Source organism: Pseudomonas sp. GL-R-26, assembly GCF_019947365.1.
Lineage (GTDB): Bacteria > Pseudomonadota > Gammaproteobacteria > Pseudomonadales > Pseudomonadaceae > Aquipseudomonas.
This window is the reverse complement of sequence record NZ_JAGYGI010000022.1, coordinates 1-56,476: the sequence shown is the minus strand read 5'-3', so window position 1 is coordinate 56,476 and position 56,476 is coordinate 1. Positions and strand designations below refer to the sequence as shown.

General features: G+C 59.4%; 52 protein-coding genes, 4 tRNA genes and 1 pseudogene (1 of these 57 cut by a window edge). 21 read left to right on the top strand and 36 right to left on the bottom strand.

All coding sequences use genetic code 11. The annotated features are described in order from the left end of the window. On the bottom strand, positions 1–542 hold the 5' portion of the coding sequence (locus KGA96_RS21420; protein ID WP_223514895.1) for a LysR family transcriptional regulator. 391 nt of this gene lie to the left of the window's left edge; 542 of the gene's 933 nt are visible here — the first part of the coding sequence; the start codon lies at positions 540–542; its stop codon lies beyond the left edge, outside the window. Between the two features lie 121 nt (positions 543–663). On the opposite strand from KGA96_RS21420, the gene KGA96_RS21415 reads away from it, so the two are divergent. Further along, on the top strand, positions 664–906 hold the full coding sequence (locus KGA96_RS21415) for a DUF2790 domain-containing protein (RefSeq protein WP_046041798.1): 243 nt from the start codon (positions 664–666) through the stop codon (positions 904–906). Between the two features lie 9 nt (positions 907–915). On the opposite strand, the gene KGA96_RS21410 is transcribed toward KGA96_RS21415, so the two are convergent. The 3 genes from KGA96_RS21410 to KGA96_RS21400 are packed head-to-tail and all read right to left on the bottom strand — an operon-like array spanning position 916 to position 4,768. After that, positions 916–2,184: an OprD family porin gene (locus KGA96_RS21410; RefSeq protein WP_046041797.1), complete on the bottom strand. Its 1,269-nt coding sequence runs from the start codon at positions 2,182–2,184 to the stop codon at positions 916–918. A gap of 16 nt (positions 2,185–2,200) precedes the next feature. Continuing rightward, positions 2,201–3,421 carry a benzoate/H(+) symporter BenE family transporter gene (locus KGA96_RS21405; protein ID WP_046041796.1) on the bottom strand — a complete coding sequence of 407 codons (1,221 nt, stop codon included), beginning with the start codon at positions 3,419–3,421 and terminating at the stop codon, positions 2,201–2,203. A 3-nt stretch (positions 3,422–3,424) separates the two neighbouring features. Next, entirely contained in the window at positions 3,425–4,768 is a 1,344-nt protein-coding gene (locus KGA96_RS21400; protein ID WP_046041795.1) for an aromatic acid/H+ symport family MFS transporter, read from the bottom strand. Between the two features lie 219 nt (positions 4,769–4,987). Between KGA96_RS21400 and KGA96_RS21395 the strand changes: the two genes are divergently transcribed. The 3 genes from KGA96_RS21395 to KGA96_RS21385 all read left to right on the top strand — a co-directional run bounded on the left by KGA96_RS21395 (position 4,988) and on the right by KGA96_RS21385 (position 7,251). Further along, on the top strand, positions 4,988–5,614 hold the full coding sequence (locus tag KGA96_RS21395) for a DUF1780 domain-containing protein (protein WP_046041794.1): 627 nt from the start codon (positions 4,988–4,990) through the stop codon (positions 5,612–5,614). A 104-nt stretch (positions 5,615–5,718) separates the two neighbouring features. Further along, positions 5,719–5,892: a DUF3094 domain-containing protein gene (locus tag KGA96_RS21390; protein WP_046041793.1), complete on the top strand. Its 174-nt coding sequence runs from the start codon at positions 5,719–5,721 to the stop codon at positions 5,890–5,892. Positions 5,893–5,952: 60 nt separating this feature from the next. Further along, entirely contained in the window at positions 5,953–7,251 is a 1,299-nt protein-coding gene (locus KGA96_RS21385; protein WP_046041792.1) for an NAD(P)/FAD-dependent oxidoreductase, read from the top strand. Positions 7,252–7,418: 167 nt separating this feature from the next. Here the strand turns inward: KGA96_RS21385 and KGA96_RS21380 are convergent. The 7 genes from KGA96_RS21380 to rluD all read right to left on the bottom strand — a co-directional run bounded on the left by KGA96_RS21380 (position 7,419) and on the right by rluD (position 12,514). After that, a tRNA-Pro gene (locus tag KGA96_RS21380) sits at positions 7,419–7,495 on the bottom strand. Positions 7,496–7,591: 96 nt separating this feature from the next. Further along, positions 7,592–7,667 (bottom strand) — tRNA-Lys (locus KGA96_RS21375). A 5-nt stretch (positions 7,668–7,672) separates the two neighbouring features. Continuing rightward, positions 7,673–7,749 (bottom strand) — tRNA-Pro (locus KGA96_RS21370). Positions 7,750–7,758: 9 nt separating this feature from the next. Beyond that, positions 7,759–7,834 (bottom strand) — tRNA-Asn (locus KGA96_RS21365). A 300-nt stretch (positions 7,835–8,134) separates the two neighbouring features. Beyond that, a complete protein-coding gene (gene clpB / locus KGA96_RS21360) occupies positions 8,135–10,699 on the bottom strand; it encodes an ATP-dependent chaperone ClpB (protein ID WP_223514892.1) in 2,565 nt (854 codons plus the stop codon). A gap of 130 nt (positions 10,700–10,829) precedes the next feature. Continuing rightward, on the bottom strand, positions 10,830–11,555 hold the full coding sequence (gene pgeF / locus KGA96_RS21355; protein WP_046041790.1) for a peptidoglycan editing factor PgeF: 726 nt from the start codon (positions 11,553–11,555) through the stop codon (positions 10,830–10,832). Beyond that, positions 11,552–12,514, bottom strand: coding sequence for a 23S rRNA pseudouridine(1911/1915/1917) synthase RluD (gene rluD, locus KGA96_RS21350; protein ID WP_007990414.1), 963 nt, complete (start codon positions 12,512–12,514; stop codon positions 11,552–11,554). Before rluD ends, pgeF begins: the two co-directional genes overlap by 4 nt. 151 nt (positions 12,515–12,665) lie before the next feature. Here rluD and KGA96_RS21345 point away from each other — a divergent pair, with 151 nt between their 5' ends. The 4 genes and pseudogenes from KGA96_RS21345 to KGA96_RS21330 all read left to right on the top strand — a co-directional run bounded on the left by KGA96_RS21345 (position 12,666) and on the right by KGA96_RS21330 (position 15,730). Further along, complete coding sequence (locus tag KGA96_RS21345; RefSeq protein ID WP_046041789.1) at positions 12,666–13,688, top strand: outer membrane protein assembly factor BamD; 1,023 nt, start codon at positions 12,666–12,668, stop codon at positions 13,686–13,688. A gap of 125 nt (positions 13,689–13,813) precedes the next feature. Then, positions 13,814–14,047 (top strand): PP0621 family protein, encoded by a 234-nt coding sequence (locus KGA96_RS21340; protein WP_080925333.1) that lies wholly within the window; start codon positions 13,814–13,816, stop codon positions 14,045–14,047. Positions 14,048–14,093: 46 nt separating this feature from the next. Further along, positions 14,094–14,396 (top strand): annotated as a pseudogene (locus KGA96_RS21335) (hypothetical protein); the annotation flags it as partial. After that, the gene (locus KGA96_RS21330; protein ID WP_223465524.1) at positions 14,393–15,730 is read left to right on the top strand and encodes a sigma-54-dependent transcriptional regulator; all 1,338 of its coding nucleotides are present in this window, start codon (positions 14,393–14,395) and stop codon (positions 15,728–15,730) included. The pseudogene KGA96_RS21335 and the gene KGA96_RS21330, both read left to right, overlap by 4 nt. A 13-nt stretch (positions 15,731–15,743) precedes the next feature. Here the strand turns inward: KGA96_RS21330 and thiO are convergent, their stop codons facing one another. From thiO to KGA96_RS21295, 7 genes are read right to left on the bottom strand one after another with little or no spacing between them, the layout of a single operon-like run. Further along, complete coding sequence (gene thiO / locus KGA96_RS21325; protein ID WP_046041786.1) at positions 15,744–16,844, bottom strand: glycine oxidase ThiO; 1,101 nt, start codon at positions 16,842–16,844, stop codon at positions 15,744–15,746. A 55-nt stretch (positions 16,845–16,899) separates the two neighbouring features. Further along, on the bottom strand, positions 16,900–17,301 hold the full coding sequence (locus KGA96_RS21320; protein ID WP_046041785.1) for a type IV pilin protein: 402 nt from the start codon (positions 17,299–17,301) through the stop codon (positions 16,900–16,902). Between the two features lie 14 nt (positions 17,302–17,315). Then, the gene (locus tag KGA96_RS21315) at positions 17,316–17,729 is read right to left on the bottom strand and encodes a hypothetical protein (RefSeq protein ID WP_046041784.1); all 414 of its coding nucleotides are present in this window, start codon (positions 17,727–17,729) and stop codon (positions 17,316–17,318) included. Next, positions 17,716–18,195, bottom strand: a complete 480-nt coding sequence (locus KGA96_RS21310; RefSeq protein WP_223465521.1) for a PilX N-terminal domain-containing pilus assembly protein — start codon at positions 18,193–18,195, stop codon at positions 17,716–17,718. The genes KGA96_RS21315 and KGA96_RS21310 overlap by 14 nt, the downstream gene beginning before the upstream one ends. Positions 18,196–18,205: 10 nt before the next feature. After that, on the bottom strand, positions 18,206–18,913 hold the full coding sequence (locus KGA96_RS21305; protein ID WP_223514889.1) for a PilW family protein: 708 nt from the start codon (positions 18,911–18,913) through the stop codon (positions 18,206–18,208). Then, a complete protein-coding gene (pilV, locus tag KGA96_RS21300; protein WP_223514886.1) occupies positions 18,910–19,359 on the bottom strand; it encodes a type IV pilus modification protein PilV in 450 nt (149 codons plus the stop codon). The genes KGA96_RS21305 and pilV overlap by 4 nt, the downstream gene beginning before the upstream one ends. Beyond that, positions 19,356–19,829 (bottom strand): GspH/FimT family protein, encoded by a 474-nt coding sequence (locus tag KGA96_RS21295; protein ID WP_223514883.1) that lies wholly within the window; start codon positions 19,827–19,829, stop codon positions 19,356–19,358. Before KGA96_RS21295 ends, pilV begins: the two co-directional genes overlap by 4 nt. 130 nt (positions 19,830–19,959) lie before the next feature. Here KGA96_RS21295 and KGA96_RS21290 point away from each other — a divergent pair, with 130 nt between their 5' ends. Further along, positions 19,960–20,499: a GspH/FimT family protein gene (locus tag KGA96_RS21290; RefSeq protein WP_223514880.1), complete on the top strand. Its 540-nt coding sequence runs from the start codon at positions 19,960–19,962 to the stop codon at positions 20,497–20,499. Here the strand turns inward: KGA96_RS21290 and ispH are convergent. From ispH to murJ, 6 genes are all read right to left on the bottom strand, one after another. Next, entirely contained in the window at positions 20,468–21,415 is a 948-nt protein-coding gene (gene ispH / locus KGA96_RS21285; RefSeq protein WP_223514877.1) for a 4-hydroxy-3-methylbut-2-enyl diphosphate reductase, read from the bottom strand. The genes KGA96_RS21290 and ispH overlap by 32 nt on opposite strands. 130 nt (positions 21,416–21,545) lie before the next feature. After that, positions 21,546–21,983, bottom strand: a complete 438-nt coding sequence (fkpB, locus tag KGA96_RS21280; RefSeq protein ID WP_223514907.1) for an FKBP-type peptidyl-prolyl cis-trans isomerase — start codon at positions 21,981–21,983, stop codon at positions 21,546–21,548. A gap of 7 nt (positions 21,984–21,990) precedes the next feature. After that, on the bottom strand, positions 21,991–22,503 hold the full coding sequence (lspA, locus tag KGA96_RS21275; protein WP_046041776.1) for a signal peptidase II: 513 nt from the start codon (positions 22,501–22,503) through the stop codon (positions 21,991–21,993). Next, positions 22,496–25,327, bottom strand: coding sequence for an isoleucine--tRNA ligase (ileS, locus tag KGA96_RS21270; protein WP_046041775.1), 2,832 nt, complete (start codon positions 25,325–25,327; stop codon positions 22,496–22,498). The genes lspA and ileS overlap by 8 nt, the downstream gene beginning before the upstream one ends. 13 nt (positions 25,328–25,340) lie before the next feature. After that, a complete protein-coding gene (gene ribF / locus KGA96_RS21265; RefSeq protein WP_223465519.1) occupies positions 25,341–26,279 on the bottom strand; it encodes a bifunctional riboflavin kinase/FAD synthetase in 939 nt (312 codons plus the stop codon). A gap of 129 nt (positions 26,280–26,408) precedes the next feature. Then, entirely contained in the window at positions 26,409–27,947 is a 1,539-nt protein-coding gene (gene murJ / locus KGA96_RS21260; protein WP_046041773.1) for a murein biosynthesis integral membrane protein MurJ, read from the bottom strand. A 388-nt stretch (positions 27,948–28,335) separates the two neighbouring features. Here murJ and rpsT point away from each other — a divergent pair, with 388 nt between their 5' ends. Further along, positions 28,336–28,614 (top strand): 30S ribosomal protein S20, encoded by a 279-nt coding sequence (rpsT, locus tag KGA96_RS21255; protein ID WP_007970922.1) that lies wholly within the window; start codon positions 28,336–28,338, stop codon positions 28,612–28,614. A gap of 181 nt (positions 28,615–28,795) precedes the next feature. On the opposite strand, the gene KGA96_RS21250 is transcribed toward rpsT, so the two are convergent. The 5 genes from KGA96_RS21250 to rplU all read right to left on the bottom strand — a co-directional run bounded on the left by KGA96_RS21250 (position 28,796) and on the right by rplU (position 32,555). Beyond that, entirely contained in the window at positions 28,796–29,260 is a 465-nt protein-coding gene (locus KGA96_RS21250) for a CreA family protein (protein ID WP_046041772.1), read from the bottom strand. 12 nt (positions 29,261–29,272) lie between these two features. Continuing rightward, positions 29,273–30,391 (bottom strand): glutamate 5-kinase, encoded by a 1,119-nt coding sequence (gene proB / locus KGA96_RS21245; protein WP_046041771.1) that lies wholly within the window; start codon positions 30,389–30,391, stop codon positions 29,273–29,275. Between the two features lie 137 nt (positions 30,392–30,528). Further along, positions 30,529–31,752, bottom strand: a complete 1,224-nt coding sequence (gene cgtA / locus KGA96_RS21240; protein WP_008052064.1) for an Obg family GTPase CgtA — start codon at positions 31,750–31,752, stop codon at positions 30,529–30,531. Between the two features lie 195 nt (positions 31,753–31,947). Beyond that, positions 31,948–32,205, bottom strand: coding sequence for a 50S ribosomal protein L27 (rpmA, locus tag KGA96_RS21235; protein ID WP_003281574.1), 258 nt, complete (start codon positions 32,203–32,205; stop codon positions 31,948–31,950). Between the two features lie 35 nt (positions 32,206–32,240). Further along, a complete protein-coding gene (rplU, locus tag KGA96_RS21230) occupies positions 32,241–32,555 on the bottom strand; it encodes a 50S ribosomal protein L21 (protein ID WP_007950961.1) in 315 nt (104 codons plus the stop codon). A gap of 239 nt (positions 32,556–32,794) precedes the next feature. Here rplU and KGA96_RS21225 point away from each other — a divergent pair, with 239 nt between their 5' ends. The 3 genes from KGA96_RS21225 to KGA96_RS21215 all read left to right on the top strand — a co-directional run bounded on the left by KGA96_RS21225 (position 32,795) and on the right by KGA96_RS21215 (position 34,699). Next, the gene (locus KGA96_RS21225; protein ID WP_008052062.1) at positions 32,795–33,763 is read left to right on the top strand and encodes a polyprenyl synthetase family protein; all 969 of its coding nucleotides are present in this window, start codon (positions 32,795–32,797) and stop codon (positions 33,761–33,763) included. 133 nt (positions 33,764–33,896) lie between these two features. Further along, positions 33,897–34,238, top strand: coding sequence for a zinc ribbon domain-containing protein YjdM (locus KGA96_RS21220; protein ID WP_020798653.1), 342 nt, complete (start codon positions 33,897–33,899; stop codon positions 34,236–34,238). A 203-nt stretch (positions 34,239–34,441) separates the two neighbouring features. Continuing rightward, positions 34,442–34,699, top strand: coding sequence for a hypothetical protein (locus KGA96_RS21215; RefSeq protein ID WP_046041770.1), 258 nt, complete (start codon positions 34,442–34,444; stop codon positions 34,697–34,699). Positions 34,700–34,832: 133 nt separating this feature from the next. Here the strand turns inward: KGA96_RS21215 and KGA96_RS21210 are convergent, their stop codons facing one another. The 3 genes from KGA96_RS21210 to KGA96_RS21200 all read right to left on the bottom strand — a co-directional run bounded on the left by KGA96_RS21210 (position 34,833) and on the right by KGA96_RS21200 (position 36,482). Beyond that, on the bottom strand, positions 34,833–35,450 hold the full coding sequence (locus KGA96_RS21210) for an FKBP-type peptidyl-prolyl cis-trans isomerase (RefSeq protein ID WP_008052058.1): 618 nt from the start codon (positions 35,448–35,450) through the stop codon (positions 34,833–34,835). A 121-nt stretch (positions 35,451–35,571) separates the two neighbouring features. After that, positions 35,572–35,862: a DUF6482 family protein gene (locus tag KGA96_RS21205; RefSeq protein ID WP_046041769.1), complete on the bottom strand. Its 291-nt coding sequence runs from the start codon at positions 35,860–35,862 to the stop codon at positions 35,572–35,574. Between the two features lie 131 nt (positions 35,863–35,993). Further along, positions 35,994–36,482: a TIGR00645 family protein gene (locus tag KGA96_RS21200; RefSeq protein ID WP_007990463.1), complete on the bottom strand. Its 489-nt coding sequence runs from the start codon at positions 36,480–36,482 to the stop codon at positions 35,994–35,996. A 170-nt stretch (positions 36,483–36,652) separates the two neighbouring features. Between KGA96_RS21200 and KGA96_RS21195 the strand changes: the two genes are divergently transcribed. Next, positions 36,653–38,482 (top strand): hypothetical protein, encoded by a 1,830-nt coding sequence (locus KGA96_RS21195; protein WP_046041768.1) that lies wholly within the window; start codon positions 36,653–36,655, stop codon positions 38,480–38,482. 6 nt (positions 38,483–38,488) lie between these two features. Here KGA96_RS21195 and KGA96_RS21190 read toward each other — a convergent pair whose 3' ends face one another. After that, entirely contained in the window at positions 38,489–38,830 is a 342-nt protein-coding gene (locus tag KGA96_RS21190) for a hypothetical protein (protein ID WP_046041767.1), read from the bottom strand. 336 nt (positions 38,831–39,166) lie between these two features. Continuing rightward, positions 39,167–41,605: a Lon protease family protein gene (locus KGA96_RS21185; protein WP_046041766.1), complete on the bottom strand. Its 2,439-nt coding sequence runs from the start codon at positions 41,603–41,605 to the stop codon at positions 39,167–39,169. A gap of 279 nt (positions 41,606–41,884) precedes the next feature. On the opposite strand from KGA96_RS21185, the gene KGA96_RS21180 reads away from it, so the two are divergent. The 3 genes from KGA96_RS21180 to KGA96_RS21170 all read left to right on the top strand — a co-directional run bounded on the left by KGA96_RS21180 (position 41,885) and on the right by KGA96_RS21170 (position 45,101). After that, positions 41,885–42,373 carry a DUF3015 domain-containing protein gene (locus KGA96_RS21180; RefSeq protein ID WP_007970900.1) on the top strand — a complete coding sequence of 163 codons (489 nt, stop codon included), beginning with the start codon at positions 41,885–41,887 and terminating at the stop codon, positions 42,371–42,373. 93 nt (positions 42,374–42,466) lie between these two features. Further along, positions 42,467–44,320, top strand: a complete 1,854-nt coding sequence (locus tag KGA96_RS21175) for a DUF4105 domain-containing protein (protein ID WP_223514874.1) — start codon at positions 42,467–42,469, stop codon at positions 44,318–44,320. Positions 44,321–44,606: 286 nt separating this feature from the next. Further along, positions 44,607–45,101: a GreA/GreB family elongation factor gene (locus KGA96_RS21170; RefSeq protein WP_046041763.1), complete on the top strand. Its 495-nt coding sequence runs from the start codon at positions 44,607–44,609 to the stop codon at positions 45,099–45,101. On the opposite strand, the gene gdhA is transcribed toward KGA96_RS21170, so the two are convergent. Next, on the bottom strand, positions 45,098–46,435 hold the full coding sequence (gene gdhA / locus KGA96_RS21165) for an NADP-specific glutamate dehydrogenase (protein ID WP_223514871.1): 1,338 nt from the start codon (positions 46,433–46,435) through the stop codon (positions 45,098–45,100). The genes KGA96_RS21170 and gdhA overlap by 4 nt on opposite strands. 370 nt (positions 46,436–46,805) lie before the next feature. After that, positions 46,806–48,470: an energy-dependent translational throttle protein EttA gene (gene ettA, locus KGA96_RS21160; protein ID WP_046041761.1), complete on the bottom strand. Its 1,665-nt coding sequence runs from the start codon at positions 48,468–48,470 to the stop codon at positions 46,806–46,808. 276 nt (positions 48,471–48,746) lie between these two features. Between ettA and KGA96_RS21155 the strand changes: the two genes are divergently transcribed. From KGA96_RS21155 to KGA96_RS21140, 4 genes are all read left to right on the top strand, one after another. Then, positions 48,747–52,595: an EAL domain-containing protein gene (locus tag KGA96_RS21155; protein WP_223514869.1), complete on the top strand. Its 3,849-nt coding sequence runs from the start codon at positions 48,747–48,749 to the stop codon at positions 52,593–52,595. A gap of 221 nt (positions 52,596–52,816) precedes the next feature. Then, positions 52,817–54,070 carry a serine hydroxymethyltransferase gene (gene glyA / locus KGA96_RS21150; protein ID WP_046041759.1) on the top strand — a complete coding sequence of 418 codons (1,254 nt, stop codon included), beginning with the start codon at positions 52,817–52,819 and terminating at the stop codon, positions 54,068–54,070. A 274-nt stretch (positions 54,071–54,344) separates the two neighbouring features. After that, a complete protein-coding gene (locus KGA96_RS21145) occupies positions 54,345–55,658 on the top strand; it encodes a C4-dicarboxylate transporter DctA (RefSeq protein WP_223514866.1) in 1,314 nt (437 codons plus the stop codon). A gap of 48 nt (positions 55,659–55,706) precedes the next feature. After that, a complete protein-coding gene (locus KGA96_RS21140) occupies positions 55,707–56,411 on the top strand; it encodes a FadR/GntR family transcriptional regulator (RefSeq protein ID WP_046041837.1) in 705 nt (234 codons plus the stop codon). The last annotated feature ends 65 nt before the right edge of the window (positions 56,412–56,476 follow it).

Sequence of the window (56,476 nt, the reverse complement as noted above, 5' to 3'; positions counted from 1 at the left end):
GGCTGCTGCGGCACACCCCGGCGTTGCAAGTAAGCCGGGGAAGCACAGGGCACGCTGTAGATCTGCCCGATGGCCTGCGCAACCATTTGCGAATCGGCCAGTTCGGGAGCGATCGAAATCACCACATCGTGCCCCTCCTCCAGCGGATCGGGATTGCGCTGCGACAAGGTCAGTTCGAACACCACATCGGGATAAAGCTCGCTGTAGCGGGCGATCAACGGCGTGAGCAGCACACCCAGGCCGTTCATGCTGTGCACCCGCAGGCGTCCGGCCGGATTGATATGAGCGCCACGGGCCTCGGCCGTCGCCTCATCCATGGCATCGACGATTTGCCGGCTGCGCAGCAGCAAGCGCTCGCCGGCGTCGGTCAGGCTCAAGCGCCGCGTGGTGCGTTGCAGCAGACGCGCCTGAACATGCTCCTCCAGATCCGCCACCAATCGGGATACCTGCGCGGTCGACAGATCCAGCGCATCGGCAGCCCCGGTGAAACTGGCGCAGTCCACCACGCGGATGAACACGCGCAAGTTGTTAAGCACATCCATAAGCCTCCTTCGAGCGGTGATTGTTACGTTTCATGTAAGGCTGCATCCGCCGTTCGCCCCTTTATCCGTGGGTGGCAAAGACTAAAATTCAGACATCGAAACCGACACGGAGCACGCCAACATGAAAACGTTGATCAGCCTGTTGCTGACCGTCATCGCCACCTCGGCCATGGCCGCCGACAACGACCCCCTCGCGGTCCTGTACAACCCGGCGCAGCCACTGGACATCGCCAAGGTGGTTTCTGTGTCCGACACGGCGACAGCGTGCGGGGTTGTACCGGCGACCATGGAGTATGTCGATCATCAGGGCCAGACCCACCGCGTGACGTACAACGTCATGGGTGATTGCACCAGCAACCTGTGATCAAAGGGCTCACAGCAAGGTCCACGTGTAGCTGAGGATCAAGCGGTTCTCGTCGATATCACTGCGGTAGTTTGAACGCGCCATCGCGTTGCGCACGCGAATGCCCAAACCTTTGAGGCTGCCGCTCTGCAGCACATAGCCGATGTCCAGGTCACGTTCGCGGTCCTTGCCTTCAAAGCCCTTGCCGGTATCGACATTGTTGCCGCTGATGTAGCGCACGGTACTGGTCAGCCCCGGTACGCCGAGCGCCGCGAAGTCGTAGTCGTAGCGCGCCTGCCAGGAACGTTCATCGGTGAAGGCGAACTCGTAGGTCGGCACTTCGTTGCCCAGTGGTGAGATGTTGGCAAACACCCGTGGGAACGCACTGTCGCCGAACATGCCTTGATAGCCGACGTAAAACGTATGGCCGCCACGCTTGGCGGACAGCAACGAGAAGAACGCCTGGTTGTCGATGTTGCCCAGCAGTTTCTTGCCGTCCTCGCGCGAATCGTAGTAACCGAGATTGGCGCCGAGGATCCAGTCGCCCACCGGCTCACTGTGCTTTAAACCCAGAAAACGCTGGTTGTAGATATCTTCCAGTTGCCCGTACCAGGCGCTGACCGAGCTGCGCTTGTCATTGAAGGCATAATCAGCGCCGGCAAAATTGAAACCGTCGCTGCTGACCTGACGCTGCGGTACGTGCCCCAGCATCGCTTGCATCTTTTCGTCGCCAGCTTCGTTGCGCAGGCTGGTTGAACTCAAGTGCCCCCCCTGCAGCGTCAGGCCATTGATCTCGTTGGAAGTGATGCTTGCGCCCTGATAACTCGGTGGCAGCAGGCGAATATCGCTGAATGCCAACACCGGCAGATTGGGTTGCAACTCACCGACTTTCAGCTCGGTTTTGGAGTAACGCATCTTCAACGCGCCTTCCAGACGGCTGTAGTTATCCGCCGCGTGGCCGTCGCTCTGCACCGGTAGCAAACCGGTATTGGTCCGGTCCGGGGCGCTGTCGAGCTTGAGGCCGAGCAAGCCGATGACGTCCACCCCAAACCCGACGGTGCCCGGGGTGTATCCGGACTTCACGTTGAGGATGAAACCCTGGGCCCACTCTTCAGCCTTCGATTGCTGGTTGGCGCCGACGATGTCGGAATAGTCGCGGCTGAAGTAGTAATTGCGCGCCTGCAACGTCGCGGTGGTGTCTTCGATAAAACCTTTTTCAGCGGCCATCGCGCCTGTGGAGAAACTCGAGACGACAGCCAGGGACAACGCAGAACCGGTTGTTGGGAAAATCTGTTTCATCGTTTTTCTCTTATTGTTATTGATCGACTGGTTGAAGGACTTCAGTTGCAGTGGATTTGCGACGGGGGACGGAACGACGGGCGCTCAACAGCACATGGGTGACCATGCCGAAAATCAGCCCCCAGAACGCCGCGGACAAACCGAACAGCGACATGCCCGAAGCCGTGACCAGAAAGGTCACCAGCGCGGCTTCACGATCGCTCGGCACCGCCATCGCGCCCGTCAACGCGCCGGCAATGGCGGCGAACAAGGCCAGCCCGGCCAGCGCCGCGATCAACTCTTTGGGGAATGCTGAAAACAGCGAGACCAGCGTGGCGCCGAAGATCCCCAACAGCAGGTAACACAGGCCGCCGACGACCCCGGCCACATAGCGTTTGCGAGGATTTTCGTGGGATTCGCGACCGGTGCAGATCGCCGCTGTGATCGCCGCCAGATTCAGTCCATGGCAACCAAACGGCGCCAGCAATGCCGTGCCCAGCGCGCTACTGGCGATGATCGGGCTCGCCGGCGTTGGATATCCGCTGGCCCGCAGCACCGCCATGCCGGGCACGAACTGACCGGTCAACGCCACCATCACCAGCGGCAAGGCGATGTTCAGGATCGCGCCCAAGCTGAACTCGGGCGTGATCCACACCGGCGCGGCCAGGCCGATCACCAGCGCTTCACGATGCAAATCACCGGTGAACGCGGCAATCGAACAGCCCACCAGCAGCACCATCATCACTGCATAACGCGGCATCACACGCTTGCAGATCAGGTAGCAGGCAAACATCGCCAGGACCAGCAACGGCTTGCGCTGCATCGACACGAACAACCCGGTGCCGAAACTGAACAGGATCCCCGCCAGCATCGCCGCCGCGATGGCTGCAGGCAGCTTGCTGATGATCCGGTCGAAAGCCCCCGAGATGCCAACCACGAAAATGATCAGGCTGCTGACCAGATAAGCCCCCACCGCCTCTGCCATGGAGATGTCCGGCAACAGCGTCACCAGCAACGCCGAGCCCGGCGCCGACCAGGCGATGATCACCGGAACGCGATAGCGCAGGCTCAGACCGATACCGAGCACGGCGCTGCCAATGGAGATCGCCCAGATCCAGGACGACAACACTTCCCGCGAAAGATGTGCCGCTTCTGCCGCCTGAAAGATGATCACCAACGGGCCGGCGTAGGAAATCACCGTGGCAACGAATCCAGCCACGGCGGCTGACAACGAGAAGTCCTGGAAAAACGCTTTCATGATTCAGGCACCGGTCGCTGACAACGCAGGGTTGACGCCAGCAGCGCTGCGTCGGCTGCTGATGGCGAACACGGTCATGGCCAGGGCCGCCACCGCACCGGGCAAGGCAAACGCCATGAAGTTCAGTTGCAGGGGCAAGCTGATCCCGAGCAAGGCACCACCCAGCAGCGGACCGACGATGGCCCCGTTGCGCCCAATGCCCGACGCCCAGCCCAGACCGGTAGAGCGAATCGTCATGGAATAAAACTGCGCGGCGCAGGCGTACAAGAGAATCTGCGAGCCAATGGTGGTGGCACCCGCAATGGCGATCAGCAGGTACAACACCGGCATCGGGCTGTTGAAGCCCAACAGGGTTATCGACACCGCCGCCATGGCGAAAAACACCGCCAGCACTCTCGGCAGATTGAGTTTGTCGCCCAGCACCCCACCACCGACCGCGCCGAAGATCGCCCCGAAGTTCAACACCAGCAGGAACGACAGGCTCGAACCCAAGCTGTAACCGGCGTTGGCCATCAGTTTCGGCAGCCAGGAACTCAGCGCGTACACCATCAACAGGCAGCAGAAAAACGCCAGCCAGAGCATCAGCGTGCGCAGCGCACGGCCTTCACGGAACAACTGCAACACTGGTGTGCCGGTGCCTTTCACTTCGGCCATGTGCAATTGATCAGTGGTTTGCGCGACGTAGGCCGGATCGATGCACTGAAGAATGTTGCGCGCCTCTTCATTACGCCCCTGACGCAACATGAAGCCCACCGATTCGGGCAGGAAATACATGATCAGCGGCAACAACAGCAACGGCAGGATCGCCACGTAAAACACCGACTGCCAGCCGAAACTCGGGATCAGCACAATGCCCAGGCCGGCGGACAGCATGCCGCCCACCGAGTAACCGCTGAACATGATCGCGACCAGCGTGCTGCGGATTTTTTTCGGCGCGTACTCGTTCATCAGCGCCACGACGTTAGGCATCACGCCGCCAATGCCGAGCCCGGCAATGAAGCGACAAAGGCCAAACTCGGTGGGGTTTCGGGCGAAACCATTGAGCACGGTGAAACCACTGAAGAGCATCACGCAGATCGTGATGGCTTTCTTGCGGCCGATCCTGTCTGACAGCGGTCCGAAGAACAGCGCGCCGAACATCATGCCGAACAGTGCATAGCTGCCCAGGGCACCGGCTTGCAGAGGACTGAGCCCCCACTCTTTCATCAGCATCGGCAGGACCACGCCGTAGATCACCAGATCGTAACCGTCGAAGATGATGATCAGGGCACACCAGAACAGCACCATCCAGTGAAAGCGGTTGAAGCGAGCGTTGTCGATAACCTCATGTACGTCGATCTTGCGCATGGCATATATCTCTTGTTGTTGTTTTTTTAGAGCGGCGGTAACACGGCTTACGTCCGTACAGCCGAGGGTAGAGCCGCCCGATACGTGGCAATAGCCAATGAGCGCAGATCACTATCCGTTTTGTGCAGGGCCCTGGAACGGGCATGGGAACGGAAGGCATTGAGCCTCTCCGACAAATTGTCTTCTTTGCGATCACATTTGAACGCTAAGCTTGGGCCTATGGATGACTCAGATTATTTACGCCTGCTGACCATCGCGGCCGAGCAAGCCAACGCGTTCCTGTCCAATGCCCGCAAATGGGAGCGTGAGCGTTGGGTTTGCCAGCGCCTGCTGCAAGGCTTGAACATTCCCTATCGCGCCGATGAGTTCGCCCCCGCCGGGGAGCCGCCGGATGTGTTGTTTCGCGATGCCAGTTTCGAGGTGTTCTTCGTGCTCGACGAGGGGCGGCGCCTCAACGATGAATGGCGCGACGAACTGAAACGCCGACGCAGTGCGTTTTCCCTGAGCCAACTGGTGCGCCGCGAGGCCAAGCCACGACGCATCCCCGCCAACGAGTTCTTGCTGCGATTGGCGCCGACCTTGCGCAAAAAAGCACACAACTATAAAGAACGCGGCATGGATCTGGGTGAGCTGGACATCATTGCCTTCGCCAGCCTCAAACGCGAAGTGCTGGACCTCAACAGCCATTTCCCGCCGCCGACCGAATACCTGCGCCAGGGCTGGCGTTCGCTGTCATTGGTTGGGCCGACATTCGCCCGCGTGCTGTTCGCTCACCCGGATGCGCCGGACTTCTTGCGCAGCAACCTGGGGCGCAGCATTGTGTTCGACGTCGGGATCAGCCTGTGAGCCTCGAGCCTTTCCCCGGTCAGCAGCTAAGCTTCGTTCACAGCTGAATAATTTCCCTGTAGCTTCTACACATTCAGCAACGTCTACTCCTGACGAGGCCCGATATGACCAGCCGCCTGAACCCCGACGACCAAAAGCATGTCGAAGAGTACCTGCAGTTGTCCCAGCACCAAGTCGAGCGCAAGCCTTTCCGGCCGTGGATGCTCCTTGTACTGGTATTGGCAGTGACCATTGGTCTGGGCCTGTTGAGCCGACTTATCAGTTACCTGACGCTATGAGCTGCCTTGCGCTCGCGAAGGTACTGACACCGATTTCTTTTAGCCTTGCGAGTTATCCTTATGTCCCATCGTATTGTCATTGTCGGCGGCGGCGCCGGCGGTTTGGAGTTGGCTACCCGCCTGGGTAAGACTCTGGGCAAGCGCGGTACGGCCAGCGTGATGCTGGTCGACGCGAACCTCACCCACATCTGGAAACCGTTGTTGCACGAAGTGGCGGCCGGTTCCCTGAACTCTTCCGAAGACGAACTCAACTATGTCGCCCAGGCCAAATGGAACCACTTCGAGTTCCAGCTGGGGCGCATGAGCGGGCTCGATCGCGCGGAGAAAAAAATCCAGCTGGCCGCTACCTACGACGAAGCCGGTCTGGAGCTGGTGCCAGCCCGTGAAGTGCCTTACGACTCGCTAGTGATCTCCGTCGGCAGCACCACCAACGATTTCGGCACCCAGGGCGCAGCTCAGCACTGCCTGTTCCTCGACACCCGCAAACAGGCCGAGCGTTTCCACCAGCAACTGCTCAATCACTATTTGCGCGCTCACGCCGGTCAGACCGATACGATCGAGCAAATCAGCGTGGCCATCGTCGGCGCCGGTGCCACCGGGGTCGAACTGGCCGCCGAACTGCACAACGCCGCCCATGAATTGGCAGCTTATGGCCTGGACCGGATCAAACCGGAAAACATGCACATCACCCTGATCGAAGCCGGTCCACGGGTGCTGCCGGCGCTGCCGGAGCGCATTGGCGGGCCTGTGCATAAAACCCTGGAGAAGCTCGGGGTCAACGTCATGACCAATGCAGCGGTCAGCGAAGTGACGGCCGACAGCCTGATCACCGCCGACGGCAAAGTGATCAACGCTAGCCTGAAGGTCTGGGCCGCGGGGATTCGCGCACCGGGTTTCCTCAAGGACATCGATGGCCTGGAAACCAACCGCATCAATCAGCTGCAAGTGCTGCCAACCCTGCAAACCACTCGCGACGAGAACATTTTCGCCTTCGGTGACTGCGCCGCCTGCCCGCAACCGGGCAGCGACCGCAACGTGCCGCCACGCGCCCAGGCCGCTCACCAACAGGCGTCGTTGCTGGCCAAATCGCTGAAACTGCGCATCGAAGGCAAGGCGCTGCCGGAGTACAAGTACACCGATTACGGCTCGCTGATCTCGCTGTCGCGTTTTTCGGCTGTGGGTAACTTGATGGGCAACCTCACCGGCAGCGTGATGCTCGAAGGCTGGCTGGCGCGGATGTTCTACGTGTCGCTGTACCGCATGCACCAGATGGCGCTGTACGGGCCGTTCCGCACGGCAATGCTGATGCTGGGCAGCAAGATCGGGCGCGGGACTGAGCCACGCCTGAAACTGCACTGATATAAAACTGCGAGCCTGCTCGCGATAGCTGTCTGTCAGATGACATTGATGTCGACTGTAAAGACGCCTTCGCGAGCAGGCTCGCTCCCACAGGTGTTTTTGCAGTACGCATGAGAACTTTTGGACAAAAAAAATCCCCGTATCTTTCGATACGAGGATTTTTAATATGGTCGGGGTAAGGGGATTCGAACTCCTGACATCCTGCTCCCAAAGCAGGCGCGCTACCGGACTGCGCTATACCCCGGTAAAAAAAAGGCACCCTTTGAAAGGCGCCTTCTTCGATCAGCGCTTTTGGCCTCTGATCTTAAGATTCGATTCCAGCGCTAACTGGTTTCAAAAATGGTGGGTCGTGTGGGATTCGAACCTACGACCAATTGGTTAAAAGCCAACTGCTCTACCAACTGAGCTAACGACCCAAAAATGGTCGGGGTAAGGGGATTCGAACTCCTGACATCCTGCTCCCAAAGCAGGCGCGCTACCGGACTGCGCTATACCCCGGTTTGAAATTGGCTCCGTGACCAGGACTCGAACCTGGGACCCAATGATTAACAGTCATTTGCTCTACCGACTGAGCTATCACGGAACTACACATTTCAATTTACAACTTTGAAGCTTTACTGCGTTCTCTTCGACCCGTTCGCATCGCTGCGTTCGTGTGTCTGAGGCGCGCTATTCTACAATCTTCAGCACCTCTGTCAACCCCCTAAATTGCTTTCAAGTTAATGATTTGCAACTTATTTTGGATTCCTGCTTGGGGAGCGGAAACCCTGGCGGGTGACTTACTGCGGGGCGCACTTTACAAGCATTTTCCTTTGAGTTCAACAGCCTAACGAAAAAAAGGCCTCGTAATGCGAGGCCTTTTCGATTTTGCTGCCGTTTTGGATCAGACGAAGACGATTTCGTCGTTTTCCACCACGCCGTGAGCGGTATCGCCCGGCATGAATCGACCGGACAGAATCAGCTGTGCCAGCGGGTTCTCGATCCAGCGCTGGATAGCGCGCTTGAGCGGCCGTGCGCCGTACACCGGGTCGTAGCCGACCGCGATCAGCTTGTCCATGGCTTCAAGGCTGAGCTCAAGCTTCAGCTCGCGCTCGGTCAGGCGACTGCGCAGACGCCCCAACTGGATCTCGGTAATACCGGCGATCTGATCCCGCGCCAATGGCTCGAAGATCACCACTTCGTCGACCCTGTTGATGAACTCCGGCCGGAAGTGGCTGGAAATCGCATCCATCACCGCCGCACGCTGCGCCTCACGGTCACCGACCAGTTCCTGGATCTGTACCGACCCCAGGTTGGAGGTCATGACAATCACGGTGTTCTTGAAGTCCACCGTACGGCCATGGCTGTCGGTCAGACGACCATCCTCCAGCACTTGCAGCAAGATGTTGAACACATCCGGGTGCGCCTTCTCGACTTCGTCCATGAGGATCACCGAATACGGCTTGCGACGTACGGCCTCGGTCAGGTAACCGCCCTCTTCATACCCCACATAGCCTGGTGGCGCACCGATCAAGCGAGCCACGGAATGTTTCTCCATGAACTCGGACATGTCGATCCGCACCATCGCCTCTTCAGTATCAAAGAGGAACTCGGCCAGCGCCTTGCACAGCTCGGTTTTACCGACACCGGTCGGGCCGAGGAACATGAACGAGCCGCTCGGGCGATTCGGGTCGGACAACCCGGCACGGGAACGCCGCACAGCGTTGGAAACCGCAACCACCGCTTCGTCCTGGCCGATCACACGTTGGTGCAACAGGCTTTCCATTTTCATCAGCTTTTCGCGCTCGCCTTCGAGCATCTTCGACACCGGGATACCGGTCCACTTCGACACGACTTCGGCGATCTCTTCTTCAGTCACCTTGCTGCGCAGCAACTGGTTTTCGGCTTTGCCATGCTGGTCGACCATTTGCAGGCTGCGTTCCAGGTCCGGGATCACCCCGTACTGCAACTCGGCCATGCGGTTCAGGTCGCCTTTGCGGCGGGCCGCTTCCAGTTCCTGACGGGACTGTTCGATCTTCTGCTGAATCTGCGCAGAACCCTGGACTTCGGCTTTTTCCGAGTTCCAGATTTCTTCGAGATCCGAGTACTCACGCTCATGACGAGCGATTTCGTCCTGCAATTTTTCCAGACGCTTCTTCGCCGCGTCGTCGCTTTCTTTCTTCAGCGCCTGGGATTCCACCTTCAGTTGAATCAGGCGACGCTCCAGACGGTCCAGCACTTCCGGCTTGGAGTCGATCTCCATGCGGATGCGGCTGGCGGCTTCATCGATCAGGTCGATGGCCTTGTCCGGCAACTGCCGGTCAGTGATGTAGCGATGGCTGAGCTTGGCTGCGGCAATGATCGCGCCGTCGGTAATCGCCACCTTGTGGTGAACCTCATAACGCTCCTTGAGGCCACGCAGGATGGCGATGGTGTCCTCTTCGCTCGGCTCATCCACCAGCACTTTCTGGAAACGTCGCTCGAGAGCGGCGTCCTTCTCTATATATTGGCGGTACTCGTTGAGCGTGGTCGCACCGACACAGTGCAGCTCACCGCGGGCCAGGGCCGGTTTGAGCATGTTGCCGGCATCCATCGAGCCTTCGCCCTTACCGGCGCCGACCATGGTGTGCAGTTCGTCGATGAACAGGATGATCTGCCCTTCCTGCTTCGACAGTTCATTGAGCAGGGACTTCAGGCGCTCTTCGAACTCGCCGCGATACTTGGCACCGGCAATCAGCGCCCCCATGTCCAGGGACAACAGACGTTTGCCCTTGAGGCCATCCGGCACTTCGCCATTGATGATGCGCTGAGCCAGGCCTTCGGCGATGGCGGTTTTACCCACGCCAGGCTCACCGATCAGCACCGGGTTGTTCTTGGTACGACGTTGCAGCACCTGGATGGTCCGGCGAATTTCATCGTCACGGCCGATCACCGGATCGAGCTTGCCGTCTTCGGCGCGCTTGGTCAGATCGACCGTGTACTTATCCAGCGCCTGACGGGACTCTTCGTGGTTAGGGTCGTTGACCGCCTCGCCACCGCGCAGGTTGTTGATCGCATTTTCCAGGGCTTTCTTGCTTACGCCCTGGCCCAGCAACAGCTTGCCGAGCTTGCTGTTCTCGTCCATGGCGGCGAGCAGCACCAGTTCACTGGAGATGAACTGGTCGCCCTTCTGCTGGGCCAGGCGGTCGGCCTGGTTGAGCAGGCGCGCCAGATCCTGCGACATGTTCACGTCACCGGTCGGGTTCTGGATTTTCGGTAGCTGGTCGAGCTCTTTGGTCAGCTCTTTACGCAGGCTGTTGACGTCGAAGCCCACCTGCATCAACAGGGGCTTGATCGAGCCGCCCTGCTGTTCGAGCAAGGCTTGCATCAAGTGCGCCGGTTCAATGGCCGGATGATCGTGGCCGACAGCCAGGGATTGGGCATCGGACAACGCTAACTGCAATTTGCTGGTTAAACGGTCTATACGCATGGGTCACCTTCCTTTTGAGCAGGCCGGACCTATAAAACATCCTGAATGGAGAAACCTGCCAGATACCACAATAGATGTGGTCGATTCTGGGAGTTTCAAGCGTCGGGACGTTGATGCAGGTCAGGCAAGTCTAGCGGTCGAGCCAGATCAGGGAGGCGAAGCGGCCGGTGCGAGGGGCACGGCGGTAAGAAAAGAAGCGCGGATCGGTCACGGTGCAGAATCCGCCGCCATAGACAGCGGTGACGCCGCGAGCTGCCAGACGCAGGCGCGCAAGCCTATAGATGTCGGCCATGAACTTACCGGAGTTTTGGCTCGGTACAAAGGCCTCTGCCGCCTGCGGCAACTGCTGCACGAAGGTTTCACGCACTTCAGGGCCGACTTCAAAGGCTTGCGGACCGATAGCCGGGCCAAGCCAGACCAATACCTCGGCAGGCGGTACCGCCAGACTGTCGAGAGTGGCCTCCAGCACGCCCGCCGCCAACCCGCGCCAACCGGCATGAGCTGCAGCAACGCGGGTGCCGGCACGGTCGCAAAACAGCGCAGGCAGGCAATCGGCCGTCATCGCCGCACAGGCGACGCCCGGCGTTGATGTCCAACTGGAATCAGCCGTATCCACCCGACCAGGATCGGCATGGGCCACGACAATGCCGTGGACCTGCTGCAGCCAGGCCGGTTGAATGGAGAAATGATCGGTAAGACGACGGCGATTCTCGGCAACAGCTTCAGGGCTGTCGTCGACATGATCGCCGAGGTTGAGGCTGTCGAACGGCGCCAGACTGACGCCGCCCGCACGGGTGGTGACGCAGGCTTTGACCCCGGCCGGCGCGGGCCAGTCAGGAATCAGCCAGTCACTCATCCGATGAACGCCTCGCGGTCTTGCTTGAGCAGGGTCAGTAACCAGACGAAATCTTCCGGCAACGGCGATTCCCAGCTCATGCGCTTACCGGTGGTCGGATGATCCAGTTCCAGGAATCGCGCATGCAACGCCTGACGCGGGAAGTTTTTCAGCGACTCGACCATGGTCGGGTTGGCGGCTGGCGGAATACGGAAACGACCGCCGTAGGCAGGATCTCCGACCAACGGGTAGTTGATGTGCGCCATGTGCACGCGAATCTGGTGCGTACGACCGGTTTCCAGCTTCACCCGCACGTGAGTGTGGGAGCGGAAGCGCTCGAGCACGCGATAATGGCTGACGGCTTGCTTGCCACCCTCCATCACGGCCATGCGCTGGCGTTGCTGGCCGTGACGACCGATCGGCGCGTTGATCTTGCCACCGGCTGTCACCACACCGATCACGATGCACTCGTAGATCCGGCTGACGCTGCGGCTCTGCAACTGTGTAACCAGCTGCGTCTGCGCTTGAATGGTCTTGGCCACCACCATCAGACCGGTGGTGTCCTTGTCCAGACGATGCACGATACCGGCGCGGGGCACATTGATGATGTCCGGCACGTGGTGCAGCAAGGCGTTGAGCAAGGTGCCATCGGCATGACCGGCAGCCGGGTGCACCACCAGGCCCGCAGGCTTGTTGATCACCAGGATGTCGTCGTCTTCGTAGACGATATCCAGGGCAATGTCTTGAGCGACCCATTCGCCCTGAGCTTCCTGCTCGGCAGTCAGCTCAAGGATGGCGCCGCCGTGGACGATGTCTCGCGGGCGGATAACCGCCCCATCCACAGTCAGGCGGCCGTCTTTGATCCAGGCGGAAAGGCGCGAGCGCGAGTGCTCAGCGAATAATTGTGCGGCGACTTGATCGAGGCGTTGGCCGCCCAATTCGGACGGCACCTCTGCGCGAAGTTCAATTTTATCGGACATGCTCAGACTAGGCGTCGGCACAGCCTTTGGTTTCGGCTGCGCGCTTGTGGTTAAATACGGCGTCTTTTGCCCCGAGGCTATTCAACGGGGCGCTCATCATAACAGGACGGCCACGCCCAAGACAGCGGCCGTCATAGGGACGCAAGCCGCCATGCAAGTGAAACACCTGCTGCTGATCGCCATCCTCGCATTGACCGCTGCTTGCTCATCGAAGGAAGTCGTAGACGAAAACCTCAGTGAGGTCGAGCTGTATCAACAGGCTCAAGCCGACCTGGACAATAGCAGCTACACCAGCGCCATCGCCAAGCTGAAGGCTCTGGAATCGCGTTATCCGTTCGGTCGCTATGCCGATCAGGCGCAACTCGAACTCATCTACGCCAACTACAAGAACACCGAGCCAGAGGCTGCAAAGTCCGCTGCGGAGCGTTTCATTCGTCTGCACCCACAGCATCCGAACGTCGATTATGCCTACTACCTCAAGGGCCTGACTTCTTTCGACCAGGACGTCGGCCTGCTGGCGCGCTTCCTGCCGCTGGACATGACCAAGCGTGACCCGGGCGCCGCCCGCGACTCCTATAACGAGTTCGCCCAGCTGACCAGCCGATTCCCGAACAGCCGCTACGCACCGGATGCCAAGCAGCGCATGATCTATCTGCGCAACCTGCTGGCGGCCTACGAAATTCACGTGGCCGACTACTACCTGACCCGTCAGGCCTATGTCGCTGCCGCGAACCGCGGTCGTTACGTGGTGGAAAACTTCCAGGAAACCCCTTCGGTCGGCGACGGCCTGGCGGTGATGACCGAGGCTTACCAGCGCTTGCACCTGGACGAACTGGCTGCTACCAGCCTGGAAACCCTGAAGCTCAACTACCCGAACCACCCGACGCTGGTGGACGGTCAGTTCGTACCGACCGTGGCCGAAGCCGACAACCGTACGTGGCTGAGCAAGGCGACCCTGGGCCTGATCGAGTCCCGTCCGCCGCTGCCACCAGGCGAAACCCGCGCCAACCAGGACGTGCAGAAGCAATTCCAGGACGCCAAGGACGCCATCCCGAGCGAGCTCAAGCCTAAAGACGACAATGGCGACGCGGTCGAAGAAGAAAATCACGAAGCGGAAGGCAACAACAGCGACCGCTCGTGGTTCAGCTACATGACCTTCGGCGTGTTCGACTGACACCTTAGGTTGTGCAAAAAGGGAGACTTTCGAGTCTCCCTTTTTTATTTCAGCGCTTTATTACACTGTGCGCCTGTCAGGTCCTTGGCTAAACTGCCGGATCATCAGTCGAAAAGCAGCTCACCATGCTTCGTTTATTGTTCTGGATTGCCCTGATTGCCGCCGCAGTGTGGTTCTGGCGCAAGTTCAAGGGTCAGGCTTCCCCCCCCAGATCTCCTGCCGAACGGGAAGCGGCGCCCATGGTCCGTTGCGCCCATTGCGGTGTTCACCTGCCCCGTGACCGCGCGCTGAGCCTCGACCAGCAATGGTATTGCAGTCAGGCTCATCTCGAGCAAGGCAAGGGCTCCAGTGGCCACTGACACTTGAGCAGAATTGGCAGCCGTTTAACGACTATCGCGCGTACCCAAGGAACTGAAAGGTGTTGATCGACGTCTGACGCAGATTATTCAAGACCTCACTCTGCGAATGAACCGGGTAATCGAAAACGTCCTGCATCTGCAGCGCCGCGAGCAAATGTCGCCGCTACGGCTCGACCTGAAATCACTGGAAATACTCGATAATGAAGCCCCAGCCCGCCATATCAAGGGGCTGGGGCTTTATCTGTCCGGCCAGCCGGGCGAAAGCATTCTGTCCCGCCTAGACTTCAAGGCACGCCAGGAAAGCGGCTGCTTTTGCATGACCTATGCACACGGACGAAAACCACGTTGAACACCAGACCACGACAAAAAGTCCTGATCGTCGATGACGAACCGGACATCCGAGAGCTCCTGGAAATCACCCTGGGAAGGATGAAGCTGGAGACGTTCAACGCCCGCAACGTCGGCGAAGCGCAATCCCTGCTCAGACGCGAAACCTTCGATCTATGCCTGACCGACATGCAGTTGCCGGACGGCACCGGCCTGGAGCTGGTGCAGCACATCCAGCAACGCCACCCTCAGGTCCAGGTGGCGATGATCACCGCCTATGACAGTCTCGAAAACGCAATCAATGTGCTCAAGGCCGGGGCGTTCGACTTTCTGACCAAACCGGTGGACCTTACGCGCCTGCGTGAACTGGTCACCAGCGCCCTGCTGGTTCCTGCCCATCGGGTCGGCATCGATCGACGCTTGCTGGGCGACTCATTGCCCATGCGCAACCTGCGCAAGCACATCACCAAACTGGCCAGCAGCCATGCGACGGTCTACATCAGCGGAGAGTCCGGCAGCGGCAAGGAGTTGGTCGCACGCCTGATCCATGATCAAAGCCCCCGCGCCAATCAGCCGTTCATCGCGATCAACTGCGCGGCGATTCCCTCTGAGCTGCTGGAGAGCGAGTTTTTCGGTCATCGCAAAGGCAGTTTCAGCGGCGCCATCGAAGACAAACCCGGCCTGTTCCAGACAGCCCACGGCGGCACCCTGCTCCTCGACGAAGTGGCCGACCTGCCGCTGACCATGCAAGTCAAACTGCTGCGCGCGATCCAGGAGAAATCCGTACGCAGCGTCGGCGGGCAGCAGGAAGTGGCTGTGGATGTGCGCATTCTCTGCGCCACACACAAGGATCTTGGCGTCGAAGTCGCCGCCGGGCGATTTCGTCATGATCTTTACTACCGCTTGAACGTGATCGAACTCCGAGTGCCGCCCTTGCGTGAGCGTCGTGACGATATCGAAATGCTAGCCAGCCACATACTCAAGCGCCTGGCCGCCGATTCAGATCAACCTGCGGCAAGACTCCACCCCCAAGCCCTTGATGCCCTGAAAAGCTATCGCTTCCCGGGCAATGTGCGGGAACTGGAAAACATGCTCGAACGGGCGCACACCTTGTGTGAGAACAAACAGATCGAAGCCGGTGACCTGCGCCTGGCTGAGGGCAACTGTGGGGCTGAGGGCGGCGTGCCGGACCTGACCCGGATCGACAATCTGGAAGCCTACCTGGAAAACGTCGAACGCCAACTGCTGCTCCAGGCCCTGGAGGAAACCCGCTGGAACCGCACGGCGGCGGCTCAGCGGTTGAACCTGTCATTCAGGTCGATGCGCTACAGGCTCAAGAAGTTGGGACTGGATTGAGGCTGCGATCTTGTCAAAGTCTTCCGGCAGGCGCATAAGGCGCCGGATCGATAATCGGCGCCCGGCCCAGCATCACATCGGCAAACAGCTGGCACGAAGCCGGCGCCAGCACCAGCCCGTTACGGTAATGCCCGCAGTTGAGCCAGAGCCCGTCAAACCCCGGCACCGGACCGATATAAGGAATGCCCTCGGGTGATCCCGGGCGCAATCCGGCCCAATGCCCCACCACTTCGGCATCGGCCAGCGCCGGGATCAACTCCACCGCGGACGCCTTCAGGCTTTCCAGTGCCGCCCCGGTCGGTGTCTTGTCAAAGCCTTCATGCTCCAGCGTACTGCCGATCAGTATGTGCCCGTCGCGCCGGGGAATCGCATAACGGCCCTTGGCCAGGACCATGCTCGACAGGAAATCCGCCGCACACTTGTAGAGAATCATCTGCCCTTTCACCGGCTCGACCGGCAGCGTCAGATCAAGAAGCTTGAGCAAATCACCGCTCCAGGCCCCCGCCGTCAGGACGACTTGATCGCCCAGGACAGTACCTGTGGAAGTCTGCACGCCGACCACTTTGTTGCCGTCACGAACAAACCCGCTGACTTCGCACTGCTCATGGATCGTCACGTTCGGCAGCGCCAGCAACGCGGCCTTGAGTGACTTCACCAGACGCGGATTACGTACGTTGGCGACGTCGGCCATGTAGATCGCCCGAGAAAAACCACTGCCCAACACCGGCACGGCGTCGTGTGCTGCCGAAATATCTACCGCGCTAAGCGGACGATTTTCCCGAGCGGCCCATGCCAGCGCTTCAGCCTCGTCATCCAGATCCAGCCAGTACAGACCGGTAGTGTGCACTTCCGGATCAACGCCAGTGGCGGCAAACAAGCGTTCACCCAGCTGTGGATAAAAGTCCTGGGACCAGTGAGCCAACGCAGTGACCGCCGGGCTGTAGCGCCACGGGTAAAGCGGCGAAACGATGCCACCACCGGCCCAGGACGACTCCTGGCCGACGCTCGAGCGATCCAGCAGCACAACGCTTTGCACTTCGGAGGCGAGATTGAACGCCGTCAGCAATCCAATCACCCCACCGCCGACAATCACCACTTGCTGTTGCCTGGTCATGTTCTGATCCAATCGTTAAATAGACAGGGGTACAAAAGGCACCCGAAAGAGAAACTCAGCGTCCCCAGCAGTCTTTGCTGGTCAGGCCGGATTTCGCGTTGACCATACCGAGCACACCGGTGTTGGTAATGGTCAGATCACCGCACTTGTCAGTGGCCATGCTCGAGCCAGCCTTGCGCACCGCCGTCAGCAGAAAGGTCTGGTCGGTCAGGGTCGGTGTGATGCTGTAGTAATCATTGCCGGCACTGAGGCCCGCAGCATCGGTGTAGGCATTTTTCTGCGAGTAGAAGCGCTCCAGTAGTTGCGCCTGCTCCGAGAGCAGACCGGCTACTTCTGCGCGACGGCCCTTGTTTATGTATTCGGTGAGACTCGGGGCGGCAATGGTCATGACAATACCGATGATCGCAATCACGATCATGATTTCGATCAGGGTAAAACCGCGGTTGGAACTACGCATGCATCAATTCTCACTCACTGTATTTGTCGCCACATGATTCGACGGCTGCCGCCGGATTTATCCATCCCCGCAGTACCGTCGCCAGTGGAATCGTTCACGGCCCCGCCATTGTCGCTGGCGTCCTGGGTCGAATGCTCTCCGATAAAGATCACGCCATCGGACAGCGTGTCGCTGTTGTCGACCACTCCATCGGCGTTGCTGTCGAGCATCTTAACGCTGATCGCCTCGGGCAGCTTCAGGCAGACGGCCTTCAGTCCCTGATTGCTGTGATAAAAACCGTACCAGTTGCCATTGGCCAGACAGGTTGGCCGGTTCAGCGCGGGCGAATCCGCTGACGTGGCAGCGTGCGCCGACATCGACAGGTCAAGCGCGACGACGACACCAAACAGTTGTGACCATAACCTGGCAGGTCGCTCAGTACTTCGCATAGATGCTCTCCACCACACTGCGCGAATGCCCCGCGATGCCGACTGCCGTTACCCGATACAAGGTTGCCGGGGTATTAATTGGCACATTCACCGCATTTCGGCTGACACCGATGTTTTGCACGCCATAAAAGCCCTTGCCCGATGCAATCCAGGTCACTCCGGAAGATGCGTTGAAACCGGCAGCGGTAATAGTCGAGGACTCGGACGGTGGTGCACATTGCACGATGCCGCTGCAAACAGGTAGCGCATAACTGTCCCGCTGCACTGTACCCTCGCCCACCCGCAATGCGGCTTCTGCACTCTGGAACGACTGGTTACGCAAGGCGACGCTACCGGCCATTTTTTCCTGCAAGGTGGCACTCTGCATCGATGAAAGACCAATCAACGTCAGCAAGAGCAAGAACACCAGGCTGACCAACAGTGCCATGCCGCGTTGGCTGTAACTCGTCTTGGGAGCACGATTCATTGGCACTCCCTCATGGCAAGCGGTTGCGCAGAGCGGCAACCACATTGAAGGTTTGATCGGCCACCCGGTGGTTCGGATCGAAGAGAGTCAGGCTCAGGCGAACGCTACGAATCAGCGCGGGGTCCGGCGGATTGCTGCTGTAGCGCGAAGCAGACAGATCAGTGGCCGTGCTGGCCAGGCCGAAGCTCACGTCGAAAGCGCTGACGTTATCCACCAATACCTGGTCTGGTGCGGCCCCGCTCTTCATAAGCAGTTGGTTGTTGCTGAAGCTGTAATCCAGCCGCCGTATCGGAAAGGCCAGTTGCCCTGCCACTGGCGTCCGACCTTCACTGTAGGCCGTCGAATGGGTTCGACAATCCGACAGCACGGTCCAGTCCGGCTTGCCGCCATTGCCGCCGACATCCGCCGTAACCAGCGTCAACTTGCGGCCGCCGTTGTCCCAACGAATCGGTGCTAGCTGACTCGCGTGGAAATCACCTTTCTTACTTGAATCGGTGATCGTTTCCAGACAACCGAACATCCCGACCATGCGGACTTCCTGAATCATTTTGCTCAACACGAAGCGTGCGTCCTCCTGCATGTTCGCGGCCGCATTCTGGCTGAGATAGGTGTTCTTGGCCGCGATGAAAACCTGCACCACGCCCAGTACCACGATCAGGCTCAATGCCAGGGCGATCAGCAACTCGACCAGGCTAAAACCTCTGCTTAGACGGCTCACGGGATCACCTTCGGATCAATGGCCGCGCGACTGCTCAGGACGAAGCTGCGCCGCGAGTCTGCTGCCTTTGCAGCCCGTGAGTCGTCCCAGGTGATCGTGATGGTGTACACCCGCTGGTCGACGGTGACACTTCCCGTCGCGGAGGCACCGAGTGAACTGACAATGTTGGCGTTGAAGTCAAACAGGTCCTGATCCCGGGTAACGTCCGGATTGCCCGAAGCCGGCGGCGCAATGGTGTAGTCCGCAGCTGCGTTGGCGCGAATGCGGTCCATCAGGTCGTAGGCGATAAAGCTGGCCTGACTGGTCATGCGCGCGCTGTCCGTGTACTTCAGCGCATTGAGCTGAAACGCCGCTGCCCCCAGCAACCCCACTCCCAGAATGACTAACGCCACCAGGACTTCGACCAGCGTCATGCCCTCCTGCGTGCCTTGCCTCCCTGCCCTCATCCGCAACTTCCACCCAATAGAATTCGTCCGTTCAAACACACAGTCAGCGTCCTGCTTTGTGCGCCCCGCCCATAGCTGATCACCACCTCAGAGGACGGTGATGACAATCCGCCCATACTGTTGAAGTCGATGGCCGTGACGCCAGAGGTTAGCGCCAGAGTTGCGCCGCTGCTCATCGCCGGAACAACACGTAATACATTGGCCAAAGCGCCAGTACCGTCGTAAATCGTCAGTTCCCCACTCCAGTCACCCCCACCGGCTGTCGGGCGCACCCGTGTGGTATTGCCCCGATCAATGGCTTCGAGCCGGGCAAAATCAAGGGCTCGTCGCAGGTCCGAAATTTCGGTATCGGCCCTCGTCGTTTGCGCCGAGCGGGTAAACCCCGGGACGGCCATGGTCAGCAGGACAAGAAGGATCGCGAGTGCGACCAGCAACTCGATCAGCGTGAAACCTTTTGTAGGATGATCCATCGGGACCTTCTGTTTCCTTCGGCTATACCTGCTGTTGCGCAGCACAACATCCGAACGATGCTGTGCGTTTGCGTTGTCTTTTCTCGCGCAGGGATTGCGCGAGCCACAGCACGCCACGGAGGGAGATGTCATGCGGCAAAAAGGCTTCAGCCTGATCGAACTGCTCATGGGACTGGCAATTGCAGGAATTGTTCTGCAACTGGTCAGTCCGGCGTTCGCAACGCTGATCGAGTCGAACCAAAGTCAGCAAGCGGCGCAGGCCCTTTTCAGTGGTATTCGCACCGCCCGGAGCGAGGCCATCACCCGCAACCAGGCCGTCGTGATTCACGGCATCAATGGCGACTGGAGCCAAGGCTGGCGGATCATTCTGGATATCAGCGGCAAGGGAGAGATGGACAGCGACAATCCACTGCTGGCCGAACGCCAGAGCGGCGCACGCCTGTCGATTGTGGGGAACGGTCCGGTCGAAAGCTCAATACGCTTCAGAGGTCAGGGCGAGGCACTGTTTGGAGGGACGTTACACATTTGTGCTGTTCGCGTGCCGGTGAGCCAACATCAAGTGGTGTTGGCCCGGACCGGTCGTGTCAGCCTGCGCAGCGACAAGGCTGAGCAGGCGTTATGCGAAGAAAGGAATAACTTCAGAGCAATGAGCGAACACGCAGTTCTTTAGGCATCGAGAATGTGATGTTCTCCTCGCGACCGGCCAGTTCATCGGCACCGGTGGCACCCCAGGCCTGCAACTGCTCGATCACGCCGCGCACAAGGACTTCGGGGGCGGATGCGCCAGCGGTGATGCCGATACGCTCGACGCCTTCGAACCAGCTCTTTTGCAGGTCTTCGGCACCGTCGATCAGGTAGGCCGGAGTGGACATGCGCTCTGCCAATTCGCGCAAGCGATTGGAGTTGGAACTGTTCGGGCTGCCGACCACCAGCACCACGTCGCACTCGTCGGCCAGTTGCTTGACCGCATCCTGACGGTTTTGCGTGGCGTAGCAAATGTCGTCCTTGCGCGGTCCACCAATGGCCGGGAAGCGTGAACGCAGGGCGTCGATAACGCGGCTGGTATCGTCCATCGACAATGTGGTCTGGGTCACGAAGGCGAGCTTTTCAGGGTTGTTCACCTGCAGTGCCGCGACATCCTTCTCGTCTTCGACCAGGTAGATCGCGCCGCCATTGCCGCCATCGTACTGGCCCATGGTGCCTTCGACTTCCGGGTGACCGGCGTGGCCGATGAGAATGCACTCTCGGCCATCACGGCTGTAGCGCGCCACTTCGATATGGACTTTGGTCACCAGCGGGCACGTGGCGTCGAACACTTTCAGCCCACGGCCAGCCGCTTCGCTGCGCACGGCCTGGGATACGCCGTGGGCACTGAAGATCACGATGACGTCGTCCGGCACCTGATCCAGCTCTTCGACGAAGATCGCACCACGGGAGCGCAGGTCTTCGACGACAAATTTGTTGTGGACCACTTCGTGGCGCACATAGATCGGCGGCCCGAAGACTTCCAGGGCGCGGTTGACGATTTCGATCGCCCGGTCCACACCGGCACAGAAGCCACGGGGGTTGGCGAGTTTGATTTGCATGCTGTGCCTCGTGTCTTGCGCGCAAGAAATTAGATCAATTGTAGGAGCTGACTTGCCAGCGAAGGGGCCAGCAGAGTCACTGCAGGACTTGAGACCCTTCGCCGGCAAGCCGGCTCCTACAGAAATGCGTTTACAGCGCTTTGACGGAAATGATTTCCACGTCAAAGGTCAGCGTCTTGCCCGCCAGCGGGTGGTTGAAGTCGATGGTCACTTGCGCGTCATCGAACTCTTTCACCACGCCCGGCAATTCAGTATTGGCCGCATCGTTGAAGATCACCAGCAAGCCAGGTGACAGTTCCATGTCCTGGAACTGTGAGCGCGGGATGATCTGCACGTTTTGCGGGTTGGGCTGGCCGAAAGCGTTTTCCGGTGCGATGCTCAGCGTACGCTTGTCACCGGCCTTGAAACCGAACAGCGCCGCTTCGAAACCTGGCAACAGGTTGCCGTCACCGACCTTGAAGGTCGCCGGGGCTTTGTCGAAGGTGCTGTCCACCGTGTCGCCGTTCTCCAGGCGCAATGCGAAATGCAAGGTGACTTCCGTGTTCTGGCCAATGCGTTGCTCAGCCAATACCTGTTCAGTCATGAACGGTTTCTCCGGTCTTTTTACTTTTGAACATATCCAGTGCCAGCATGACGGCACCAACAGTGATGGCACTGTCGGCAAAGTTGAACGCCGGGAAATACCAGCGGTTCTGCCAATGCACCAGAATGAAATCGATCACATGGCCCAGGGCAATGCGGTCATAAAGATTGCCCAGCGCGCCGCCGAGCACCAGTGCCAGCGCAACCGCCAGCCAGGTCTCGTTGCGCCCCAGACGCTTGAGCCAGACCACCAGCACCGCACTGACCACGACCGCGATCAACGCGAACAGCCAGCGCTGCCAGCCGGAGCTGTCAGCCAGGAAGCTGAACGCCGCGCCAGTGTTGTAGGCCAGGGTCCAGCTGAAGTAATCGGGGATGATCACGATCTGCTGGTACATCTGGAGCTTGCCTTCGAAGTAGAACTTGCTGGCCTGGTCGATGACCAGGACCAGCAAACTCAACCAGAGCCAGCCCAGCCGTCCGAAACGGCCAACGGCATTAGGCATAGTGACGGACCTCGCCAGCGCCGCTGATGTTGTCCACGCAACGGCCGCAGATTTCCGGATGCTCCGGGTTCACGCCGACGTCTTCACGGCAGTGCCAGCAACGGGCGCACTTGGCGTGGCTCGACTTGACGATCTTCAGCTTCAGGCCGCTGACTTCGGTGACCACGGCATCGGCCGGTGCCTGTACCAATGGCGCAACACTGGCGGTCGACGTGATCAGTACGAAGCGCAGTTCGTTGCTCAGTTTGGCCAGGTCGGCGGTCAGCGCGTCTTCGGCGAACAGCGTCACTTCGGCCTGCAGGTTGCCACCGACAGCCTTGGCTGCGCGCTGGATTTCCATTTCCTTGTTGACCGCGACCTTGACCGCCATGATCCGGTCCCAGTAAGCGCGATCCAGCTCGATGCCTTCCGGCAGTTCGCTCAGGCCTTCGTACCAGGTATTGAGCATGACGGACTCGTTACGCTCGCCCGGCAGGTATTGCCACAGTTCGTCGGCGGTGAACGCCAGGATCGGTGCGATCCAGCGCACCAGCGCCTCGGAGATGTGGAACAGCGCGGTCTGGCACGAACGGCGGGCCTTGCTGTCGGCGCCAGTGGTGTACTGACGGTCCTTGATGATGTCGAGGTAGAAGCCGCCCAATTCCTGCACGCAGAAGTTGTGGATCTTCGAGTACACGTTCCAGAAGCGGTATTCGCCGTAGTGCTCTTGCAGCTCGCGTTGCAGCAGCAGGGTACGGTCCACGGCCCAACGGTCCAGCGCCAGCATTTCTTCGGCCGGCAGCAGGTCGGTGGCCGGGTTGAAGCCGGTCAGGTTGGAAAGCAGGAAACGCGCGGTGTTACGGATACGCCGGTAGGCGTCCGCACTGCGTTGCAGGATCTGCTCGGAAACCGCCATTTCGCCCGAATAGTCGGTCGAAGCGACCCACAGACGCATGATGTCGGCGCCCAGGGTGTCGTTGACTTTCTGTGGCGCGATCACGTTGCCCAGGGACTTGGACATCTTGCGGCCGGACTCGTCGACCGTGAAGCCGTGAGTCAGCAGCTCGCGATACGGCGCGTGGTTGTCGATGGCGCAACCGGTCAGCAGCGACGAGTGGAACCAGCCACGGTGTTGGTCCGAGCCTTCCAGGTACAGGTCGGCGCGCGGGCCCGTTTCGTGGCCCATCGGGTGCGAACCGCGCAGGACGTGCCAGTGCGTGGTGCCCGAGTCGAACCAGACGTCCAGGGTGTCGCTGATCTTGTCGTACTGCGGTGCTTCATCGCCCAGCAGTTCGGCGGCGTCCAGCTTGAACCAGGCTTCGATGCCTTCGCCTTCAACGCGCTTGGCAACTTCTTCCATCAGCTCGACGGTACGTGGGTGCAGTTCGCCGCTTTCCTTGTTCAGGAAGAACGGGATCGGCACGCCCCAGTTACGCTGACGGGAAATGCACCAGTCCGGACGGTTGGCGATCATCGAGTGCAGGCGCGCCTGGCCCCAGGCCGGAACGAACTGGGTCTCTTCGATGGCTTTGAGCGATCGCTGGCGCAGGGTGTCGCCGGTGGTCGGCTGCTTGTCCATGCCGATAAACCACTGCGCAGTGGCGCGATAGATCAGCGGGGTCTTGTGGCGCCAGCAGTGCATGTAGCTGTGTTCGATGATGGTGGTGTGCAGCAGCGCACCGACTTCGGTCAGCTTGTCGACGATGGCCGGGTTGGCCTTCCAGATGAACTGGCCGCCGAAGAATTCCAGCGAGGTCGCGTACACGCCGTTGCTTTGGACCGGATTGAGGATGTCATCGTTGACCATGCCGTACTTCTTGCAGGTCACGAAGTCGTCCACGCCATAGGCCGGAGCGGAGTGAACCACACCGGTGCCAGCGCCCAGTTCAACATAGTCAGCCAGGTAAACCGGCGATAGGCGGTCGTAGAACGGGTGACGGAAGTTGATCAGTTCCAGCGCTTTACCGGTGGTGGTCGCAATGACCGAGCCTTCCAGCGAGTAGCGCGCCAGGCACGACTCGACCAGTTCTTCAGCCAGTACCAGCAGCTTGTCGCCGACATCGACCAGGGCGTAGTTGAATTCCGGGTGGACGTTCAGCGCCTGGTTGGCCGGGATGGTCCACGGGGTGGTGGTCCAGATCACGATCGAGGCAGGCTTGGCCAGCGATGGCAGGCCGAAGGCGGCAGCCAGTTGGGCTTCATCGGCAATCGGGAAGGCTACGTCGATGGTCGAGGACTTCTTGTTCTCGTACTCGACTTCCGCTTCGGCCAGGGCCGAACCGCAGTCAAAGCACCAGTTCACAGGCTTCAAGCCCTTGAACACGAAACCGCCCTTGACGATTTCGGCCAAGGCACGGATTTCACCGGCCTCGTTCTTGAAGTCCATGGTCTTGTACGGATTGGCGAAGTCGCCCAGCACGCCGAGGCGGATGAACTCGGACTTCTGCCCTTCGATCTGCTCGGTGGCGTAGGCCCGGCACAGTTCGCGGGTCTTGTCCGCGCCCAGGTTCTTGCCGTGGGTCACTTCGACCTTGTGCTCGATCGGCAGGCCGTGGCAGTCCCAGCCCGGAACATAAGGCGCGTCGAAGCCCGACAGGGTCTTCGAACGGATGATCATGTCCTTGAGAATCTTGTTCAGCGCATGACCGATGTGAATCGAGCCGTTGGCGTACGGAGGGCCGTCGTGCAATACGAACTTCGGACGATCCTTGCCAATCTCGCGCAACTTTCCGTACAGGCCAATACTGTCCCAGCGCTGCAGGATCTGCGGTTCGCGCTGTGGCAGGCCGGCCTTCATTGGGAAGGCGGTGTCCGGAAGGTTTAGCGTGGCTTTATAGTCGGTCATTTAAGGCTCTTCATTAGCGATGGGCGCTAGGTGCGGCTAGTGCACGGGCGGCGGCGACATCCGCGTTGATCGCCGTTTTCAACGCCTCCAGAGAGGCGAAACGCTGCTCTTCGCGCAGCTTGTGGTGGAAAACCACCGTTAAACGCCGGTCATACAGATCGCCGGCAAAATCTAAAAGATGCACTTCCAGGTGGGCTTTGCCATCACCTTGAACCGTGGGCCGTACGCCGATATTGGCGACGCCGGGCCAGGTCTTGCCGTCGATGTCGACATCCACCAGGTAAACCCCGGTGAACGGCACACGACGACGCTTGAGTTGTATGTTGGCGGTGGGTGTACCCAACTGCCGGGCCAGCTTCTGGCCATGCAATACGCGACCGGCGATCCGGTACGGCCGCCCGAGCAGGCGTTCGGCCAGGGCGAAATCCGCGGCGGCCAGGGCATTGCGCACTTGCGTGCTACTGACCCGGATGCCATCGAGCTCGACGGTTTGCGCCGCTTCGACGGTAAAACCCTGAACGATGCCGGCCTGTTGCAGGAAATCGAAATCTCCCGCGCGGTCACAGCCGAAACGGAAGTCGTCCCCGACCTCCAGGTGCTGGACGCCAAGGCCATCCACCAGAATGGTATCGACGAACTCACTGGCGCTGAGCTTGCTCAGGCGCTGGTTGAAAGCCAGGCACAGAACACGGTCGACACCTTCAGCGGCCAACAATTGCAGCTTGTCCCGCAGACGGGCCAGACGGGCCGGCGCGGTGTCCGGAGCGAAGAACTCCCGCGGCTGCGGCTCGAAAATCACCACGCAACTGGGCACGCCCAACTCGAGCGCACGCTCACGCAGGCGCGCCAGGATAGCCTGGTGGCCACGGTGTACACCGTCAAAGTTGCCAATAGTGGCGACACAGCCCCGATGCTGGGGGCGCAGATTGTGGAGGCCTCGAACCAGCTGCATAACGCGCTTCTTGCTCATAAAGTGGTCGATTATAACCACACCCGGCGGCCGACGACAGGCAACACCGTAACCCAAAGTGATCGAGCCGACAAAACCGCCGGCTCGCCCGTGTTTATCGAGGCCAGAACCTCAGCCCAGCGTCTTGCGATTGAAGTCGCGCAAACGGAAGCCCATCAACACTAACATGCCGAAATAAGCCACCACACCGGCAACTACCAAGGCACCCAGGCGCAGGAAACGCTCAAGCATCTGCCCCTCACCCCAGGCCGGCATGAAATGCATCCCGGCCAGCAACACGCCAGACATCACCCCTACCGCTATCACCAGCTTGAAGCCGAACTTTGCCCAGCCCGGTTGCGGCTGGTACATCTGCTGTTTACGCAGCTGATAGAAGAGCAACCCTGCGTTGAGGCAGGCGCCAGCGCTGATGGCGAGCGCCAGGCCCGCGTGAGCCAGCGGACCGATCAGCAACAGGTTGAACAACTGTGTGACGACCAGCGTGAAAATTGCGATTTTTACCGGCGTGCGGATGTTTTGTTGCGCATAAAAGCCCGGCGCCAGCACTTTGATCACGATAATCCCGAGCAAACCGACGGAATAGGCGATCAACGCGCGCTGGGTCATGGCCGCATCATGGGCATCGAACTGACCGTACTGGAACAGCGAAACCGTCAACGGCTCGGCCAGAATCCCCAGCGCCAAGGCGCAAGGCAGCACCAGCACGAAGCACAGGCGCAGACCCCAATCGAGGATGCGCGAGTATTCGTGACGATCCTTGTTGGCGTAGGTCTTGGCCAGGGTCGGCAACAGAATCGTCCCCAACGCCACGCCCAGCACGCCGGACGGCAATTCCATCAAGCGGTCGGCGTAGTACATCCAGGACACGGAACCTGCGACCAGGAACGAAGCGAAAATAGTGTTGATGATCAGCGAAATCTGGCTCACCGACACCCCGAGAATCGCCGGCAGCATCTGCTTCATTACCCGCCAGACGCCGCTGTCGCGCAGGTTCAGGCGCGGCAGCACCAGCATGCCGATCTTTTTCAGGTGCGGCAGCTGATAGAGCAACTGCGCCAGGCCGCCCACCAGAACCGCCCAGCCGAGCGCCATTACCGGCGGATCGAAGTATGGTGTCAGGAACAACGCAAAAATAATCATGCTGACGTTCAGCAGCGTCGGCACGAATGCCGGGACCGAAAAACGGTTCCAGGTGTTGAGGATCGCACCCGCCAGCGACGACAGGGAAATCAGCAATATGTAAGGAAAGGTCACCCGCAACAGGTTGGAAGTGAGCTCGAATTTTTCCGGGGTATCGGTGAATCCCGGTGCCGTCACCCAGATGACCCAGGGTGCGGCGATCATGCCCAACACCGTGACCAGCGCCAGAACCAGCGTCAGCAGGCCCGAGACATAGGCAATGAAGGTGCGGGTCGCCTCTTCACCCTGCTGGCTTTTGTATTCCGCAAGAATCGGCACGAATGCCTGGGAAAACGCCCCCTCGGCGAAAATCCGGCGCAGCAGATTTGGCAGTTTGAAGGCGATAAAGAAGGCGTCGGTCGCCATTCCCGCGCCAAATGTACGCGCAATAAGGGTGTCACGAACAAACCCCAGAACCCGGGAAAGCATCGTGATAGAGCTGACGGCGGCCAACGATTTGAGCAGATTCATTGAAAGAGTTTGTGCCTGTCGATAAACAGCAGGCGAATAAAGCGCCCACTTATGCGATACTCCGCGCCGCAACAGCACAGAGCCAAAGCTCGCGAGTTTACAGGTCACACGCCGGAAAGAAATATTCTGTGCCACCGACCTCATGAAAACGTGACGAGCGAAGGCAAGACAAGGCGAAAACAGGCGAGAAAGCGGAGTTGACGAACGTCAATGAGCATTTCGAGTCTGTTTTCAACGCAGTATTACCGAGCGCAGTAGTTTTCATGGGGTCGGGACCGACCACTTAGCGGAACGTTTCCTCCGCCCTTGACAAGACTTCAACTCATCGGCATGATTCGCGGCCTATTTTGTTTGCTATTTCCTAAAAAGTCTTTCGAGGAGCTCGACGGTGGCCAACTCACCTTCCGCCAAAAAACGTGCAAAACAGGCTGAGAAGCGTCGCAGCCACAACGCCAGCCTGCGTTCCATGGTTCGTACCTACATCAAGAATGTAGTTAAGGCCATCGACGCAAAAGACGCTGCCAAAGCTCAAGCTGCTTACGTTCTGGCTGTGCCAGTTATCGACCGTATGGCCGATAAAGGCATCATCCACAAGAACAAGGCCGCTCGTCATAAGAGCCGCCTGAATGGCCACGTTAAGGCCCTGAACGTTGCCGCTGCTGCCTAAGCGACTCGTTCATTAAAAAACCGACCTCAGGGTCGGTTTTTTATTGCCTGCGATTTGACGGACACACAAAAAACTGTGGGAGCGAGCTTGCTCGCGATAGCGGATATCCAGCCAATGTAGATGCTGAATATTAATCCGTCATCGCGAGCAAGCTCGCTCCCACAGTTTGATTTGCGTGAAATTACTGGGCGTGCGCCCACGGCAAAATCGGAATCGCCGTCACCGCATTCTGCGGGCTACCCTCAATCAGACGATCGCTATACACCAGGTACACCAGCGTATTGCGTTTCTTGTCGAGGAAACGCACCACCTGCATGGTCTTGAACACCAGGGACGTGCGCTCCTTGAACACCTCGTCGCCATCCTTGAGCTCACCCTTGAAGCTGATGGGCCCGACCTGCCGGCAAGCGATGGACGCCTCGGCACGATCCTCAGCCAAACCAAGACCGCCTTTCACCCCACCGGTCTTGGCGCGCGACAGATAGCAGGTCACGCCGTCGACCTTGGGATCATCAAAGGCCTCGACCACGATCCGGTCATTCGGCCCGACGAACTTGAACACCGTCGACACCTGACCGATTTCTTCAGCCGAAGCCAGCAACGGCATCGCCATCAGCAACCCCAACAATCCTTTTGCCACGCGCATTCAGGTATTCCTTCAGACCAGGATCAGGTTATCGCGGTGAACCAGCTCCGGCTCCGCCATGTAACCCAACAGACCGACAATCGCCTCGGACGACTGACCGATGATTTTTTGCGCTTCCAGCGCACTGTAGTTGGCCAGGCCACGGGCAATCTCACGACCGTCCGGCGCCACGCAGACCACCATCTCGCCGCGACGGAAGCTGCCCTGCACCAATTTGACCCCAACCGGTAGCAAGCTCTTGTTGCCCTCGGACAACGCGATTACAGCACCCGCATCCAGCACCAGGGTGCCACGGGTTTGCAGATGACCGGCCAGCCACTGCTTGCGCGCCGCCAGCATGCCGCGCTCCGGCGACAGCAAGGTGCCGATACGCTCGCCCGCCTTGAGGCGATCCAGCACACGCTCGATGCGCCCACCAACGATGATGGTGTGAGCACCGGAACGAGCCGCCAGACGCGCAGCACGCAATTTGGTCTGCATACCACCACGCCCCAGCGCACCACCGGTGCTACCCGCCACTGCGTCGAGAGCCGGATCATCGGCGCGCGCCTCGTAAATCAGCTGGGCATCCGGATTGTTGCGCGGATCGGCGTCGAACATGCCATCGCGATCCGTCAGGATCACCAGCAAATCAGCCTCGACCAGGTTGGCCACCAGCGCCGCCAGGGTGTCGTTGTCGCCAAAACGGATTTCGTCGGTGACCACGGTGTCATTCTCGTTGATCACCGGAATGACCTTCAGCTCGACCAGCGCACGCAAGGTGCTGCGGGCATTCAGGTAGCGCTTGCGATCGGACAAGTCGTCGTGAGTCAGGAGAATCTGCGCGGTATGCCGGCCATGCTCGGCAAAGCTCGACTCCCAGGCCTGCACCAACCCCATCTGGCCGATTGCCGCGGCAGCCTGAAGTTCGTGCATCGCACTGGGTCGCGAGGTCCAGCCCAAACGGCTCATGCCGGCCGCCACCGCCCCGGAGGACACCAGCACCAGCTCGACACCCGCCTCATGCAAGGCCACCATCTGCTCAACCCAGACACCCATTGCCGCGCGATCCAGGCCTTTGCCGTCCGCCGTCAGCAAAGCGCTGCCGATCTTCACGACCCAACGCTGCGCACCTGTCACCTTGCTCCGCATCATCTTCAACCTTAGCTTGAGGGCAGCGCGACCTAGCACTGCCCGTGACGTTATTCGTGGTTATTCGTGACCAACAATCGATTTCCAGATACCAAAACGCCGCTCGATTGAGCGGCGCTTAAGTTTATCGCAACGAATCAGTCACGCACGTAAATGATTTCCGGACCGTCTTCGTCATCCACATCTTCTTCGTCCCAATCATCGTCGCCGATGTCGTGGACCGACTTCACGCCGCTACGACGCAGGGCACGCTTGTCATCCAGCGCCTGCAGTTGCGCGCGAGCTTCGTCTTCGATGCGCTGATCGAGATCGGCCAGCTCTTCCTTGTAGGCCGGGTCATTGGCCAGGCGATCAGCACGATCTTCCATGTAACGCATGATGTCGTGGCACAGACGCTCGGTCCCGAGCTTGGAGATGGCCGAGATCACATAGACCGGGCCAGTCCATTCCAGGCGATCAACGATTTCCTTGACGCGAGCATCGTGCTCTTCATCAAGGATCTGGTCGCACTTGTTCAGGACCAGCCAGCGATCACGCTCCGCCAGGGACGGGCTGAACTTGATCAGCTCGTTGACGATCACTTCAGCGGCATCCGGTGCACTGGCGTCATCCAGCGGCGCCATATCCACGAGGTGCAGCAGCAGACGCGTACGCGCCAAGTGCTTGAGGAAGCGAATGCCCAGGCCAGCACCTTCGGAAGCGCCTTCGATCAGACCCGGAATATCGGCAATGACGAAGCTCTTCCAGCGATCGACGCTGACCACACCCAGGTTTGGCACCAGCGTGGTGAACGGGTAGTCGGCAACTTTCGGCTTGGCAGCCGAAACCGAACGGATAAATGTACTTTTACCGGCGTTCGGCAAGCCCAGCAGACCGACGTCAGCCAGTACTTTCATTTCCAGCTTCAGGTCGCGCTGCTCACCCGGCTTGCCCGGAGTGGTCTGGCGCGGCGCACGGTTGGTACTGGATTTGAAACGGGTGTTGCCCAGACCGTGCCAGCCGCCCTGCACTACCATCAATTTCTGACCGGCCTTGGTCAGGTCGCCGATGACTTCCTGAGTCGCGGAGTCGATCACCGTGGTGCCGACCGGAACGCGCAGGATCAGGTCTTCACCCTTCTTGCCGGTGCAGTCGGTGCTGCCGCCGTTGGAGCCACGCTCGGCATCGAAGTGCCGGGTGTAACGGTAGTCCACCAGGGTGTTGAGGTTTTCGTCGGCCATCATGTAGATGGAACCGCCATCACCGCCATCACCGCCGTTCGGTCCACCGTTCTCGATAAATTTTTCCCGGCGGAAACTCATGGCACCATTGCCGCCATCACCAGCCTTTACGCGAATCGATACTTCATCAACAAACTTCATAACAAACGCCTCTCGCCATACGGACGAGCCGAAAAACAATCAAGACATAAGACTCTTGCAAAAATGAGCGCAGCGACCCTAAACCACGACACCTACATCGTACGCCGACAGCCCATACAAACAGCTTTGCAAGAGACTCACCCCACAAACGAAAAAGCCCCGTCGCGAGACAGGGCTTTTCCAGCGATCGCGCAATTAAGCTGCGACTACGCTCACGTAACGACGACCGAAGGCGCCTTTTACTTCGAACTTGATCACGCCTTCGACTTTAGCGAAGAGGGTGTGATCTTTACCCATGCCAACGCCGTAGCCAGCGTGGAATTGGGTGCCGCGCTGACGCACGATGATGTTGCCTGCTTTGATAGCCTGGCCGCCATACATCTTCACGCCAAGGCGTTTGGCTTCTGAGTCGCGACCGTTACGGGTACTACCACCAGCTTTTTTGTGTGCCATGAGTTCAATTCTCCTAGTGAGGAATTAGGCTGTAATTAAGCCTGAATACCGGTGATTTTGATCTCGGTGTACCACTGGCGGTGGCCCATACGCTTCATGTGGTGCTTACGGCGACGGAACTTGATGATGCGGACTTTATCGTGACGACCTTGGGAGATCACTTCAGCCACAACGGTAGCGCCAGCAACAACTGGAGCGCCGATATTCACGTCGTCACCGTTGGCAACCAACAGAACGCGATCAAAGGTAACGGATTCGCCGGTAGCGACTTCCAGTTTTTCGATCTTCAGGTATTCACCTGGGGCGACTTTGTACTGCTTGCCGCCAGTAACGATTACTGCATAAGACATGGTATTTCTCCGATAATCCTGCTCACCCAGCTCTTTATAAGAAGAGGTATTGGCTGGCATGGCTGCATGGGGCTGGAGGCCCGCTTGCAATTGCGTAAGGCAGGTGCTGCCCAGGAAGTTCAGGGTGCGCGATTGTACGCAAGGCACGAGCGCCTTGCAAGGGGCCGTCCATCGCGCCTTGACACCTGCAAGCGTGGGTCCTAGCATGCCGCGCAACCCTTCTGGAGCGACTGTCGCTGATGCAACCCCAAGCTTTCTACCGCGCGGTGGCGGACGATTTTAGCGCCGTCGACGGCATCATCAAGAAGCAGCTGACTTCTCGAGTGCCGCTGGTATCGAAAATCGGTGATTACATTACCTCGGCCGGCGGCAAACGCCTGCGTCCTTTATTAGTGTTGCTGTGTGGCAAGGCCCTGGGTCGCGAAGGCGACGAGCTGCGTCTGCTGGCCGCGACCATCGAGTTCCTGCACACCGCTACCCTTCTGCATGACGATGTAGTCGACATGTCCGGCATGCGCCGTGGCCGCTCGACCGCCAACGCCATGTGGGGCAACGCGCCAAGCGTACTGGTCGGCGACTTCCTGTATTCGCGCTCGTTCGAAATGATGGTCGAGCTGGGTTCGATGCCGGTGATGAAGATCCTTTCGCAAGCCACGCGCATCATCGCCGAAGGCGAAGTGTTGCAGCTGTCGAAGGTGCGTGACGCCAGCACCACCGAAGAAACCTACATGGAAGTCATCCGCGGCAAGACCGCGATGCTCTTCGAAGCCTCGACCCACAGCGCCGCCGCCCTGTGCCAGGCCTCGCCGGAACAGGCTGAAGCCCTGCGTACATTCGGTGATCACCTGGGCGTGGCCTTCCAGCTGGTCGACGACCTGCTCGACTACAAAGGCGACGCCGAAACCCTGGGCAAGAACGTCGGTGACGACCTGGCCGAAGGCAAGCCGACCCTGCCGCTGATCTACACCATGCGCGAAGGTACGCCAGAACAGGCCGCCCTGGTGCGCAAGGCGATCCAGAAAGGCGGGATCGAAGACCTGGAAAGCATCCGCGAAGCCGTGGAAGCCTCGGGCTCGCTGGAGTACACCGCGCAACTGGCCCGTGACTATGTGGCCCGCGCGATCAAGTGCCTCGAAGCGCTGCCTGCCAGCGAGTACCGCGATGCACTGGTTGAACTGAGTGAATTCGCAGTCGCGCGTACACACTGACAACACTGCAAAACCCTGTGGGAGCAAGCTCCCACAGGGTTGTTCCCCACAGGTTTTCCTGCATTGCGCCCTCTCCCGCCTAAAACCCTATACAATGTGCGCTTTTTAGCGATCCTGAATCCAAGGAGCCTTAGTGAGCACGTTGCCACCCTGCCCAAAATGCAATTCCGAATACACCTATGAAGATGGCGCCCAGCTGATCTGCCCCGAGTGCGCCCACGAATGGTCCGCCAGCGGTGAAGCCGAAGCTGTGTCCGATGACGCAGTGAAAAAGGATTCGGTCGGCAATGTCCTGCAAGACGGCGACACCATCACCGTGATCAAGGACCTCAAGGTCAAGGGTACGTCTTTGGTGGTCAAGGTCGGCACCAAGGTCAAGAACATCCGCCTGTGCGATGGCGATCACGACATCGATTGCAAGATCGACGGCATCGGCCCGATGAAACTCAAGTCCGAGTTCGTCAGAAAAGTCTGAGCCTGCTGTTCTCCATCCCGCGCCCGGCGTGGGATGGAGCCTCCCCCTCCCCGTCTCACCCAGTAAATCCTCGCAATAGCCAAACGCCAGTCGTTTTGACCTGACGCAATCTTTACCCGGAAAAAAGCGCAAACCGCCAATAGGTCCTTGCTATTTGATGAATAAGAATTATTCTCATCAAATCCTAAGTGGAGATGAGAACCATGACTTATTTGATCGATGCCTGGCTGGACCGCCCACACCCTTACCTCAGGATCCTGCATCGGGAAACCGGGGAAGTCTGTGCCGTGCTTGAAGAGGAAGCCTTGAGCGAACTGCAGGATCAGGGTGATCTTGACCTCAATGGCCTGAGTTCCAACGAGCCGGTGGTGCTCAAGGAACTGGTACGTAATCTGTTTCTGTTCTGCTATGCCCGGGCGTTGCGCCCGACGACGGATCCCAATGGCAAGTTTCATCCATGAGAGACACTGCAAAACACTGTAGGAGCGAGCTTGCTCGCGAAGAACTGGAAGACATCGCGTTCATTCAGAATGGCAGCGTTATCGTTAACGCCCATCGCGAGCAAGCTCGCTCCTACAGGTAAGTCAGCGGGTCTTACAGAACGTCGAGCAGTTCGACGTCAAACACCAATACGCTGTGCGGCGGGATGCTGCCAACGCCTTGAGCGCCGTAAGCCAGTTCGCTCGGCACGTACAGGCGCCATTTGCTGCCGGCGTTCATCAGTTGCAGGGCTTCGGTCCAGCCGGCGATCACGCCGCCAACCGGGAATTCCGCAGGCTCGCCGCGCTCGTAGGAGCTGTCGAACACAGTGCCGTCGATCAGGGTGCCGTGGTAGTGAGTACGCACGGAATCTTCACGGGATGGCTTGGCGCCTTCACCAGCGGTCAGCACTTCGAACTGCAGGCCGGAAGCCAGAGTGGTGATGCCGTCACGCTTGGCGTTTTCAGCCAGGAAGGCCAAGCCTTCGCCAGCCGCCGCTTCAGCCTTGGCTGCAGCTTCGGCCTGCATGATTTCGCGGATGACTTTGAAGCTGGCGGACATTTCTTCCTGACCCACACGGCTTGGCTTGCCGGCGAATGCGTCGGTCAGACCGGCCAGGATCGCGTCCAGGCTTACGCCCGGTGGCGGGTTGTCGCGCAGTTGGTCGCCCAGCTGACGGCCAATACCGTAGCTGACGCGGGTTTCGTCGGTGGACAGATTTACTTCGGACATGACACTGCTCCGCTGTGCGGACGGCTCGGGAACTTGCCATGCGTGCACAGCGCGTCCCGGAGCGCCCGGAACCAAAAGGGCCAGCAGACTAGCACAGATGTCATGCCATTGATGAGGGACGTCAGGCGATCGGCACCTTCAGGTTTTCCTCCACATCGGCAACCAGACCGCACATTTCGTCATGCACGACCGTGTGCACGAGGTTGAAGTGCAACTTGGGAAAGGAGCGCAGCACATCACGGGCATGCTCCACCGAACGCAGGCTCATCATGTGCCCGTGCGTATCGCTCAAGGGATACGCCGTGCCATGCATCCGCGCCTCCAGCAGGTAGATGCCTCCCTCCATCGAGATCAGGTTCAGCTCATCGACCTTCCCGGCGACGGCATACGCATTCAACTCTTGCAGGTTCATGAGCGCACCTCACGCAGTAGCGAGCCTCTTTACAGGGATAGGCTTCGGCGCTTCAAAGCACAAGCCACAAACGACGCCGCCCGTCTGTTTTGCAACAGACGGGCGGCGTGTTTCATGGGGCCCGCAATGGATCAGTGCTTGGTGACTTTATCCAGGTAACCCATGGCAAATGCCGAGACCACGAAGGTCATGTGGATGATCACATACCACTGCAGATGCTCGGGATCGACGTTTTTGGCATCCATGAAGATGCGCAGCAGGTGAATGGACGAGATCGCCACGATCGATGCGGCCACCTTCATCTTCAGCGACGAAGAGTCCATGGTACCCAGCCAGTTGAGCTTTTCCTTGCTGTCGTCGATGTCCAGTTGCGAGACGAAGTTCTCGTAGCCGGAAATCATCACCATCACCAGCAAACCGCCCACCAGCGCCATGTCGATCAGCGACAGCAGCACCAGGATCAAGTCCGATTCGGCCATCGAAAACACGTTCGGGATGACGTGGAAGACTTCCTGGAAGAATTTCAGTGCCAGCGCCAACAGCCCCAGGGACAGACCGAAATAGATCGGCGCCAGCAGCCAGCGCGAGGCGTACATTGTATTTTCGATAAAGCGTTCCATTGAATCTCACATGTGGACTAAAAACGGCCGCGAGTATAACAGCCGCCCGTCTATACCCAGAAGCAGCCAGAAACCGTCGAAAAATCCGTCACCTGCGCCTGTGTATCGATGTTTTTCTGCTAGTGTCCAAATCATTGACTGCTCAGTGATATCGGACAGGAAGACTGGAAATGGATGTGCGATCGCCTTTGACGAGTGCCGGAATTTGCCTGGCGCTGCTGCTGAGCGGCTGCTCGCCCAGCGACGAAAAACGCCAGGTCAGCCTCGAAGAAAAAACCGCGCAGTTCGAAAAGTCGCTGGACGCCATCCAGGATCCGAAGCTCAAGGATGCCGTGTCGGAGTTGGGCGGCTCACTGCTGCTGCTCGAACGCGCGCAACTCAAGCTCGACAACAAGCCGGTGGAAACCGAATACGGCGAAGACGCCCTCGCCATGCTCAAGCACTACCCGAGTCCGCAGGCCCTGGTCGACACCTACATCAACGGGTTGTTCGTGCTGCAAAAGGACTCCAGTTCCGACTACCTGACCGATCTGCAGCCAGTGTTCCCCTTCACTTTCAGCGTTCCTGCCGCGTTTTTGTTTCCCCATGGCCTGGAATGGCAGTCGGTCACGCTAAGCAACAAACGAGTGATTGCGTTCCAGCCGGAATGGTCGGAAACCGACCCTGGCATTCAGCTCAGCCCATCGAGCTCCAACCTGACCAACCCCGATGACCTGACCGTGGCCTACCCCTTCATCGAAGGCCTCGACATCGACAAAAAGCAGCAACCGCAACCGGTGAGCCTGCAAGGCAAGGTCGAAGTCATCGCGCCACGCCGCCTCTACAGCTTCGACCTGACGAAAAAGGACGTAGGCCAGACCCGCACCAATGACAACCTGAGCGTCACCCTGCTGGCATTGACGAACAACTACGCGGAAATCGAATACAACAACAGCGCACCGCTGGCCCCGGAAGTCAGTGAAACGCCGCTCAACCCGCTGATCGTCCAGGCCAGGGACAGCACCGGGCAATTCATCGCGCGCGCCGGTTCAATCAACGAAACCTCGGTACAAATTGCCTTCTATCAGCAGCAGCTGGCCAAGATGCAGCAGCAAAAGAACTGGAGCGAGGCCCTGGAAAAACAGCTCGACGAAGAACAACGCAACTTTGAGAAACAGCAGGCGCGGCATTATTCGAAGGTGTACTTCAACGGGGCGATCGAAACCCTCGAAGTCAGCCTGCTGGATTTTTCCGCCGTCACGGTCACCCGAAAGGACCTCGACCTGCCAATCCGGCGCTTCGATGCCAATACCACGGACAAGTCCATCCAGCCCTTGAACCTGTCCGTGGTGGTCTATGACGACCTGGCGGCGGGCTGGCTGAAAGGGGCAACGCTGAGTGAGGATGAACTGAAAAAGTACGTCAACATCAGTCAGTCGGTCGACGACCCCAGCGCCGCGCGAATCGAATTCACTCACCTGCGTACCTTCAACGATGAACTGCTGGGCACATCGTTCAACCCTGGTGAAAGTCCGGTGAGCTTCTTTACCGAAGACACTCTTGGCAAACGCGACGAGCCGATCGAACTGCCACCTGAGGCGTACCAGATCGATCCCCTGCGCGGCACCATCACTTACGATCTGAATCTGTTTCCGCAAACCCCGGCCTATGCGGTGGGCTCGATGCCGCTGTTCCTGGCCACGGTCGACAAGCAAACCGTCGAAGCCCGTCAACTGCCCAAGGGCCTCGCGCTCAAAGACAATGCACTGGTGGTGGACCTGAAGGCATTTCCCGCCCAGGACTGGCGTTTTTTCGCCAAGGACGACAGCGGTAATTACTTGAAGGAGATTCTATCGGTCAGCCATCGCGCGAGCGCACAGGGTCCGGCGCAGTTTGCCGTGCATTACTTCTACGGGCAGCCTAAGCGCCTGGAAACCTACCAGCGCACTGACCTCACCACCGTGCAATATGGTTTCGAAGTCAAACTCGACAAGGCCGACATGACGCGCCTTGATCAATAGTGCCACTCAGTGCTCGGGGTGAAACTCGAAGCCGCCCATGTTCCGGCAGCGACCACCGTTGATTTCCCGCAGTTGGGCTTGCAGGTGCAGGCACCAGATTTGCGGATCGTCGGCCAACTCGTAGCCGTGCAGGGTCAGGCTTTCAACGATGGTGTCGAGGATTGATTCAGCGACGAACGGACCGTGAAACGGGCCTTGGGCCTTGATGGCCGAAGGTTGTTCACCGGCCATTCCGGCGGCGAACAGCAGAGTCCACATGCCCGTATCTCCCGCCAATGGACGGATGGAACATTCGATACGGGTCACAAGACCCAGGCATTGACGGGTGAGACAGAGGTTGCGCGACATGGCGGCGACCCTCGGTAGATCCGGTATTCAGCCCCCATGGGAAGGCTGTTTCGATCCTGTGATTACTGTCGATATCCATGAGCAGAGAATAGAAGAAAAGTCTGGCTTGCAGGCCGAAGCAAGACCGAAAGGCGCCGAATGGTCATAGTGTGAATATTGACGTCATTTCGACGACGCTTTTCGACGTGCGCCACAAAAAACTGTGGGAGCGAGCTTGCTCCGGGCGGCGTTCCGACGATGGCGGTCGAACATTCAACATATTGGTCGAATGAAAGTCCGCTATCGCGAGCAAGCTCGCTCCCACATGGGATTGCACAGTTTCAGATCAACGATGCATCAGGCCGGTTTGGTTTCCGCCAACGCCTCTTGCGCCAACTCCTTCTCGGCTTCCTTAAGATCATCTTCGCTGATCATTTCCGCGATAACCCGCAGGCGCTCCACGACCCGTGCGTTCACGCTGCCTTCAGGGAATTCGCCATTCTCGTTCGGCTCGCCGGCCGGCTCGCCGACCAACAAGCTCAAGGCTTCGTCGGCCTGGCGGACCGCGTAGACATGGAACTGCCCCGCACGCACCGCCGCCAGCACCTTCTCGTCGAGCATCAGCGTGGCGACGTTGGCGTGAGGAATGATTGCTCCCTGCTCGCCGGTCAACCCGCGGGCTTCGCACAGACGGAAGAAGCCCTCGATCTTCTCGTTGACTCCGCCGACCGCCTGCACTTCGCCGAACTGGTTGATCGAACCGGTGATGGCAAAGCACTGCTTGAGCGGGGTTTTCGACAAGGCCGAGATCAGGGTGCAGGCCTCGCCCAAGGAAGCACTGTCGCCATCGACATAACCGTAGGATTGTTCCAGGGCGATGCTCGCGGAAATCGCCAGCGGAAACTCCTGGGCGTAACGGCTGCCCAGATAACCGGTAAGGATCATCACGCCTTTGGAGTGGATCGGCTGGCCGAGGTTGACCTCGCGCTCGATGTCGACAATGCCGCTGCCGCCCGGGTACACCGTGGCGGAAATCCGCGCAGGTATACCAAAGGCCGAGTCACCGACTTCCAGCACCGTCAAGCCGTTGCACTTGCCGACCGCCGCGCCCGCGGTGTCGATCAGGATGATCCCGGCCAGCATGTCATCGAGAATCCGCGCCGAAACCCGCCCGGTCCGCGTGGCCTTGGCCTTGAGCGCACGCTCGATGTGCCCCGCGTCGGTCATTTCATCGCCTGCCAGGTGACGAATGAAATCCGCCTCGCTGACCAGTTGGAACAAGTCCCCGATACGCGCCGACAAGCGCCCCTGATGCTCGGCCAGACGCGCGCTGTAGGTCGCCAGGCGTGCCACCGCATCGGCAGTCAGCGGTGCCATGCCTTCTTCGGAAGTACGGGTTTTGAGCAACTGGGCGAATTGCTCCAGGCTCTCGTCGACCATCGGGATGTCTTCGTCGAAGTCCACCAGGACGCGGAACATCTCCTGGAAGTCCGGATCGAGGTCTTGCAGCGTGTAATACAGCTGACGGGCACCGATGATGACGACCTTGACCTGCAACGGAATGTGTTGCGGTGTCAGGGTCACGGTGGCCAGACGGCCGAGCTCACCCAGCGGCGATTCCATTTTCAGCTTGCGCGATTGCAGGGCGCGTTTCAGCGCATCCCACACGAACGGCTCGCTGAGCATTTTGTCCGCTTCAAGGATCAGGAAACCGCCATTGGCCCGGTGCAAGGCACCCGGCCGCAGTTGGCGGTAGGTGGTGTACAGCGAGCCCTGATCGGTGCTGTATTCGATACGACCGAAGAGGTTTTCGTAGGTCGGGTGCGGCTCGAACACCACCGGCGCACCGCCGCTGACCGAATGACCGACCACCAGGCTCGGCGAGTATTGTTCTTCCAGCAACTTGCGGGCGACAGCGTCAGTCTTGCTGTCATCCACCAGTTGCTCGACCACGGTCTTGAGCAAGTACACCTGCATGGCTTGCAGATAACCGCATACCGCCGCGTTCTCGGCGTACTTCTCTGACAATGGCGACAACAATGGCTGCAAGGCCAGGGTGATGGTTTCTTCGTTCAGATGACGCAGCTGGTTGCTCGACTCGCGCTTCCATTGCGGCAGGCTGGCGAGCTCTTCGTTCAGGCGCTCCTCCAGTACCGAAATATCCTCGTGGAAGCGATCGCGCTCGGCTTCCGGCAGTTGTGCGAATTCAGCTTCGTCCAACGCCTTGCCATCGCCCATTGGGGTGAAGGCGATATTGCTGGCGTCGCGGTAGAGCGCGACGTCCTTTTCCAGTGCCAGACGCTCGATGATGTCCAGGGCCTTGTCGTAGCGCTGGTTGAAGGCGCGGTCGATGCTGCTTTTCTTCTGCTGGTAGGACGGATGCTCGAAGACTGCCGGAAACGTCGCCAGCAGGTTGTCGATCAAAACGTTGATATCGCCAATGAAGTTACCGGCAGTGCCCGACGGCAACTCCAGAGCACGTGGCTCGCGAGGCTCATCGAAATTGTTGACGTAGACCCAGTCCGCCGGGGTCTGCAGGCGCTTGCCTTCAGCCTTGAGGTAGCGTTTGACGAACGAGAACCGGCCAGTGCCGGGCTCGCCCATGACGAATACGTTGTAACCGGGGCGTGGCATGGCCACACCGAACTGCAAGGCTTCAACCGCACGTTCCTGGCCAAGCACACCGCGAAAGGGCTCCAGATCATTGGTGGTAGAGAAGCTGAACTGTTCAGCGGAAAACGGACGGGTCAGCGCTTCGGGCGCTAGACGCAAGCTGGCAGCAACAGGATCAGGCATCGGGCTTCCTTAACAATCAGGCGGGGCAGATGGCAGCATTCTGGCGCTGCCCATGCCCGACTGGCAAGGAGCGCCGCAGGCCTGAGCATAGTCAATGTGCCAACCCCAGGCGGGCCGGGCTTGCGCCGCCGTTTCCCATGAATGTTTTGCAAAAAATCACGGAACCCCGTGATCGTGCCTAAACTCCAAACTGCGCGGCTGGGCTAATGCCCGGCCCACTGGCACCGGAACGGGCCAGACTCCCTTGTTTATTGGTACGCACACAAAGAGAACAAAGCTATGAAACGGATTCTTCTTGGTACTCTCTTCACCGCTGTATCCATCAATGCCATGGCGCAAGCGCCTGGCGGCCCGGATTGCGGTTGGGGCAACATGCTGTTCGAAGGCCAGCGTGGTACTCCAGCTCACTTCCTGGCATCCACCACCAACGGCACCTCCGGCAACGCAACCTTCGGCATGACCTCCGGCACCAACGGTTGCGCAACCAATGCGTCGCTGACCTATGGCGGTAAATCCTGGTTTGCCATGAATGGCATGATGAACGAGCTGTCCGAAGACATGGCCAAGGGTCAGGGCGAAGCGCTGACCACCTATGCCGTGGTACTGGGCGTGGCGCCGGAAGACCGTGCGCACTTCGCCGCCGTTACTCACGAGCACTTCCAGCAGATCTTCAGCAAGGCTGACGTGACCGCAGAAGACGTGCATACCAATACCCTGGCCGTGCTCAAAGCCGATCCTCGTCTGGCCAAGTACGCGACTCAGGCTTAAGCTCGACCCGTCCCGCTTCTTACGGGAAGCGGGTTTTGTTTTTTGGACCTGCCCCTCTTTGGGTCTTTTTCTCAAGTATTTAAGTTGCCTTCTATGCTCAAACGCCTTGCCTGGCTGGCGCTGTGTGTCTGCGCCCCGCTGTTCGCCGCGCCTCAGATCGGCCCACAACGTTTGCAGCAATTGGCCAACGACCCTTTCTGGATATCCCTGGGCCATTACGAAAGCGCCAAGCTCGGCGGCTGGCGCAGCTATGTCAGTGACCGGAAATTCTTCCTCGCCCCTGACGGCAATGAACATCCGGACCATGAACTGGCGGCGACTGTACAAGCCTTGTACGCCCCGGCCAGTGCCGGTGAAACACATGCTCAATGCGTCTACCCGGCCCGCACCCGCTGGCTGAAAGAACAACTCGGCCTGACCGGCCTGCCGACACCGGACTGCGCCGGGTTCAAGCAATGGTTCAAGGACGTCTCGCCCGACAGCGCGGTGATGATCTTCCCGGCGGCTTACCTGAACAGCCCGTCCTCAATGTTCGGCCATACCCTGCTGCGCATCGACCAGGCCGAAGTGAAGAGCGACAAGACTTCGCTGCTCAGTTACGCGATCAACTTCGGCGCCTACATCGAGGGCTCGGACAACAGCATCCTCTATGCCTGGAAAGGCCTGATGGGCGGCTATCCCGGCCTGTTCGCGATGGTGCCCTACCAGGAAAAACTCTCGGAATACCGCAGCCTTGAAAACCGCGACCTGTGGGAGTACCGCCTGAACCTGACCCAACAGGAAACCGCGCGCATGGTCGAGCACGTCTGGGAGCTGAAGCAGATCAAGTTCGACTATTTCTTCTTCGACGAAAACTGCTCATACCGCTTGCTGGAACTGCTGCAAGTTGCCCGCCCGGGCCTGCGCCTGACCGAGCAATTCCCGCTCACCGCCATCCCGACCGACACCGTCAAAGCCGTGAAAAATGCCGGCTTGGTGGAGTCCATCCAGTATCGTCCGTCCCGGGAGCGCGAACTGCTCAGCCGCGCCGAGCCGTTAAATCCTGAAGAACAGCAATGGGTGCTGAAAGTCAGCGCCGATCAGAAACAATTGCAGGACCCGGCGTTCAAGGCGCAATCGCGCGACCGTCAGGCGCTGATCATCGATGCCGCCTATCGTCTGGAGCGTTACCGCGCCAACGGCCAGGAACGCGACCCGGCGCGCGCCCAGCGCAGCTTCGAACTGCTGCGGGCAATCAACCAGAACCCGGCGCCGGAGCTGGATATCCCGCAACCGGGCCTGCCTGAAGACGGTCACGAGTCCCGCACCTGGCAGCTCGGCGTCGGCACCCGTGGCGATAAAGCCTTTGGCGAGTACGGCTTGCGCATGGCTTATCACGACCTCAATGACAACAACGAAAGCTTTCCCCTTGGCGCGCAGATCGAAATCCTGCAGTTGAAACTGCGCCAGTACGAAGGCAATGAATGGCAAGTGCAGCAACTGGACCTGGCAACCATTCGCTCCCTGACCCCGCGAAACGAGCTGCTGCAACCGCTGTCATGGCAAGTCACCGGCGGTCTGGAGCGGGTGCCGGGCAAGCACGATGACCAGACCCTGGTCAGCCACGTCAACGGCGGTGGTGGTGGCACCTGGCAACTGGGTGATGACACGCTCGGCTTTGCCCTGGGCACCGTGCGGATCGAGCACAACAACGACTTCGCCGCGTTCATTGCCCCGGCTGCCGGGTTCAACAGCGGTGTGTTGTGGAAAAACCCGCTGGGCAATTTGAGCCTGGAAGCCAAGGGCGACTTTTTCACCAATGGCGAAGTACGCCGTAGCCTAAGCCTGAATCAGCAATGGGAAATATCCCGCAATCTCGGACTGCGCTTGAGCGCCCAGCGCGAGTTCAGCCATTTGGCGACGGCCGAGAACGAAGTGATGCTGGAGCTGAAGTGGTATCACTACTGACCTGACACACCACTCGCTCCCACAGGGGCTGTGTGGTGTTCGACGAAATGCCTGCACACCTTTCACAACCACCCGACGAATCCACTTCTAGACTTTATCTATGGGCCGCGTATCGGCTTGGGAGAGTGAGATGTGGTGGTATGCGGGATGGCTGGGTGTAAAGCCTGGCAGCAGCAGAAAGATCAGGACGCCGCCCGGGCCTATCGCTCGCCATAAGTCGCTTTCAGACATCCAGTGAAACCAAATGCCTGAGACCATGGCCCAAACCCTATACCGGGAGAATTCCATGAGCCGTGCCTTCGTCAATGAAGATAACGCCGCCGCGCAAGCCGATCAGCCTGTCGAACGGCAGGTCAGCGCGCAGCCCAATTACGTCACGCCGCAAGGCCTGAACCTGTTGCAGGGAAAAGTCGCCGAACTGCAAACCCTGCACGCCGAACAATCGGCAAAAGGCGAGCAGGCCGACAAGCAGCGCCTGGCGGATCTCGAACGTGATTTGCGTTACTTCAAGCAGCGCCTGGGCAGCGCTCAGGTGGTACCCGCCGCGACTTCGACCGAGAAAGTGCAGATCGGCAGTTGGGTGACCTACGCCGATGAACACGCCACCGAACGCCGGGTACAACTGGTGGGCGAGGATCAGGCCGATGCCGCCCACGGTCTGATCAATTGGGGTTCACCGCTGGGACGGGCACTGCTCGGTGCGCGACTCAACGATGAAGTGCTGTGGCAGCGTCCCGCCGGGGATCAACTGATTGAGGTGATCCGTATCGAACCGGCTTAGACAATGCCTTGGGCGAGCATGGCATCGGCGACTTTGACGAAGCCGGCGATGTTGGCGCCCTTGACGTAGTTGACCCGGCCGTTCTCCTCACCGTAATGCACGCAAGCGTGGTGAATCGACTGCATGATCGCGTGCAGCTTGCTGTCCACTTCGCCGCCGGTCCATGCCAGACGCATGGCGTTCTGCGACATCTCCAGCCCGCTCACCGCCACACCACCCGCGTTGGACGCCTTGCCCGGCGCAAACATAATGTCGGCTTCGATGAACAGGTCCACCGCCTCAAGGGTGGTCGGCATGTTCGCGCCTTCGGCCACGCAGATGCAGCCATTGCGCAGCAAGGTGCGAGCGGCTTCGGCGTCCAGTTCATTTTGCGTCGCGCACGGCAAGGCGATGTCGCAGCTCAGGCTCCATGGCAGCTCACCTGCGCGGAACTCCAGGCCAAAACGGCCAGCCAGTTCACGGATGCGCCCGCGCTGTACATTTTTCAGTTCCAGCACCGCTAGCCATTGCTCCTCGGTCAAGCCGCTTTCGCAATACAGCGTGCCTTCGGAGTCGGACAGCGAAATCACCTTGCCGCCCAGGTCCATGACCTTGCGCGCCGCGTATTGCGCGACGTTGCCGGAGCCGGAGATCGCTACGCGCTTACCTTCCACGGCCAGGCCGCGGCGCTTGAGCATTTCTTCGGCGAAGTACACGCAACCGAAACCGGTGGCTTCCGGGCGAATCAGGCTGCCGCCGTAGCTTGGGCCTTTGCCGGTCAGCACGCTGGTGAACTGGTTGCTCAGGCGCTTGTACTGGCCGAACAGGAAACCGATTTCCCGTGCACCGACACCGATGTCCCCGGCCGGCACGTCAACGTCGGCACCAATGTGGCGGTACAACTCGCTCATGAAGGCCTGGCAGAAGCGCATGACTTCCGCGTCGCTTTTGCCTTTGGGGTCGAAGTCCGAACCACCCTTGCCGCCGCCCATTGGCAATGAAGTCAGGGAGTTTTTGAAGGTCTGTTCGAAGGCGAGGAATTTCAGGACGCCCATGTTCACCGACGGGTGAAAACGCAGGCCACCCTTGTACGGGCCGATCGCGCTGTTCATCTGGATGCGGAAACCACGATTGACCTGGACCTTGCCTTGGTCGTCGACCCACGACACACGAAACACCACAGCCCGCTCCGGCTCGCAGATGCGCTCCAGAATGCCCGAGGTCAGGTAATGCGGATTGGCTTCAAGAAACGGCCACAGGGTACGCAGGACTTCTTCGACAGCCTGGTGAAATTCGGGTTGATCCGGGTCGCGTTTTTTCAGGCGCGCAAGGAAGCATTCGACGGATTCGATCATGGAAAAGTCTCGGCAAATTTATTGTCGTTGGAGGAGATTGAGCCGGACTGTAACAAACGATTCGCGCACAGGAACAGCGCAAAATGTCGCACTTATGAAATTAAATGGTGCACAGGATATAAATAATCCTGTTTTTTGAGCATTTTTTGCACCTGAACAGGGATTCGCAATTCAAGTTATGCACCATTAGAAACACCGCTTTCGCGAGCAGGCTCGCTCCCACAGGGGATCTTCTGCTGAATTGAGATTTGTGCCTTTCACAAAACCCTGTGGGAGCGGGCTTGCTCGCGAATGGCGCGACTCGGTGTCATTGAAAAAACGCAAAAAAACGGAGCCCGAAGGCTCCGCTCTTTATGCAACCAACCCGAAATCAGGCCAGTTTCTTGTGCCGTACACGATGCGGCTGGGCAGCCGCTTCGCCGAGGCGCTTTCTACGGTCGGCTTCGTACTCGGTGTAGTTACCTTCGAAGAACACCGCTTGCGAGTCGTCTTCGTACGCCAGGATGTGAGTCGCGACGCGGTCAAGGAACCACCGGTCGTGGGAGATCACAATGGCGGCGCCCGGGAAGTCCAGCAGGGCTTCTTCCAGGGAACGCAGGGTTTCAACGTCGAGGTCGTTGGACGGTTCGTCGAGCAGCAGGACGTTGCCGCCCTCCTTCAGGGTCAGGGCCAGGTGCAAGCGACCGCGCTCACCACCAGACAGGTCCTTGACGAACTTCTGCTGATCGCCACCCTTGAAGTTGAAGCGACCGACGTAGGTACGCGACGGGATCTCGTAGTTGCCGATGCGGATCTGGTCGGAACCGTCGGAAATCTGCTGGAACACGGTCTTGCTGCCGTCCAGGTCTTCGCGGCTCTGATCCACGCAAGCAAGCTGCACGGTTTCACCGACTTCGATGCTGCCCGAATCCGGCGTTTCCTTGCCCATCAGCATGCGGAACAGGGTCGACTTACCGGCACCGTTACCGCCGATCACGCCAACGATGGCGCCTTTAGGCATGGAGAACGACAGGTTGTCGATCAACACGCGATCGCCGTAGCCCTTGGTGACGTTCTTGAATTCGATGACCTTGTCGCCCAGGCGTGGACCAGCCGGGATGTAGATCTCGTTGGTTTCGCTGCGCTTCTGGAATTCCTGCGACTGCATTTCTTCGAAGCGTTGCAGACGAGCCTTGGATTTCGACTGGCGGGCCTTGGCGCCTTTGCGCACCCACTCCAGTTCTTCCTTCATGGCTTTTTCGTGGGCCGACTGCTGCTTGGATTCGGCAGCCAGACGATCGGACTTGGCTTCCAGCCAACCCGAATAGTTGCCCTCGTAAGGAATGCCCGCGCCGCGGTCGAGTTCCAGAATCCAGCCTGCAACGTTATCCAGGAAGTAACGGTCGTGCGTGATCGCGACCACGGTGCCCGGGAAGTCGTGCAGGAAGTGCTCAAGCCAAGCAACGGAATCGGCGTCCAGGTGGTTGGTCGGTTCGTCGAGCAGCAGCATGTCCGGTGCGGACAGCAGCAGGCGGCACAGGGCCACGCGACGTTTTTCACCACCGGAGAGGAATTCGACCTTGGCGTCCCAGGCTGGCAGACGCAGTGCATCGGCGGCGACTTCCAGCTGGCGATCGAGGTTGTGACCGTCGCTGGCTTGCAGGATCGCTTCGAGCTTGGCCTGTTCGGCAGCCAGTTTGTCGAAGTCGGCGTCTTCTTCAGCGTAAGCCGCATAGACCTCGTCCAGGCGCGCCTGGGCGTTCTTGATCACGCTGACCGCTTCCTCGACCACTTCACGCACGGTTTTGGTCGGGTCCAGGATCGGCTCTTGCGGCAGATAACCGATGTTCAGCTCCGGCATCGGGCGGGCTTCGCCGTCGAATTCGGTGTCAACGCCAGCCATGATTTTCAGCAGCGTGGACTTACCCGAACCGTTGAGGCCGAGTACGCCAATCTTGGCGCCAGGGAAGAAGGACAGAGAAATGTTTTTCAGGATTTCCCGCTTCGGCGGAACAACTTTGCCCAGCCGATGCATGGTGAATACGTATTGAGCCATGGAGAACCTAGGGTCAGTGACTGATGAATGATTGGAGCGCAGGCAATGCCCGGCCAGACCGTGCGCGTCGTCCATAAGAGGCGACGCTGAAAAAGTCTGAGTCTAGGAGCTGGAACGCTCCCGCGTAACCGGCAAAGCTACCTTAATGACAGATGGCAGTCCAGCCGACGGGCTGGGGCTGGCACTTCGCCACAACTCAAGGCATGCTAGCCGCCCTTCGGGCGTCCGGCTTATAGTGCACGTCGCGCCAGTCCAGCCAAACCGCAGGATTACAGCTTGTCCATTGTCCCTCCGCCTCTGACTTCAAGTGCGCCGGCCACAGCGCCCGGCGCCCCCCTGCGCGGGACCTTGAAGGGCACCTTGGCGACACTCGTATTATTGTTGTTGGCCCTGCTGTTCTGGCAGTTGCTCGACCAGTTGCGGGAAACCCAGAAGAACCAGCGCCAGTACACCATCGACTACACAGCCGATCTGGCCGCGCAGGTCAGCCTGAACATGGCGCTCAACGCGCAGATCGCCCTCAACCTGTTGCCGATCGTCGAGCAACCGCAGGGCGCCGATGAATTGCAGGCCCTGTTGCGCAAGCTGCAACAGTCGCTGCCAGACCTGCGCAGCCTGGCGTTGCTCAGCCCCTCGGGAAGAGTCATCAGTGACAGCGCTCCCGACAGCGATGACAGAGACTACCTGGGTGAACTGGTACGCCGCAGCCACGCCCAGGCGCACTACTTCAGCAATGCCACCGACGGTTCCGTGGTGCATTTATTGTTGCATCAGGCCAGCGGCAGTTCCCGAGGCTATTGGGTCTTGCGCCTGACACCCACCTTCTTTTCGTCCCTGACCAAGCAACGCGAGGCCGACGGCCGCCCGTTGTGGCTGGTGGAAAACCGTATCAATCATCAGATCATCAGCCGCGACGAAGCGCAGCCCTCGGTCAATCCGGGTACGCTGACCGAGGACGATGTCGCCAACAGCGTGCTGACCGTTCCGCTGAGCAGCAGCGATTGGCAACTGCGCGGTTTGTTCGACCGTCAGCGCGTGCTGGAAGAGCTGCTGCCGGCGTTCATCGGCAAATGCCTGCTTGGCCTGGCGTTTTCCATGCTGCCGTTCCTCGCCTTGCTGAACATGCGCCGGCGTCAGCGTCAGTTGAATGAAGGCCGTCGGCGTTATCAGGACATTTTCGAAGGCACCGGCGTGGCCTTGTGCGTCCTCGACATGTCCGGACTCAAGGTCTTTTTCGACAAGGCGCAACTGCAGGGCAGCGAGCAACTGCAAGCGTGTCTGGCGATCCCGGAGCAACGCCGGTCATTGCTCAAGGAACTGCGGATCACCGAGGTCAACCAGGTAGCGTTGCAACTGCTTAATGTCGATAGCGCCGACAAAGTTTGGAAACTGCTGATCGACGGTAAACCGCAGGACGGCACCGCCATCGGCAACCAGGTGCTCGACGCGATGCTCAACCAGCAGCAACAGCTTGAGCTGGAAATCAAGCTGCAGGACGCCAGCGGCCGCGACCAGCACCTGTGGCTGATGCTGCGCCTGCCGCAAACCCCGGACGACTATAAAGCGGTGATCCTGAGCATCACCGACATCACCAGCCGCAAGCTCATCGAACTGTCGCTGCAGGAGCGCGAAGGGTTTTGGTCGGACGTGGTGCGCACCGTGCCGGATCACCTGTATGTGCAGGATGTGATCAGCCAGCGCATGATCTACAGCAACCACCATCTGGGCCAGACCCTGGGTTACAACCGCACCGAACTGCACCAGATGGGCGAATACTTCTGGGAAATCCTCCTGCATCCCGAAGACGCCGACTATTACCATCGCTCCCGTCAGATCCAGCGCCAGGCCGGTTATCGCCAGTTGATGCAGTGCCAGTTGCGCTTCCGCCATCGGGACGGCCAATGGCGACGCTTCGAGATTCGCGAGCAGGCACTGGCACGGGACAAGAACGACCAGGTCACTCGGATCATCGGCGTGGCCAAGGACATCACCGACCAGATCGAAGCCAGCGAATCCCTGCGCGACAGCGAGCAGCGCTACCGGATGCTGGCCGAAAGCATCAGCGACGTGATCTTCTCCACCGACAGCCGCCTTAACCTCAATTACGTCAGCCCTTCGGTACAAGCGGTGCTGGGTTACGACGCCGAGTGGATTTTCCAGAACGGCTGGCAATCGACCATCGCCAACCCGCAACAGCTGACCGGCATCTACCAACTGATGGACCGGGTCAGCAAAGCACTGGATCAACCGGACCGACTGGCGCTGCTGCGCAGCCAGGTGCAAACCCAACTGTTCCTGTTCGATTGCCTGCGGGCCGACGGGCGCAAGATCCCGATCGAACTGCGCCTGGTATTGGTCTGGGACGAACACGGTACGTTCGAAGGCGTGCTCGGCGTCGGCCGCGACATCAGCCAGCAACGCCGGGCCGAAAAAGACTTGCGCATGGCCGCCACGGTATTCGAACACTCGACCTCGGCGATCCTGATCACCGACCCGGCCGGCTACATCGTCCAGGCCAACGAAGCCTTCAGTCGTGTCAGCGGTTACGCCGTGGAACAGGTCCTCGACCAGTTGCCGAACATGCTGACGGTCGACAACCAGCAGGAAGCCCATCTGCGTTACGTACTCAAGCAATTGGGCCAGCACAGCACCTGGGAAGGCGAAGTCTGGCTCAAGCGTCGCAACGGCGAGCATTACCCGGCCTGGGTCGGCATCACCGCCGTGCTCGACGACGAAGGCGACCTGGCCAGCTATGTGTGTTTCTTCAGCGACATCAGCGAGCGCAAGGCCAGCGAGCAGCGGATTCACCGCCTCGCCTACTACGACGCCCTGACCCACTTGCCCAACCGTTCGCTGTTCCAGGACCGCCTGCACACGGCACTGCAATCGGCCGAACGGCAGAAGTCGTGGGTGGTGCTGATGTTCCTCGACCTCGACCGTTTCAAGCCGATCAACGACTCCCTGGGCCACGCCGCCGGCGACCGCATGCTCAAGGAAATGGCCACGCGCCTGCTCGGTTGCGTCGCCGATGACGACACGGTGGCGCGCATGGGCGGTGACGAATTCACCTTGCTCCTGCAACCGCGAGCCAACCGTGAAATCGCCTTGAACCGGGCGATCCATGTGGCCGAACAGATTCTTGCCAGTCTGGTGAAACCCTTCGTGCTCGAAGGCCGCGAGTTCTTCGTCACGGCCAGTATCGGCATCGCCCTGAGTCCGCAGGACGGCAACGAACTCAGCCAGTTGATGAAGAATGCCGACACGGCGATGTACCACGCCAAGGAGCGTGGCAAGAACAACTTCCAGTTCTATCAGGCGGACATGAACGCCAGTGCGCTTGAACGTCTGGAGCTGGAAAGCGATTTGCGCCATGCCTTGGAACAGAACGAATTCGTGCTGTATTACCAGCCGCAATTCAGCGGCGACGGCAAGCGCCTGACCGGCGCCGAGGCACTGTTGCGCTGGCGCCATCCACGCCGCGGGCTGGTGCCGCCGGGGGATTTCATTCCGGTGCTCGAAGAGCTCGGGCTGGTGGTGGATGTCGGCGACTGGGTGATCAGCGAAGCCTGCCGTCAACTCAAGGCCTGGCATCAGGCCAGGGTACGGGTGCCGAAGGTGTCGGTGAACATCTCGGCGCGGCAGTTCTCCGACGGCCAGCTCGGTACACGGATCGCTACCATCCTCAAGGAAACCGGCCTGCCGCCGGCATGCCTGGAACTGGAACTGACCGAAAGTATCCTGATGCGCGAAGTCAGCGAGGCGATGCAGATCCTCGACGGACTGAAAAACCTCGGACTGAGCATTGCGGTCGACGATTTCGGTACCGGTTACTCATCGCTCAACTACCTCAAGCAGTTCCCGATCGACGTTCTGAAGATCGACCGCACCTTTGTCGATGGCCTGCCCAGTGGCGAGCAGGATGCACAAATTGCCCGGGCAATCATCGCCATGGCCCACAGCCTGAACCTGGCGGTGATCGCCGAAGGCGTGGAAACCCATGAGCAGCTCGACTTCCTGCGTGAGCATGGTTGCGATGAGGTTCAGGGGTATCTGTTCGGCCGACCGATGCCGGCGAGTCGGTTTGAGGCGCAGTTCAGTAATGATGCGTTGTTCATGCTTGACTAAGCGCTCTTGTGGCGAGGGAGCTTGCTCCCGCTCGAGTGCGTAGCGCTCGCAAGATTTGGGGCCGCTTCGCAGCCCAGCGGGAGCAAGCTCCCTCGCCACAAACACTAAAAATCCCACGCATGAACACCACTTGTCTGCGACATGATGCCGTTTCATATGCCATCTAAAACCCATTGGGTTAGAATGCCCCCCTTTTCCGCCCCCGATCCCTGAGGACCGCCATGTTCAGCCGTGATTTGACTATTGCCAAGTACGACGCCGATCTCTTTGCCGCCATGGAGCAAGAAGCTCAGCGCCAGGAAGAGCACATTGAGCTGATCGCTTCGGAAAACTACACCAGCCCTGCGGTGATGGAAGCTCAAGGCTCGGTACTGACCAACAAGTACGCCGAAGGCTACCCGGGCAAGCGCTACTACGGTGGTTGCGAGTACGTAGACATCGTCGAGCAGCTGGCTATCGACCGCGCCAAAGAACTGTTCGGCGCCGATTACGCCAACGTTCAGCCGCACGCCGGTTCGCAAGCCAACAGCGCCGTTTACCTGGCCCTGCTGTCGGCCGGCGACACCCTCCTGGGCATGAGCCTGGCCCACGGTGGTCACCTGACCCACGGTGCAAGCGTCTCGTCTTCGGGCAAGCTGTACAACGCTATCCAGTACGGCATCGACGCCAATGGACTGATCGACTACGACGAAGTCGAGCGCCTGGCCGTTGAGCACAAGCCAAAAATGATCGTGGCCGGTTTCTCTGCCTACTCGCAGATCCTCGACTTCCCGCGCTTTCGCGCAATCGCCGACAAGGTAGGTGCTTACCTGTTCGTCGACATGGCCCACGTGGCCGGTCTGGTCGCCGCTGGCGTCTACCCGAACCCGGTTCCATTCGCTGACGTGGTGACCACCACCACCCACAAGACCCTGCGCGGTCCACGTGGCGGCCTGATCCTGGCTCGCGCCAACGCCGACATCGAGAAGAAGCTGAACTCCGCGGTATTCCCGGGCGCCCAGGGCGGCCCGCTGGAGCACGTGATCGCGGCCAAGGCGATCTGCTTCAAGGAAGCGCTGCAGCCTGAGTTCAAGGTTTACCAGCAGCAAGTGGTGAAGAACGCCCAGGCCATGGCCAGCGTGTTCATCGAGCGCGGTTTCGACGTGGTTTCCGGCGGTACTGAGAACCACCTGTTCCTGCTGTCGCTGATCAAGCAGGAAATCTCCGGTAAAGACGCAGATGCCGCTCTGGGCAAAGCGTTCATCACCGTGAACAAGAACTCCGTGCCAAACGACCCACGCTCCCCGTTCGTCACCTCCGGCCTGCGCTTCGGCACCCCGGCTGTGACCACTCGCGGCTTCAAGGAAGCAGAGTGCAAGGAACTGGCCGGCTGGATCTGCGACATCCTGGCTGACCTGAACAACGAAGCGGTGATCGATGCCGTTCGTGAGAAGGTCAAGGCCATCTGCAAGAAGCTGCCGGTGTACGGCGCTTAATCAGCCCGCTAGACCGCAACTATAAAAACCGGCCAGAGATGGCCGGTTTTTTTTCGCCCGTTTAATTATTCAACCGGGGGAAAGGCTCTATATCGGGCTTATCCATCAACTGGTAAGACCGGTCATGCCAATTTTCTAATTTTTACTTGCGAACACCCAAAAACAGCGCTTAGACTGCGCCTGCATTGGACATACCGGTAAGACCACAATAATTAAGTCCTGAATCTGATGTGCTCCGCACACGGCAGCCAGGACACCGACCAGGATTCCTCCCATGCTCAGATGGTGCTCGCGTTCAATCTTCCTCCAAGTGGTTCTCGGACTGGTGCTCGGCATCGTCTGCGGGCTGACCCTTCCCGAATACTCCGCTCAGCTCAAACCGCTCGGTGACGGTTTTATCAAGCTGATCAAAATGCTCATTGGCTTGATTGTGTTTTGCGTAGTGGTCAGCGGTATCAGCGGTGCCGGCGACCTGAAGAAGGTCGGCCGTATCGGCCTCAAATCGGTGATCTACTTTGAAGTGCTGACCACCATCGCCCTGGTGATCGGCCTGGTGTTCGCCTTCAGCACCGGCATCGGCAGCGGCGCAAACATTCACCTGGAGCAGCTTTCCGCAGCCGACATGGGCGACATTGCCCAGCGCGGCCAGCACATGCACACCACCACACAGTTCCTGATGGACTTGATTCCGACTTCGGTGATTGGTGCCTTTGCCGATAACAATATCCTGCAGGTCCTGCTGTTTTCAGTGTTGTTCGGCAGCGCACTGAATCTGGTGGGCGAGGCGGCGTCGGGTATTTCACGGCTGATCAATGAACTCAGCCATGTGATCTTCCGCATCATGGGCATGATCGTGCGCCTGGCGCCGATCGGTGTGTTCGGTGCGATCGCCTTCACCACCAGCAAATACGGCCTGGACTCGCTGCAGCACCTGGGCAGCCTGGTCGGCCTGTTCTACCTGACCTGTACTGCCTTCGTGGCCTTGACTCTCGGCCTGGTGATGCGCCTCTCCGGCTTGAAGATGTGGCCGTTGCTCAAGTACCTGCGCGAAGAACTGCTGATCGTCATGGGCACCGCTTCGTCCGACGCTGTGCTGCCACAAATCATGCGCAAGCTTGAGCACCTGGGCATCGGCAGTTCGACGGTCGGGCTGGTGATTCCAACGGGTTACTCGTTCAACCTCGACGGTTTCTCGATCTACCTGACCCTGGCCATCGTGTTCATCGCCAATGCCACCGGCACGCCGCTGGCGATGACCGACCTGCTGACGATTCTGTTGGTATCGTTGATCACCTCCAAAGGTGCCCACGGCATTCCGGGCTCGGCGCTGGTGATTCTGGCGGCCACCCTGACAGCCATTCCGGCCATTCCGGTGGTGGGTCTGGTGCTGGTGCTGGCCGTGGACTGGTTCATGGGCATCGGCCGGGCGCTGACCAACCTGATCGGCAACTGTGTGGCGACCGTCGCCATTGCGCGATGGGAAAAGGACATCGATGTGGAGCGGGCGAACAAGGTACTTTCGGGTCAGGCGGGTTATACCTTCCAGCCGAGAAAACCGGTTGCTCAAGCGGCAGCCAAAGAATTCTGAATGACCGCCGTGCCTGCCGACCGCAGGCACGGCTCATGGAGCGAACAAGTGATTACCTCATCAACCGTCGTCAACTCAGTGGTAGAAAAACTTCGGGCCGCTTTGGCCCGTGGTCAGTGGCGCTCCGGCGAAATGCTGCCGGGGCAACGCGATCTGGCCGAACAATTGGGCATCAGCCGCCCGAGCCTGCGTGAAGCAGTCATCGTTCTGGAAACCCTCGGTCTGGTGCGCTCGATGCCAGGCAAAGGCGTCGTCGTACTAGAGGCCAATCTCAGCGATGGCCAGTCCCACGACAGCGCGGTGGCCGCAGCGAGCCTGGAAGACGTGCTGCAACTGCGCTACACCCTGGAGCCATTCATCGTCGGCCTCGTGGCCCAATCCATCAGCAGCAAGGAAGTCGGGCAACTGCGCCTGACCCTGATGGACATGCGCGAAGCCCTGGAGGCCAATGACAGTGAAGCCGGCGTAAGCGCCTACATCGCGTTCCACGAAGAGCTGTTCACGCTGACGTCGAACCCGATCTTCCAGAGCGTGGTCCAGCAAACCAGCAATGCCCTCAAGCAAAGCGCCGAAGTGTTGCGCAACTCCCCGGAGCATTTGGCTGAACGCCTTGAAGAAAACGAAGCCGTGGTGCGGGCGATCCGCAACAAGAACAGCGCCCAGGCCAGCGCCGAGATGCGTCGGCACATTTTGCGCGAAGGCCAGCGCATGGGCATCGAACTGAACATCCCGGAAGACAACCTCGGCAGTTGAAACCTCTTCGAACTGGAGATTGGCCATGAACAGCTTCGCCTCGCCACAAACGCTCGCCACCCTGC

Excerpts from the sequence above, each read along its gene's own strand:
- KGA96_RS21295 (WP_223514883.1), bottom strand. The coding sequence starts at position 19,829 with ATGGATCATCCTACAAAAGGTTTCACGCTGATCGAGTTGCTGGTCGCA.
- thiO (WP_046041786.1), bottom strand. The coding sequence starts at position 16,844 with ATGACCAGGCAACAGCAAGTGGTGATTGTCGGCGGTGGGGTGATTGGA.
- rplU (WP_007950961.1), bottom strand. The coding sequence starts at position 32,555 with ATGTCTTATGCAGTAATCGTTACTGGCGGCAAGCAGTACAAAGTCGCC.
- KGA96_RS21225 (WP_008052062.1), top strand. The coding sequence starts at position 32,795 with ATGCAACCCCAAGCTTTCTACCGCGCGGTGGCGGACGATTTTAGCGCC.
- KGA96_RS21185 (WP_046041766.1), bottom strand. The coding sequence starts at position 41,605 with ATGCCTGATCCTGTTGCTGCCAGCTTGCGTCTAGCGCCCGAAGCGCTG.
- KGA96_RS21320 (WP_046041785.1), bottom strand. The coding sequence starts at position 17,301 with ATGCGTAGTTCCAACCGCGGTTTTACCCTGATCGAAATCATGATCGTG.
- cgtA (WP_008052064.1), bottom strand. The coding sequence starts at position 31,752 with ATGAAGTTTGTTGATGAAGTATCGATTCGCGTAAAGGCTGGTGATGGC.
- KGA96_RS21400 (WP_046041795.1), bottom strand. The coding sequence starts at position 4,768 with ATGCGCAAGATCGACGTACATGAGGTTATCGACAACGCTCGCTTCAAC.
- pilV (WP_223514886.1), bottom strand. The coding sequence starts at position 19,359 with ATGAGGGCAGGGAGGCAAGGCACGCAGGAGGGCATGACGCTGGTCGAA.
- KGA96_RS21210 (WP_008052058.1), bottom strand. The coding sequence starts at position 35,450 with ATGTCCGAAGTAAATCTGTCCACCGACGAAACCCGCGTCAGCTACGGT.
- KGA96_RS21415 (WP_046041798.1), top strand. The coding sequence starts at position 664 with ATGAAAACGTTGATCAGCCTGTTGCTGACCGTCATCGCCACCTCGGCC.
- KGA96_RS21200 (WP_007990463.1), bottom strand. The coding sequence starts at position 36,482 with ATGGAACGCTTTATCGAAAATACAATGTACGCCTCGCGCTGGCTGCTG.
- rpmA (WP_003281574.1), bottom strand. The coding sequence starts at position 32,205 with ATGGCACACAAAAAAGCTGGTGGTAGTACCCGTAACGGTCGCGACTCA.
- ettA (WP_046041761.1), bottom strand. The coding sequence starts at position 48,470 with ATGGCTCAATACGTATTCACCATGCATCGGCTGGGCAAAGTTGTTCCG.
- KGA96_RS21410 (WP_046041797.1), bottom strand. The coding sequence starts at position 2,184 with ATGAAACAGATTTTCCCAACAACCGGTTCTGCGTTGTCCCTGGCTGTC.
- KGA96_RS21195 (WP_046041768.1), top strand. The coding sequence starts at position 36,653 with ATGGATGTGCGATCGCCTTTGACGAGTGCCGGAATTTGCCTGGCGCTG.
- glyA (WP_046041759.1), top strand. The coding sequence starts at position 52,817 with ATGTTCAGCCGTGATTTGACTATTGCCAAGTACGACGCCGATCTCTTT.
- gdhA (WP_223514871.1), bottom strand. The coding sequence starts at position 46,435 with ATGATCGAATCCGTCGAATGCTTCCTTGCGCGCCTGAAAAAACGCGAC.
- proB (WP_046041771.1), bottom strand. The coding sequence starts at position 30,391 with ATGCGGAGCAAGGTGACAGGTGCGCAGCGTTGGGTCGTGAAGATCGGC.
- KGA96_RS21170 (WP_046041763.1), top strand. The coding sequence starts at position 44,607 with ATGAGCCGTGCCTTCGTCAATGAAGATAACGCCGCCGCGCAAGCCGAT.
- clpB (WP_223514892.1), bottom strand. The coding sequence starts at position 10,699 with ATGCGTATAGACCGTTTAACCAGCAAATTGCAGTTAGCGTTGTCCGAT.
- KGA96_RS21175 (WP_223514874.1), top strand. The coding sequence starts at position 42,467 with ATGCTCAAACGCCTTGCCTGGCTGGCGCTGTGTGTCTGCGCCCCGCTG.
- KGA96_RS21395 (WP_046041794.1), top strand. The coding sequence starts at position 4,988 with ATGGATGACTCAGATTATTTACGCCTGCTGACCATCGCGGCCGAGCAA.
- lspA (WP_046041776.1), bottom strand. The coding sequence starts at position 22,503 with ATGCCTAATGCCGTTGGCCGTTTCGGACGGCTGGGCTGGCTCTGGTTG.
- KGA96_RS21180 (WP_007970900.1), top strand. The coding sequence starts at position 41,885 with ATGAAACGGATTCTTCTTGGTACTCTCTTCACCGCTGTATCCATCAAT.
- KGA96_RS21215 (WP_046041770.1), top strand. The coding sequence starts at position 34,442 with ATGACTTATTTGATCGATGCCTGGCTGGACCGCCCACACCCTTACCTC.
- KGA96_RS21205 (WP_046041769.1), bottom strand. The coding sequence starts at position 35,862 with ATGAACCTGCAAGAGTTGAATGCGTATGCCGTCGCCGGGAAGGTCGAT.
- murJ (WP_046041773.1), bottom strand. The coding sequence starts at position 27,947 with ATGAATCTGCTCAAATCGTTGGCCGCCGTCAGCTCTATCACGATGCTT.
- KGA96_RS21145 (WP_223514866.1), top strand. The coding sequence starts at position 54,345 with ATGCTCAGATGGTGCTCGCGTTCAATCTTCCTCCAAGTGGTTCTCGGA.
- pgeF (WP_046041790.1), bottom strand. The coding sequence starts at position 11,555 with ATGAGTGACTGGCTGATTCCTGACTGGCCCGCGCCGGCCGGGGTCAAA.
- ispH (WP_223514877.1), bottom strand. The coding sequence starts at position 21,415 with ATGCAAATCAAACTCGCCAACCCCCGTGGCTTCTGTGCCGGTGTGGAC.
- KGA96_RS21250 (WP_046041772.1), bottom strand. The coding sequence starts at position 29,260 with ATGCGCGTGGCAAAAGGATTGTTGGGGTTGCTGATGGCGATGCCGTTG.
- KGA96_RS21390 (WP_046041793.1), top strand. The coding sequence starts at position 5,719 with ATGACCAGCCGCCTGAACCCCGACGACCAAAAGCATGTCGAAGAGTAC.
- KGA96_RS21310 (WP_223465521.1), bottom strand. The coding sequence starts at position 18,195 with ATGAATCGTGCTCCCAAGACGAGTTACAGCCAACGCGGCATGGCACTG.
- KGA96_RS21315 (WP_046041784.1), bottom strand. The coding sequence starts at position 17,729 with ATGCGAAGTACTGAGCGACCTGCCAGGTTATGGTCACAACTGTTTGGT.
- KGA96_RS21405 (WP_046041796.1), bottom strand. The coding sequence starts at position 3,421 with ATGAAAGCGTTTTTCCAGGACTTCTCGTTGTCAGCCGCCGTGGCTGGA.
- KGA96_RS21385 (WP_046041792.1), top strand. The coding sequence starts at position 5,953 with ATGTCCCATCGTATTGTCATTGTCGGCGGCGGCGCCGGCGGTTTGGAG.
- KGA96_RS21290 (WP_223514880.1), top strand. The coding sequence starts at position 19,960 with ATGCGGCAAAAAGGCTTCAGCCTGATCGAACTGCTCATGGGACTGGCA.
- KGA96_RS21190 (WP_046041767.1), bottom strand. The coding sequence starts at position 38,830 with ATGTCGCGCAACCTCTGTCTCACCCGTCAATGCCTGGGTCTTGTGACC.
- ribF (WP_223465519.1), bottom strand. The coding sequence starts at position 26,279 with ATGCAGCTGGTTCGAGGCCTCCACAATCTGCGCCCCCAGCATCGGGGC.
- KGA96_RS21340 (WP_080925333.1), top strand. The coding sequence starts at position 13,814 with ATGCTTCGTTTATTGTTCTGGATTGCCCTGATTGCCGCCGCAGTGTGG.
- ileS (WP_046041775.1), bottom strand. The coding sequence starts at position 25,327 with ATGACCGACTATAAAGCCACGCTAAACCTTCCGGACACCGCCTTCCCA.
- KGA96_RS21345 (WP_046041789.1), top strand. The coding sequence starts at position 12,666 with ATGCAAGTGAAACACCTGCTGCTGATCGCCATCCTCGCATTGACCGCT.
- rluD (WP_007990414.1), bottom strand. The coding sequence starts at position 12,514 with ATGTCCGATAAAATTGAACTTCGCGCAGAGGTGCCGTCCGAATTGGGC.